Origin of the sequence: Allomesorhizobium aridi (assembly GCF_043769475.1) — a bacterium.
GTDB lineage: Bacteria > Pseudomonadota > Alphaproteobacteria > Rhizobiales > Rhizobiaceae > Allomesorhizobium.
The window spans coordinates 3291036-3345526 of sequence record NZ_CP171729.1; the positions used below are offsets into that span (position 1 = coordinate 3291036).

Sequence of the window (54491 nt, forward strand, 5' to 3'; positions counted from 1 at the left end):
CAGGAATTGCCGAAGGTCCGCACATTGCCTCGGCTGACCGCGCAGACCGGCCGGTATTCGCGGGTGCAGAAGCGCGGCTCCTCGCCGCCTCCGCCGGAGGAGCGGCATTCGCCCTCACTGATGACGCGATAGCCCTCCCGGTCGGCGAGGCAGGAATTGGAGAAGGTCCGCCGCTCCGAGCCGCGCCGCCCGCACACGGGATCGTATTCGCGGGTGCAGGCGCCGGGTTGCGGGCGAGGATCGCGCCGGCATTGGCCGCGATCGATGACGCGGTAGCCGGCCTGGTCGGCCAGGCAGGCATTGGCGAAGGTCTGCTGGTCCGGTCCGCGCCGTCCGCACACCGGGTCGTATTCGCGGGTGCAGAATTCCGGTCCCGGCCGCGGCGGGCGTGGTCCGGGCCCCGGCTCGTCGACCACCACCGTACAGGCGGCGGCCACCGCCATCACCAACGCCAGCAATGCGCCGCGCCAAAAGACTGCTCTGGATTCCATGTATGTCTCTCCTCCGGTCCCGTCCGCCCGTCGCTGTGGAACCCCGCGATTGCGATCCTTGCGATTCCGCCGGCAAATGCAATCCCCCCGCGAAACCGCGGGGCGGCAGGGGCGGCGTCGCGATTTGGAAACCATCGCATGCAACCCCGTGCCGCGGCCGTCTTGCCTGAAATGTATTTCCATGCGATAAATTTCGTGTTCGGGCATTTGCTGACCCGGAGACTGGAACGTTTTGGACGAAACCTTTCCCCGATACTGTGAATCTCTGACGACCCCTTCTGTTGGCGGGGGTTCGACGTTGCGCGAATGCACGACCGCCAAGCACTGAGAGGAACCTGCCGCCGGGGCGCGGCGGAACGGCAGGAACCAGACCAACGAAACGGGTGAAGGAGTTCTCCCATATGCCACAGAGCGGAACCGTTAAATTCTTCAACGCCACCAAAGGCTTCGGCTTCATCACGCCCGATGGCGGAGCCAAGGACGTGTTCGTCCATATCTCGGCGATCGAGGCCTCCGGCCTGCGCACGCTGGTCGACGGCCAGAAGGTCACCTTCGACGTCGAGCCCGACCGCATGGGCAAGGGCCCGAAGGCGGTCAATCTCAGCGCGGCCTGAGCCGAGAAGCATGATCCCGGGAAAGCCGCAGACTTTTCGGACAAGATCATGCGTCGCCAGCGAATTTTGAAAGGCGCGGCAGCCCGGTCTGCCGCGCCTTTCGCCTGTCCGGCGCCGACGCTGAAACGCCCGTTTCGGCCGCGAAAGATTTGCTTGCCCATGTGCCGAAAATGAAGGACAAATTCCGGCTTCGGGCATTTGCCGGCCCGGAGACTGGAATAGCCTGCCCCGGGGTATGACAGCATAGCACTTCGGGTGGATCGCGAAACGAGAGGGTTTTGGCAAAGCCCCGGCGCGACAAGTCTGTTTGTCTCCCCCAGCAAGCGTCCGGGACCGCGCGGATCTTCGACCGCCGGACATGGACCACGCAAGGAGGGAACTTCCCATGCCGCAGACCGGCACCGTCAAATTCTTCAACCATGCCAAGGGTTTCGGCTTCATCACGCCGGATGATGGCGCTAAGGACGTGTTCGTCCATATCTCGGCCGTCCAGGCTTCGGGCCTGACCGGCCTCGAGGATGGGCAGAAAGTGACGTTCGAGACGGAGCCGGACAAGCGCGGCAAGGGCCCGAAGGCGGTCAACCTTTCGGTCGGCTGACGCGCCGTTCCGAATTGCGCCGCATTTCCGGGAAATACGGATTGCGGGCGCGGCGGTTGGTGCCGCGTTCAGCCTGCGTTCAGATGCCGGGGCGTATTTCCGGTTCAACGCCTGCCCCGCCTCCCTGCGGCCGGGCGCGAAGGAGACAGACATGAACCGCATCTTCAAGACCGCCATTCTCTCAGCCGCCGTCGCCGCCACCACCTTTGCCGCCCTGCCCGCCGCCAATGCCGGCGACAACTGGCGTCGGCACCGCCACCACTCCTCGGACGGCGACCTCGTGGCCGCCGGCATCCTCGGCCTCGCCGTCGGCGCGCTCGCAGTCGGCGCCGCAAACGCGTCCCGGCCTGAGTACCGCGTCTATGACGATTACGATTATCCGCGCGAACGCCGCTATTATCAGCCCCGCCGCTACTATCCGGTCCGCCGCGAATACGTTGTCGATGAAGGCTATGCCGGCGCTCTCGAGCCCTGGACGCCCGAATGGTACCGCTATTGCGAGGACCGCTACCGCAGCTTCAACGCCCGCACCGGAACGTTCACCGGCTATGACGGCCGCAGGCATTTCTGTACCGCCGGCTAGAGCCGCGGCAACCGACAAAAGGGCCGGACCGTCTTGCGCGGTCCGGCCCTTGTCATGTCAGGAAGGGGTTGCTGCGTCTTTCCTCGCCGAACCGGCCGCCGGGCCCGTGTCCGCAGATGAAGCCGATGTCGTCGCCCAGCGGCAGCAGCTTTTCCTTGATCGAAGCGATCAGGCTGGCATGGTCGCCGCCCGGCAGGTCGGTGCGGCCGATCGAACCGCGAAACAGCACGTCCCCGACATGGGCGAACTTGGCGGCGCGGTTGTAATAGACGACATGGCCCGGCGCGTGGCCCGGGCAGTGCAGCACCTCGAAGACATGCTCGCCGAAACCGACCTGTTCGCCCTCGCTCAGGAAGCGGTCGGGAACGCAGTTGCGGACCGCACCGGTCAGGCCGAACCGCTTCGCCTGGTTCTCGAGATTGTCGAGCAGCGGCTTGTCGGCCTCGTGCGGACCGATAATGTCGACGCCCAGCGCCTCTTTCAGGTCCATTGCGCCGCCGGCATGGTCGATGTGGCCGTGGGTCAGCCAGATTGCGGTGGCGGTGATGTTGTTGTCGGCGAGCGCCGCCAGGATGCGCTCGACATCGCCGCCGGGATCGACGACCACTCCCCTCTTGCTGTCGGTGTCGAACAGGATCGTGCAATTCTGCTCGAACGGCGTGACCGGGACGATCCCGGCATTCAACTGACCCATACCCGTCCTTTCGCGTTTTCAGCCTCCATTTAGGCAAAACCGGCAGCCGCGTCCTACGCGGACGATGCTGCAAATCGTCTCCGTGAAATGAAAAGGCGGCCCGGAGGCCGCCCGCTTGAATGTATGCGTTGCCGCTCAGCGCTTGTTCATCGTGGCCATCACAGCGCCGACGATCGCCGTCAGCACGCCGCCACCGACAACGCCGCCAACAGCATCGCCGAGCGGGCCGGTGAGTGCGCCGGCAACGTTCGGATCGCTGAGGATGCTCGCAAGTATCTGTCCACCGCCAATACCGCCTACCACACCCGAAATCACTTTCGTCACCGTGCTCATCGCCGCTTGTTTCAGCGCGGCCCCCGCGCCAAGTCCGCCGATGGCGCCGGTCACTGCCTGTATGATGATCGGAAGAAGCGCTTCCATGTAGTTCCCTCCATGATAGGCCGACCCCTCGAGTCGGCGCGCCTCATCAGACGCCGAATTAGACGAAAGTCAAATGAGCTGCCGCTGAAATAAAAAAAGGCGGCCCGAAAGCCGCCCTTGTTTGATCGTTGCCGCGAAACCTATTCCGCAGCGATGGCGTGCTTGGGCTGAACGGCTGCGGAATAGTCGTTCATCAACGTCCTGGCGATCTCGCCGACCTCGAATCGGTGCGGTCCGATCTCCGAAACGGGCGTGACCTCGGCAGCCGTCCCGGTAAGGAAGCACTGCTCGAAGCCTTCCAGTTCGTCGGGCATGATGGCGCGTTCAATCACTTCAAGCCTGCGATCCTTGGCGAGGCCGATCACCGTGCGCCGCGTAATGCCGTCGAGGAAACAGTCGGCCGCTGGCGTATGGATCTTGCCGTCCTTGACGAAGAAGATGTTGGCGCCGGTGGCCTCGGCGACCTGGCCGCGCCAGTCGAGCATCATCGCATCGGCATAACCCTTGGCTTCCGCCGCGTGCTTGGACAGGGTGCATATCATATAGAGGCCGGCAGCCTTGGACTTCGAAGGTGCGGTGCGCGGATCGGGCCTGCGCCACTCGGCGACGTCGAGGCGGATGCCCTTGAGCTTCTGCGCCGGGTCGAAATAGCTCGGCCACTGCCAGATGGCGATGGCGCAGTTGATGCGGTTGTTCTGGGCCGAAACGCCCATCTGCTCGCTGCCGCGCCAGGCGATGGGGCGAACATAGGCGTCCTGTAAGCCCTGCTTCTTGAGCAGTGTGCGGCAGGCGTCGTCCAGTTCGCTCACGGAATAGGGAATCTTGAACCCAAGCAGGCGCGCCGATTCGTGAAGCCGCTCGGTGTGCTCGGTCAGCTTGAAGATCTCGCCGCCATAAGCGCGCTCGCCTTCGAACACCGCGCTGGCGTAATGAAGGCCGTGAGTCAGAACATGGATCTTGGCGTCCGTCCATTTAACGAATTCGCCATTCATCCAGATGAAGCCTTCGAGCTGATCGAAAGGAACCGCTGCCATCGTAACCTCCCGCGGGTCGTCGCCCGCATATCGTTTATCGTCGATTTTGCCGGCTCGCCGCAGCCGGCGCGTGACCCACAGAGTAGGCGTATATAAAAGCCAAGGCAAACTCAGGAAGTTCCGGTAAAAGCGACTTCTGCTTGCCTTTTCGTTCGCAATCCATCGAAAAGCTTGGCAAAAATTACCATCGGTGCAAAAATATGTCAACATAGCTGACATAAATTTCGGAAAGCCTTCGGAACCGCATGACAGACAGCAGCGGCGCAAGCGCCAAACCAATCAGGACCGCCCTATCCGGAGAGGACGGCATCGACCTCGCGATCATCGAGCTGTTTTTCTTCGCGTACCGCGATTTCACCTCCGACCCCGATCTGATCCTCGCCAAATACGGCTTCGGGCGGGCTCACCACCGCGTACTTTATTTCGTCAACCGCAAGCCGGGCCTGACGGTCGCCGAACTCCTCGACGTCCTGAAGATCACGAAGCAGAGCCTGGCCCGCGTACTCAAGCAACTCATAGACAGCGGTCACGTCACGCAGGTTCAGGGCCCGCGCGATCGGCGTCAGCGCGAACTTTACCCGACCGCCAGGGGACGGACGCTGGCGCTGGCGCTGGCGCGGCCACAGTCACGCCGCATCCGTGCGGCATTGGAAAGCTCAACGACCACTGAGCGCGAAGGAATCGAGAGATTCCTCAAGGCGATGGTGAACCCGGAGTTGCGAGCCCAGATCGACAATTTGCCGGGAAACATGCCAGGGGAAGACCATGGAAAGCACTGAAATGGCCAACAACCCGGCAGTGCCGGACGATGATGCGCCGCATCTGCTCGTCGTCGACGACGACACGCGAATCCGCAACCTCCTGAAGCAGTACCTGACCGAGAACGGCTTTCGCATCACGGTTGCAGGCAATGCCGGCGACGCCAGGCGTCAGCTTGCAGGTCTCGATTTCGACCTGCTGATCATCGATGTGATGATGCCGGGCGAAAACGGCGTCGAACTGACGAAATCGCTGCGGGCCGAAAAATCGGTTCCGATCCTGATGCTGACCGCCTTGTCGGAAACCGACAGCCGGATCACCGGTCTCGAAGCCGGGGCTGACGATTATCTGCCGAAACCGTTCGATCCGCGCGAACTCATCCTGCGCATCAACAATATATTGCGCCGGGGCGGGCCTGCGGCGACGCCGAAAGTCGAGCAACTGGTTTTCGGGCCTTACACTTTCCAGATCGCCCGGCGCGAACTGAAGAAAGGCGGCGAACCGCTGAAGCTCACCGACCGGGAGCAGGAAATCCTGGCAATCTTTGCTGCGCGCGCGGGCGAAACCATACCGCGCCACGAACTGGTCGCCGGCGAGGCCGACGTCGGCGAACGCACGATCGACGTGCAGATCAACAGGCTCAGACGCAAGATAGAACGCGACCCGGCCAATCCCGTCTGGCTCCAGACGGTGCGCGGCATCGGCTACCGGCTGAGCATCGAGTAACCACAGCCGCGCAACCAGTGCCTGCGGTTGGCGGCTCCTGACGGCTGGCACTGGCACGGCGCAAGCGACGGTCCTTTCGCTTTCGGAACCACCCTGCGTGGAATAGACTGCCGGCAGACGCCCGCCTGACGGCGGGCGCCGGCAACAACCGGGCATGATGGATGGCGGCTTCAGAAGTGGATCGTACGGAGAACAACAGTTTCACAGCCAGGATGCTGCGCGCCATCGGTTCCGTCCCGAAAAGCTGGAAAAGATTCTGGCGGCTGGTCTCGCTCTATCTGCCCAAGCGGCTCTATGCCCGATCGCTAATCATCATCATCACGCCGATGATCCTCTTGCAGTCCGTGGTGACGCTTGTGTTCATGGAGCGCCATTGGCAGACGGTGACGCAGCGGCTTTCCACGGCTGTCACCCGCGACATAGCCGCGATCATCGACATGATCGAAACTTTTCCGGAGGGCGACAACTATGCCGATGTGATCCGCATCGCCCAGGAGCGGCTACGGCTGAAGATCGACATACTTCCGCCCGATCCGCTTCCGCCGCCTGGGCCGAAGCCGTTCTTTTCCATCCTCGACCAGATTCTCTCTGCGGAAATCACCGACCAGATCAATCGTCCATTCTGGATCGACACGGTGGGCGCCTCGAATGTGGTCGAGGTCCGGATCCAGCTCGAGGACAAGGTGCTGCGGGTCTTCGTGCGCCGCAGCCAGGCCTATGCCTCCAACACCCACATCTTCATCGTCTGGATGGTCGGTACGTCGCTAGTGCTGCTGATGATCGCCATTCCGTTCCTGCGCAACCAGATCAAGCCGATCCTGCAGCTTGCCGAAGCAGCCGAGAGCTTCGGCAAGGGCCGGCCGATGCCGCGCGACTTCCGTCCGCGCGGCGCCGAAGAGGTGCGCCGGGCGGGGTTCGCCTTTATTCAGATGCGCGAACGCATCGAGCGCCAGCTCGAGCAACGCACGGCCATGCTGACGGGGGTGAGCCACGACCTGCGCACCATCCTCACGCGGTTCAAGCTGCAGCTGGCCGTGGGCGGCGCGAAAGCGGATACCGAGGCGCTGAACCAGGACGTCAACGACATGCAGGCGATGCTCGAAGGCTACCTGTCCTTCGCGCGAGGCGAGGCGCTGGAAGATCCCGGGCGCTTCGACCTGGCCGTCTATTTCGAAAAGCTGGCCGAGGAGGCCAAGCTGCGCAAGCGCACGCTTTCGACCTCGCTGTCCGGCGACCCGGACATCCATGTGCGTCCGAGCGCCTTCAGCCGCCTGCTGGCCAATATCATTGGCAACGCCTTTCGCTATGCCCGGAACATCCGTGTCAGCGCTACCCACGCGCGCGGAAGGCTGACGATGATCATCGACGACGACGGCCCAGGCATCCCCGCCGAGAGCCGCGAAGACGTGTTCAAGCCATTCATGCGCCTGGACACTGCGCGCAACCTCGACGCCAGCGGCACCGGCCTTGGCCTCTCCATCGCCCGTGACATAGCTCGAAGCCACGGCGGCGACATCACTCTGGAAGACAGCCCTATGGGCGGGCTGAGGGCCGTCGTGCGGGTTCCCGCTTAGACCTCAGAGCGTCCTACACCCAGGATTCATGCCACTGTCACGAAATGGTGCTGAAACGCCGCCATGGGAAGCGAGGCGGTCGGCGATTCGGTATCAGATGGTGGATGTCGGCCGGAGCGCAACGAGAGCATCCTGCCGTCCAAATTGCGCGTCCTACTGGTAACGGACGCCTGGCATCCGCAGATCAACGGTGTAGTGCGCACACTGGATAAGCTTGCACAGGAATTGACCCTTGCAGGTCACCGCGTGGAATTGCTTACGCCGTCGGGCTTCCCGACCATCCCGCTCCCCTCCTACTCCGACATCCGGCTGGCCTTGGCCCCACCGCGCCGGATCGCGCGGCGCATCGAGGCGGCTAGGCCGGACCATATCCATATAGCCACGGAAGGGCCGCTCGGGCTCCTGGCGCGACGCTTTTGCATCGCAAGAGGCCTGAGCTTCACCACAAGCTACCACACGCGGTTTCCCGAATACCTCCGCGCACGTTTTCCGGTTCCCGAAAGCTGGACCTATCGCTGGCTGCGGCGCTTCCACAATGCAGGCGCCGGAACGCTGGTCGCGACGCCTTCGCTTGGCGCCGAACTGACTCAGCGCGGTTTCACCAATGTGCGGCTCTGGACGCGCGGCGTCGACACCGAGACCTACCGCCCCGACCGCAAGCCGGCGCTGGATCTGCCTCGACCGATCCTGCTCTCTGTCGGAAGGGTGGCTGTCGAAAAGAACCTGCAGGCCTTTCTCGATCTTGATCTGCCGGGCAGCAAGGTGGTGGTCGGCGACGGGCCGGCGCTTGCGGCGCTGAAAGCGCGATATCCGGACGCGGTCTTTCTCGGCTCCCGGACCGGCGAGGAGCTTGCCGACATCTATGCATCGGCCGATCTCTTCGTTTTTCCAAGCCGGACCGATACGTTCGGCATCGTCATTCTGGAGGCCTTGGCGAGCGGCCTGCCTGTGGCCGCTTATCCGGTGACCGGTCCTCTCGATGTGCTCGGCGACGGCCTTGGCGGAGCGCTTTCCGACGATCTCGGCCAGGCAATCCGGGCGGCTCTCGCCATCCCGCGCGGCGATGCCCGCGCGAAGGCGATGGCCTATAGCTGGTCATCATGCGCGGCGCTGTTTCTGCATCATGTGCGCGCGGCGCATGACGAGGCGGGATGACCTGGTAACGATTTGCGGCCCCCTGACATCATCATCCAACGCCGTTCCCGGCATTGGATAGCCACTTCAGAACCAGGGTTTCTTCTTCGTCCAGCCCGTCGACCGGCTTGCGGAACGAACGCTTGGCGTCGGCCATTTCTTCCGCTAGCCGCCCCTCCGCCCAACGCTCAAGCACCAGCGGGTGGATATAGCACTTGCGGCAGACCGTTCGCGTATTGCCGAGCCGCGCGGCCACGCGGTCGACGATTTCGTTGGTAACCCGCGCGGCCGCCGACTTGGTGTCGGGAACCGGCGTGGCGGCAAAGAGCGAGGCCGCGCAGATGGTGCCGCCCCAGGTGCGGAAATGTTTCGAGCTGAACTCCGCGCCGCTTGCTTCGCGAATGTAGTCGTTCACGTCCTGCGAGCGCACCAAGCTGCGCCCGCCGTCGGCGGTTTTGTATTGAAAGAGCTGCTGGCCCGGCAGGTCCTGTGCGCCGCGCACGATCTTTGCGATGCGCCGGTCGACGAGCCTGAGATTCCATTCCTTGCCCGACTTCCCCTTGAAGGCAAACCGGATTTCGGAACCATTGATGTCGACATGGCGGTCGCGCAGCGTTGTCAGCCCGAAGCTGTTGTTGTCACGTGCATAGGCGCTGTTGCCGACGCGGATCATGGTGTTGTCGAGCAGCCAGACGACGGAGGCGATCACCCGCTCCGGCGGCAGGCCTGGCTTCTTCAGATCGGCATCGACGTGGGCGCGCAGCCGGGGCAATGCCTGAGCAAAGTTCACAAGGCTCGAATATTTGACTTCGTCGCGGCAGGCAGCCCAGCGCGGGTGGTAACGGTATTGCTTGCGGCCGCGCTGATCCCGACCCGTCGCCTGGATGTGTCCGTCCTCGACCGGCGATATCCAGACGTCGGTCCATGCGGGCGGGATCGCCAGGCTCTTGATCCGGGCAAGCGCCTTAGGATCCGAAAGCCGCTCGCCTTCAGGCGTCGTGTAGAAAAACCCCTTGCCCGACCGGCGGCGCCTGATGCCCGGCTCTTCGTCGCTGACGTGGACGAGCGAAGCGAACTTCGCGGAAGCCGCCGGCTCGGGCATTATCTTCTTCGGGGTGCTCTCTCGAGAAAGATCCAGCACAAGCAACTCCGCCGGAATGAACGACGGATGATAAGCGATCAGCCGCGCCTAAGTTCCGGCAGTGCCGCTGCGATTCAGAAAAGCCTGCCGCCGTCCGGCACCTTGCGCTCGATGGCGCCGAGCACCACATCGCCGTCCTCGTCTGGAAAGCCGAGCGTCAGGACTTCCGACAGGTACTTGCCGATCTGGCGTGGCGGGAAATTGACGACGGCAAAGACCTGCCGTCCCACCAGCATCTCCGGGCTGTAGTATTTGGTGATCTGCGCCGAGGATTTCTTCACGCCGATCTCCGGACCGAAATCGATCTTCAGCTTGATCGCCGGCTTGCGCGCTTCCGGATAGGGCTCGGCTTCCACGATCGTGCCGGCGCGAATGTCGACACGATCGAAATCGGCAAAGCTGATCTCGGGCTTGCGCCCGCCTGCTGCAGTCATGCTCACGCCGTGCCGAATGTCTCGAACAAGACGCCCGCAAGCGCTTCCTTTGCCGACGTGCCCGACCAGACGACGAACTGGAAGGCCTGGAAATAGCATTCGCAGGCCTCGAGTGCGGAGGACAGAAGAACCTCCACCTGCTGGCTGGACGGTTCGACGCCGCCGGCTAGCAGCAGCGACTGCCGGAACATGATCGCGCCCTCCTGCTCCCAGAGGTCGAAATGGCCGAACAGCATCTGCTCGTTGATGAGCGACAGGAGCCGCATGATCTCCAGCGTCCGGTTTTCCGGCACCTTAATGTCGAAGGCGCAGGCCAGATGCAGCGCCTCGAAATCCTCCATCCAGGAAAAGGAGATATGATAGTCGGTCCAGCTTCCCGCGACCGATATCGATATTTCGTCGTCCCCCGTGCGCTCGAAAGCCCAGTCATTGTGGTTCGCGACATGCTCGATCACATCCACCGGGTGGATTTCGCGGGCAAACTCGAGTTCGAGAAGTTCCATGAAATGCTTCCTGTCGTTACGGGAGCGCCACCGCGCGCTCCGCGGGAAAGGCACACACGACGAACAAAATTCGCGAACTCAGGCAGGCAGGACAGTGTGGCGCAACAGGCCCCAAGCCGGACCCCCGCCGCCCGGCGCATGATCCGGCTCCGAATCATGCAACAAATTCAGTGTATTGATGCGGAGTCGCGTGACCAGCCCCTTTTTGCGCAGTGCGGCATGAGGGTGTGGAAAGCGGCTGTCACAAAGATTCATGCAAGCCGGATAAGCGATTCAGCGCAAAGCACTTTTCCGGATTCGGCTTTGTGGAAAAGTTAATGAATTATTTTTTCGGCTTGGCTTTGGACGCAGCCGGCGAAGCCGCTTCGGCGGCTTTCGCACCGGAAAGCTCCGCAATGCGAGCCTCTAGCGCATCGATGCGCGTTGCCAGCCGCTTGGCCTCGGCGCGGGCCTTGATGGCCATTTCGCGCATCGCCTCGAACTCTTCGCGCTGCACGACATCCATTGAGTTCAGTATTTTTTCCGCCTGGCCTTTGAAGGCGGTCTCGACTTCGCGGCGCACGCCCTGGGCCGCGCCTGCGGCATCCGTCACCAGTTTTGCAAGTTCATCGAGTATGCGGTTCGGTCCGGTCGTCGACATGGCGCAAAAACCTCTTGACGTTTCATTCGAAGTAATGCCGCGTCGCGATGAATGCAAGCTTATGAGGTGGGACGCATACCACCTCCGCCTTGACCCTGCCAAAGCGCTCCCGCATGGTCCGCGAACATCGCCCCCAAGTCCGGAGTTGCGTTTGACCGACTATCTGCTCCTGCCGCTCATGGCGCTGCCGTTTCCAAACATCGATCCGGTCATCGTCCAGATCGGACCGCTGGCCATTCACTGGTACGGCCTTGCCTACATCGTCGGCATTCTGTTCGCCTACTGGTATGCCAAGCGGTTGGTGACCGATTCCCGGCTTTGGGCCGGTGGCGCGTTGCCGATGAAGCCGGAAGACCTCGACGATTTTCTGGTCTGGGCCGCTATCGGTGTCGTCGCCGGCGGGCGCATCGGCTATATTTTGTTCTACGATTTCGCTCGTTACCTTGCTAACCCGCTTGATATCTTTGCCGTCTGGCAGGGCGGCATGTCTTTCCATGGCGGCTTTGCCGGAACCACGCTCGCCATGATCCTGTTTGCCCGTTCGCGGGGCATCAACGTCTGGAGCTTCTTCGATGTCGTCGCGGCTGGCGCACCGGTCGCGCTGGGGCTCGTCCGCAGCACCAATTTCATCAACTCCGAGCTTTGGGGCAGGCCGACCGACGTTCCTTGGGCCTTTGTCTTCCCGAATGGCGGACCATTCGCGCGTCATCCAAGCCAGCTTTACGAGGCGGCGCTCGAAGGCCTCGTGCTGTTCCTCGTCCTGCGGCTTCTCACCCACCCGCTGCTCAAGCTGAAGTCGCCGGGTTTCGTGGCCGGCGCGTTCGTCGCCGGTTACGGCGCGTCGCGCATCGTCGTCGAATTCTTCCGCGAGCCGGACCAGCACATCGGTTATTTGCTTGGCGACTGGCTGACTATGGGCATGGTGCTGTCGGCTCCGATGGTCGTCGCCGGGATCTGGATGATGGCGCGGGCGAAAAGGAGCGCCGCGACGAGCCCGGCATGACACGGTTGAAGGATCGCATCGCTGCCCTGATCGAAGTCAATGGGCCGATCAGCGTCGCCGACTATATGGCTCTTTGCCTGTTCGATCCCGACGGTGGCTACTATACGAATCGCGAGCCGTTCGGCGCGGCAGGCGATTTCATCACCGCGCCCGAAATCAGCCAGATGTTCGGCGAATTGGTCGCCGTATGGCTGCGGGCCGCCTGGGACGCGATCGGATGCCCGTCGCCAGTTACCATGGCGGAAATCGGCCCCGGCCGCGGTACGCTGATGAAGGATACGCTGCGCGCACTTTCCAGGCTCGATCCGCGCTTCACCGCCGATGCCGGCATTGCGATGATCGAGACGAGCCCGAGGCTGGCCGATATCCAGAGAGATACGCTGGACGCAATCAGCGCCCGCGTGAGTTGGTATGACTCCGTCGACGGGCTCCCTCCGCAGCCGCTGCTCATCGTGGGAAACGAACTCTTCGACGCCGTTCCGATCCGCCAATATGTTCGCGCCGGCGGCAAATGGCGCGAGCGAGCCGTTGGCCTCGATGAAGCCGGTGGCCTGAACTTTGTCGCGAGCGCCGGCGCGCCAGATCCGTCCCTGCTGCCGCCGAATGCTGACAGTGCGCTGGAGGGCGCAATCGTCGAGCTTGCTCCAGCCCGTGCGGCGCTGATGGAGACGATCGCCGAACGGATCGGCAATCATGGCGGGGCCGGCCTGTTCATCGACTATGGCTACACGTCGCCTGCGTTCGGGGACACGCTGCAGGCTGTGAGAAAGCATCGATACGAGGACGTGCTCGCCAATCCGGGCGAGGCGGACCTGACCGCACATGTCGATTTTGCCGCCCTTGCAGGGGCGGCCGACCGGCACGGTCTCGATGCGCACATCATGACGCAGGGCGACTTCCTGCTCGCTATGGGATTGCTCGAGCGCGCCGGGCGTCTCGGCGCAGATGCCGACCATGCGACGCGCGAGCGTCTTTCAGGCGAGGTCGAGCGTCTCGCCGGGCCGGATCAGATGGGCGTCTTGTTCAAGGTGCTGGCCATTGCGCCGCGCGGGACGACCATTCAGCCCTTCCGGACGCCCGATTGACTCGGCAAATCCCCTGCCCCACTGTCCCGCCACGGGAGCGCGAACCGGCGGACAAGGGCGAATTTGCCTTGACGCAATGGCGTTCGGAGACAACAAGGCGGAGCATGAGAACCGACTCGAAGCTGGAGCCGCTCCGGTCACCTTTGCTCGCGAAAGCCGAAGCGCAGGGCGTCCGCCATGGCTTTTTCACCCGTGTCGGCGGCGTTTCGCAAGGCATCTATCGCGGCCTGAACATCGGTGTCGGATCGAACGACGATCCTGCGCTGGTGCGGGAAAACCGCCGCCGTGTGGCCGAGTGGATGGGGGTCGCCCCCGATCTGCTGCTGTCGGCCTATCAGGTTCATTCGCCGGACGTGATCGTCGCCACCGAGCCGTTTTCCGGCCCGCGGCCGCAGGCAGACGCGATCGTGACGGACCGGCCGGGCCTGGCGCTCGGTGCTTCATCGGCCGATTGCGGCCCGGTTCTGTTTGCCGATGCCGAACGGGGCGTGATCGGCGCGGCTCATGCCGGCTGGAAAGGCGCGCTGACGGGCGTTCTCGAAAACACTGTCGCCGCGATGGAAAAACTCGGAGCCGTTCGCGAACACATCGTTGCCGTGCTGGGTCCCGCAATAGGCCCCGACAACTATGAAGTGGGAGCCGAATTCGTCGCGCGGTTCACCGAAGCCGACAGGGAAAACGAAAGCTATTTCACGCCGTCCCGCAACGGCGGACACTCGATGTTCGACCTGAACCGCTACACCGTCGATCGCCTGCGCAAGGCCGGCGTCTCGGCGGACGGGCTCGGGCGGTGCACATACGCCGAGGAAGAGCTGTTCTATTCATATCGCCGCTCGACGCACCGCAAGGAGGCGGACTATGGCAGGCAGATTTCAGCTGTCGTTCTGGAGGAGACTTGATGGCGCTGCATTTTGAACGATCGGAATTCGACGCACGCCGCGACCGGCTGATGATCGAGATGGCCGAGAAGAAGCTCGACGCCATCCTGCTGTTCGCCCAGGAGAGCATGTATTGGCTGACCGGCTACGACACGTTCGGCTTCTGCTTTTTCCAATGCCTCGTCCTGAAGGCGGACGGCTCTATGGTGCTTTTGACGCGGTCGGCCGACCTGCGCCAGGCGCGCCACACCTCCACGATCGACAACATCGTGGTGTGGACCGACCGCGTCGACGCCAATCCGGCACTCGACCTGCGCAATCTGCTGAACGAACTCGATCTCCTCGGCGCCCGCATTGGCGTGGAATACGACACGCACGGGCTGACCGCCTTCAACGGCCGCCGGCTCGACGACCAGTTGCAGACATTCGGCCAGATCGCCGATGCCTCCGGCATCGTGCAGCGCCTGCGGCTGTTCAAGAGCCCCGCCGAAATCAGTAAGGCGGAAAAGGCAGCCAATCTCGCCGACGATGCCTTCGACGCGGCGCTCAAGCTGATCAAGCAGGGTGCCGACGAAGGCGCTATACTGGCGGCCATGCAGGGCGCGATCTTTGCCGGCGGCGGAGATTATCCGGCCAACGAGTTTATCATCGGCTCGGGCGCCGACGCGCTGCTCTGCCGTTATAAGGCCGGTCGCCGCAAGCTCCTGAAGAACGACCAGCTGACGCTCGAATGGGCCGGCGTGTTCCACCACTACCATGCAGCGATGATGCGCACCGTTCTCACCGGCAAGGTGTCGAAGCGCCATCAGGAACTGTTCGACGCCTCACGCGACGCGCTCATGGCAGTCGAGAAGGCGATGACGCCCGGCAACACGTTCGGCGACGTCTTCGACGCCCATGCCCGCACGCTGGAGGCGCATGGCCTGACGAAGCATCGGCTCAACGCCTGCGGCTATTCGCTGGGCGCCCGCTTCACGCCGTCATGGATGGACATGCCGATGTTCTACCAGGGCAACCCGGAGCCGATCGCGCCGAACATGACGCTGTTTGCACATATGATCATCATGGATTCCGAGACCGAGACCGCGATGACGCTCGGACGCACCTATCTGACCACGGATTCGCAGCCCAAGCCGCTTTCGCGCCATGATCTCGACTTGATCGTGAAGTGAATCCGGAATGCGAAAGGGGTTTCCGGTTGGCGCGAGGGGCGCAGAGAGGTTTGAGAGAATGAGACGCTTGCCATTTTTGGCCGTGTCATTGCTCGCTGCCGTCGCATTGTCAGCCTGCAACAGCACCCAGGACGTGCTGGAGCCGTCCGCTATGGCCCCGCAGCCGCAGGGGCAAGGCGATGTCGCGTCCGTGCAACCGGCGGCGCCGGCGACCTCCTCAACCACGCCTACCGCGACGCAGAGCGCGGCGATAGCAACCAATGCCCGCATCCAGTTTGCTCCGATCGTCGGCACTTCGGTCGAAGCCGCGTCGGTGCTGTCGGAGCGGTTGGCAAGCCGCGCGCGCGAACGCGGCATCGCGCTTGCCCGCAGCAGCGACACCGCGACGACGCATGTGCTGAAGGGCTATTTTACCCCGCTTTCCGAGGGCAAGGAAACCACCGTCATCTATGTGTGGGACGTCTACGACCCGGCGGGAAACCGGGTTCATCGCATAACCGGCCAGCACAAGGCGCCGTCGGGCGGCTCGGAAGGCTGGTCGGCCGTTTCGCCGGCGACCATGCAGACGATCGCCGACGCCACCATCGACCAGCTCGCCACCTGGCTGGCCGCGCGCACCGGATGAATGTCGACGTGCTGCGACAACCGATTCTTTGGATTGCCGAACGAAAAAGCCAGCCGGCGCTTGCAATAGCAGCCAAGGCCGCTAAAAGCCGCGTCATATTCCCTACCAGGAACGGTGCATGAAACTTTTCGCGGGCAATTCCAACCGGGTCCTGGCCGAAGGCGTCGCTCGCTATCTCAACGTGCCGATCGGCAAGGCCACCGTCCGGCGCTTCGCCGACCAGGAGATTTTTGTCGAGATCCAGGAAAACGTACGCGGCGAGGACGTCTTCATTCTCCAGTCGACATCGTTTCCGACCAACGATCATCTGATGGAACTTCTCATCATGATCGATGCCTTCATGCGTTCCTCGGCGCGGCGCATCACCGCCGTGATCCCCTATTTCGGCTATGCCCGCCAGGATCGCCGGGCATCGGGGCGCACGCCGATCTCGGCGAAGCTCGTCGCAAACATGATCACGCGCGCCGGCGTTGACCGCGTGCTGACGCTCGACCTTCATGCCGGTCAGATCCAGGGCTTTTTCGACATTCCGACGGACAACCTCTTCGCGGTCCCGGTGATGGCGCGCGACGTCAAGGCGAAATACAAGCAGCTCGCCAATGTCATGGTGGTCTCGCCGGATGTCGGCGGCGTCGTGCGCGCCCGCGCTCTCGCCAAGCGCCTCGACGCGCAACTGGCGATCGTCGACAAGCGCCGCGAGCGGCCCGGCGAGTCCGAGGTGATGAACGTCATCGGTGATGTTCGCGGCAAGGACTGCCTGTTGATCGACGACATCGTCGATTCCGGCGGCACGCTCTGCAACGCAGCCGACGCGCTGCTCGCCAGCGGCGCGACCAGCGTAACCGCCTATATCACCCACGCAGTATTATCCGGCGGCGCAGCCGCCCGCATTGCAGCATCGAAGCTGCAGGAGCTTGTGATCACGGATTCGATCCAGCCGACCTCCGCAATAGAGGCCGCGCACAACATCCGCGTCGTCTCGATCGCCGACCTCATCGGCGAGGCGATCTCGCGGACGGCGACCGAGGAATCGGTCTCGAGCCTGTTCGACTAGAGCAAGCCGCCCGATTTCGGAATCGGGCATCTCGCTCTAGCTTTTTGTTTTCGCATCGTTTTTTGCCGAAAACCGGCACCCACTTTCGGCACGATGCTCTAACTACGCCAACGTCCAAACCATTCCGGCCAGCGCAGCCGACAAGAGCACTGCGATCATGTTCGCATGATAGCGGATGAGCGCGATCCCCGCCGCTATGGCTATAGCTGCCGCTGCCAGATCGATCGTGGCGAAATCTGGCGCCGGCAGGACGAATGGCCCAAGCGTCCATTCGCCGACATGTCCGAAAAGCACATGCAGCGCGAACCACACCGCAAGATTGGCGATAATGCCGACGACCGCGGCGGTGACGGCCGACAGCGCGCTGGCGAGCCAGCGCACGTTGCGCACCGTTTCGACATAGGGCGCGCCGACAAATATCCACAGGAAGCACGGCACGAAGGTGAACCACAGCGTGACTGCAGCGCCCAGTACGCCGCCGGTCAGAGCATCGAGGCCGGAGAGGCGGGCTCCGCCCAGAAAACCCACAAACACCAGCACCAGGATCAGCGGGCCAGGCGTGGTTTCGGCGAGGCCGAGGCCGGTCAGCATTTCGTCCGGCCGAAGCCAGCCGTAGATCTCGACCGCCTGCTGCGCCACATAGGCCAGCACCGCATAGGCGCCGCCGAAGGTGACGGCGGCCATCTTCGAGAAGAATGACGCTTCGGCAGAGAAGACATTGGCCCTGCCGAGCGATGCGTGGAGCGCTAATAGCGGGACGAACCAGATCGCGAGCCAGACGGCCAGCGTGACAAGGAACCGCCGCCAATTCGGCCGCGTCCATTCCGGCATTTCAATAAGCGGCTCGGTGGCAGCGAGTTTTCCGCTAGTCTCAGCCGTAGCGCCCGTTTTGCGGAGGAAAACGCCGATCAGCGCCGCTGCGGCTATGATCAGCGGAAATGGCAGTTTCAGAAAGGCGATCGCGACGAACGCCGCGGCCGCCAGGACGACCATGGCCCAGCTCTTCAGTGCCCGTTTCGAAACCTTGATCAGCGCTTCCAGCACGACGGCGAGCACGGCAGCCTTCAACCCGAACAGCAGCCCCTGCACCAGCGGCACATCGCCCACCGTCAGGTACATCGCAGAGAGAAGCGTTATCACGATCGCGCCGGGCAGGACGAAAAGCAGCCCGGCGACCAGCCCCTCCCCGCACGCCATGCAGCAGCCAGCCGGCATAGGTGGCCAATTGCATGGCCTCGGGTCCGGGCAGCAGCATGCAATAGTTCAGCGCATGCAGGAAGCGTGGCTCATCGAGCCAGCGCTTCTCGTCGACCAGAATACGATGCATCAGCGCGATCTGACCGGCCGGCCCGCCGAAAGACAGAAGTCCTATCTTTGCAAAGGTTCTCGTCGCTTCCGAAAATGACGGGCCGGCGGGCCGGCTTGCTTCTATGTCCATGCTACGCCGCCTTCACGGGCCAATTGTGCGTTTCCTGCGTGGCATGGCGGCACCAGCCATAAAGTGCATCGTAGATGATCATGCCCTTTTCCAGTTGCGCCAGATCGTCCGGTTCGACTGCCGAGAGCCCGAGCGAGATCGCCAGAAGCCCGGCCGCTTGCGGCTCCAGTTCCAGGCTCGCCGTATCGGCCCCACGCACAATTCTTGCAAGATGAAGCAACGAGGGATCGGTCAGCCCGAATTCGGAAATCAGCGTATCGAAGGTGCATTCGCCGCCGCGATGCGAGTAATGCACATCCTTGATGTCATAGGGGACTCCGCCGATCTCTTCGGCGACATCCTTCACCCATTCCGCTGCAACGAAGTGGAATATTGCCGACGGATCGATGAAGCGGCGGATCAGCCACGGACAGGCGATCCGGTCGATCTTTGGCCTTTCACGCGTTACCCAGACGCTCGGGCCGCCCGTTACATCCACGCCCGGTCCGTCGCGCGTGATCATGACGCCGCCGGCCTCCTCATAGGCATCCATGCCGCCCTCCAGCATCGCGACATCGGCGCCATGCGCAGCCAGCCGGGCGGCGGCCAGTTCGCTGACATTGTGGCCGTGGATGCAGTAGACGACGATCCGCCGGCCATCGGCGAAATCTGGCAGCCATTCGGCGGTTCTCAAATGGTCGCGCCAGACCGCGCCGGCGATCCGTCTGCCGGAACTCCGGAAAACGCTTTCGCGCCGCACATCGACGACATGTGGAAACCGGTCGGTGCCGGTCAACGCAACAAGTTCCTGGGCTGAGATTCTTCGAGGCATGGTTTTCCTCCGCGCAAAATATGCGAAGGCGGAGCTTGGGCCGAAGCCTCAGCGGGGAGTCCACCCATGCCCCCGATATCAGGACCTTATTCCCGCCGGCGAGCATGTTCAATGACGATTTCAGGGCGGACGCTATAAAGCCGCACCCTCGCTGACGGCTTGCCGGTCTCGCCTCGACTCTTTAGGGAGAGGTCTTGAAACCGTCTGCGATTGTGCGGCCCGCTCAAACATGAGCCGCCGCGACACTTACGATGAAAGTTCGTTCCATGACCGACTTCGATACCATGGCGCCGCCGCTGAAGGCTGCGCTCGCGGCCCGTGGCTACGACAAGCTGACACCCGTGCAGAGCGCGATGCTCGGCGCGGAAGCGCAGAGCGCCGACCTGTTGGTGTCGGCGCAGACAGGCTCGGGCAAGACGGTCGCATTCGGCATCGCCATTGCCCCGACGCTTCTGGCCGGCTCGCCGCGGTTCGGCCCCGCCGGTCTGCCGCTGGCGCTGGTCGTCGCGCCGACGCGCGAACTCGCCATGCAGGTTCGCCGCGAATTCGAATGGCTCTATCGCGAGACCGGAGCGCGCATCGGCTCCTGCGTCGGCGGCATGGACATGCGCACCGAACGCCGGGCGCTCGCCGACGGCGCGCATATCGTGGTCGGTACGCCCGGTCGCCTGCGCGACCACATCACGCGCGGCTCGCTCGATATTTCGGAACTCCGCGCCGTCGTGCTCGACGAGGCCGACGAGATGCTCGACCTGGGTTTCCGCGACGACCTCGAATTTATTCTCGCCGCTGCGCCCGATGAGCGCCGCACGCTGATGTTTTCAGCCACCGTTCCCAACCAGATCGCGCAATTGGCAAAGCGCTTCCAGCGCGACGCGCTGCGCATCACGGCAACCGGCGAAAGCAGCCAGCACAGCGACATCGAATATCAGCAGATCCTGGTAGCGCCCGCGGATCGCGAGAACGCCATCATCAACACGCTGCTGTTCTTCGATTCACAGAACACGATCGTCTTTTGCCATACGCGCGAAGCCGTGAAGCACCTGGCCAGTCGCCTCGGCAACCGCGGCTTCCCTGTCGTCGCGCTGTCGGGCGAACTCAGCCAGGCCGAGCGCACCAACGCGCTGCAATCGATGCGCGACGGACGCGCCCGCGTCTGCGTGGCGACCGACGTCGCCGCCCGCGGCATCGACCTGCCCAATCTCGACCTTGTCATCCATGCCGACATGCCGACCAATCCCGACACGCTGCTGCACCGCAGCGGGCGCACCGGTCGCGCCGGCCGCAAGGGCATTTGCACGCTGATCGTGCCTTATCATCGGCGCAATGCCGCGGCGCGCGTGCTGAAGCTGGCCAAGCTTTCGGCACGGACTGTGCCCGCGCCGACAGCGAGCGATATCGAAAGGCACAACAAGGAGCGTATTCTCGAGGATCCGGGCCTGGCGGTTACGCCGGGCGAGGACGAGATCGCATTCGTCAGGGAATTGATGGACGCTCACAGCGCCGAGCACATCGCCGCAGCCTATCTCCGCCTCCAATTGGCGGCGCGCCCTGCCCCGGAAGAGCTTCTTGATGCCCCTTCGAGCTTCGCCGAGCGTGGCCAGCGCGAGCCACGGGCGGAAGCGCCGCCGCGGGACCGCAGCGATTTCACCAACGGCATCTGGTTCCGCGTTTCCGTCGGCCGCAAGCATCGAGCCGAGCCGCGCTGGCTCCTGCCGATGATCTGCAAGGCCGGCCATGTCACCAAACGCGCCGTCGGGTCGATAAAGATACTCGACACGGAAAGCCAGTTCGAGATCGCCGGCGACAAGGCGGAAACTTTCTGGGCGGCGGTCAAGGAAAACGGAACCGGAGAAAAGGGCGTCACCATCCAGCGTATCGATGGCAAGGCCCCGGCCAGAACCGAGCCTTCCAACGAAGCCGCGCCGCCCTCATGGAACAGCGCGAAAAAGGGAAAATTCAAGCCGAAGAGCAAGCCACGGCCGGAAGCTTCCACAGGTGCGCCTCCGCCGAAGAAGGCGAAGAAGAAGCGCCTGAAACCGTAGGCGTCGTAGAATTCTGCGGCCTATGCAGCAAGGGCGCCAACTTCGCGGTAGCGGACGGCAGCGATTCAGGACAATTGGGGGATGGACCGACGATCGCTGGGCGGGGGGCTTGGGGTCGCGACCGCCGGTCCGTGCCCACGTTGAAGCTTCAACTACAAACGTTAGCGGCCCGAAACGCGCCGCCTCCAATAAGGTTCCCGACCTTCGAAATTATTTTTCGTCCGGCCCGAGCAGCCTGCTGGCGAAGCGCCGATCTGCATTCAACGAGGCTGAGCGGGCCTCAGTGGCTTGGCGCACTTGCTGCACAAGACCAGAATTCTGCACAAACTTGCGCTCCGGAACGCCTTCGGCTATAGAGCCGCCACCCGCGTAGACACCCTTGGAGGCAACGCGGCGGAAGGCCGCCTCATCCGGCGGCTTTCGACGTTTGGGGATCGGGCAAGCGCCCGCCGCAGACGCTCCAGTAACCCGAAAGGAAATGCCATGAGCCACGACACTTACGAGCTCAAGGCCGAAGCACGCGAACAGGTCGGTAAGGGGTCCGCCCGTGAAGTTCGCCGCAACGGTAAAGTGCCTGCAGTCATCTACGGCGACAAGCAGCCTCCCCTGGCAATCGCCCTGTCCTACAAGGACGTGTACTACAAGATTCACGGCGGCGGTTTTCTGACCACCATCGCGACCATCGACGTCGGCGGCAAGAAAATCCAGGTTCTGCCCAAGGACTATCAGCTCGACCCCGTCCGCGACTTCCCGATGCACGTGGATTTCCTGCGCATCGGCAAGGACACCGAGGTCAACGTCAACGTGCCGGTCCACTTCATCAATGAAGAGAAGTCGCCCGGCATCAAGCGCGGCGGCGTTCTCAACATCGTGCGCCACGAAGTCGAACTCCATTGCCCGGCCAATGCGATCCCCGATTCCATCACGGTCGATCTCACCGGCACGGATATCGGCGATTCGATCCACATTTCGGCGGTCAAACTGCCGGCCGGCGTCAAGCCGGTCATCTCGGACCGCGACTTCACCGTCGCGACGGTCGCAAGCTCCTCGGCCATGAAGCCGGAAGCCGCGGAAGAGGCGGCGGCCGAGACGGAAGAAGAAGCGGCCGAAGAGGAATAATCTCGCAACCCGGAGGCCGAAACAGTGCTTCTCTTTGCTGGTCTTGGCAACCCGGGTGCGAAATACGCCAACTACAGGCACAATGTCGGCTTCATGGCGGCGGACGCGATTGCCCGCCGCCATGATTTTTCGCCCTGGTCGAAGAAGTTCCAGGGCCTTGCCGCCGAAGGAAATCTCGGCGGCGAAAAGATCGTCCTCATCAAGCCCCAGACATATATGAACCTGTCCGGCCAGTCGGTCGGCGAGGCGATGCGGTTCTACAAGCTCGAACCCTCGGCCCTGACCGTTTTTTACGACGAGATCGACCTCGCTCCCGGCAAGGTGCGCGTCAAGGTGGGCGGTGGAGCGGGTGGCCACAACGGTATAAGGTCGATCGACCAGCATATCGCCAAGGACTACCGCCGCGTGCGCATCGGCATCGGCCATCCGGGCGTCAAGGAACTGGTGCACGGCCACGTGCTGGGCGACTTCGCCAAGGCGGATCGTGAGTGGTTGGAACCGTTGCTGGATGCGATCGCGGGCAGCGCCGAACTCCTGGTCAAAGGCGACGATTCAAGTTTCATGAACAAGGTCAGCCTTGCTGTTCCCGGCGGCGGCAAGGCGAAGCCGGAGCCGGACCGGCCTGCCCCGAAACAACAGAGCCATATCCGCCAGGCGCGCCAGCAGGGTCCTGCCGTGAAGGCTCCAGAGACGGGGCCGATGGCCGCGATGCTGAAAAGGCTATTCGGCGGCAGAGAGTGACCTGCCAGAAACTTGAAATTCTGCATCAGATAGGCTAATTTCACTGAAACACGGAATTCGTGTTTTAGTGAGCCGATGATGAAAAACGTGACCATCTCCATGGACGACAAGCTCTATCGCACAACGCGCATTCGGGCGGCTGAGGCACAGAAAAGTCTCTCCCGCTATATCGCGGACAAGCTGCGAGAGGATAACGCGGATGGCGCGCAAACCGGGGCGCGCAACCCTCAACTGGAGGCGCTAGAGCGTATCCTCGCCGGGCCGATGTGGGATGTAACCGAGAACGGTTGCATGCCGACGCGCGAAGAGCGAAATGCCCGGGGCTGACGTCTTTGTGGATTCCAGTGTCCTGATCTATCTCCACGACCGCCGCGAGCCGGAGAAGGCGGCGATTGCGAGCGCTACGCTTAAACGCATTGCGGAACAGCAGCGGGCAAGAACTAACCTGCAGGTGCTGAACGAGGTCGCTCACGTACTGCTCAGAAAGAAGTGGTTCGATTCTCCCGCGACGGTGTTTTCAATCATCGACACATTCGGCGTTTTCGGGAAAGCACCGATAACGCCTGAGCAGTCGTCGCTCGCCCGTCTGATCCACGTCCGGACTGCATTCAGTTGGTGGGACAGTCTGCTTCTTGCTTCCGCGCTCGACCTCGGCTGCGCTTATTTCTTGACCGAGGATCTGTCCGATGGACAGAGCATCGAGCTCGGGCGAGGCAAAAGCTTGACGATCGTCGATCCTTTCGCCCATAGCCCTGACCAAATTCTCTTCTCCCGATAGGACCGGACAAAAATGGGTTTCAAATGCGGCATCGTTGGCTTGCCCAACGTGGGCAAATCGACGCTTTTCAACGCACTGACGCGGACGGCAGCCGCGCAGGCGGCCAACTATCCTTTCTGCACCATCGAACCGAACACGGGCGAGGTCGCGGTGCCCGATCCGCGGCTGCAGAAGCTCGCTGCGGCCGGCAAGTCTAAGGAGATCATTCCGACCCGCATCTCCTTTGTCGACATTGCCGGCCTTGTGCGCGGGGCATCGAAGGGTGAAGGGCTGGGCAACCAGTTCCTGGCCAACATTCGCGAGGTCGATGCCATCGTGCATGTGCTGCGTTGCTTCGAGGACGACGACATCACCCATGTCGAAGGCAGGATCGATCCTGTCGCCGATGCCGAGACCGTCGAAACCGAACTGATGCTGGCCGACCTCGAAAGCCTCGAGCGCCGCATCGTCCAGTTCCGCAAGCGCGCAAGCGGAAAGGACAAGGAAGCGCTGACGGTCCTGCCGATGATGGAGCAGGCGCTGACGCTGCTGCAGGACGGCAAGCCGACACGCATACTGCTCGAGGGGATCGCAGCCGAGGATCTGGGCATCCTGCAAGGGCTCAATCTTCTGACCTCGCACCCGGTCCTTTATGTCTGCAACGTCTCGGAGGCCGATGCCGCCAGGGGCAACGAGCACACCCGCGCCGTCGAGAAGATGGCTGCCGGCCAAGGGGCGCGCGCCGTGGTCATTTCGGCGGCGATCGAAGCTGAAGTGGCGCAGCTTGCCGACGACGAAGCAAAAGAATTCCTGGCCGACCTCGGCCTGGAGGAGCCGGGCCTGGATAAGCTCATCCGCGCCGGCTACGAGTTGCTGCAGCTCATCACTTTCTTCACCGTAGGGCCGAAGGAAACCCGCGCCTGGACCGTCCATAAGGGTGCCAAGGCGCCGCAGGCCGCGGGCGTCATCCACACGGATTTCGAGCGCGGCTTCATCCGCGCGCAGACAATCGCCTATAATGATTTCGTGACGCTCGGCGGCGAAGTGCCGGCCAAGGAAGCCGGCAAGGCGCGCGACGAGGGCAAGGAATACGTCGTGCAGGACGGCGACGTCATGCTGTTCAAGTTCAATACGTAGCGAACTCCGTGTCCACTGACGCGGCCCTCGGTCGAAGCAAGGAGACCCGGCGATGATCAAGGCATTCGTCGTCGACAATGAGCGACTGCACGCCGTCGACGACCTTCTGGCGAACAAGGAAAGGGTCGTCTGGGCGGACCTTTTCGAGCCGACGAAGGAAGAAGAAGCGACGATCGAAAACTGGATCGGCGTCGGCATTCCGACACGCGAGGAGATGCAGGAGATCGAGATATCCTCGCGGCTCTACGTCGAGAACGGCGCCTTCTTCATGACCGCGACGCTGCCCGCGCATGCCGACGGCGACCGGCCTGTCATGTCGCCGGTGACGTTCGTGCTTTCCCAGAACAGGCTGATCACCGTGCGCTATCATGAGCCGCGCGCCTTCCAGACATTCCCTATGAGAGCGGAGAAAGCCGATATCGGCTGCACCAACGGCGAAACCATCCTGATTGCCCTGCTTGAGGCAATCGTCGACCGCCTCGCCGATGTGCTTGAGCGGGCAGGCAGCGAAGTCATAGAAATCTCACACGATATTTTTCACCCCGCCGAGAAAAAGGCATCGAAGCGCGACCGGGGTTTTCAGATCATCCTGCGCCGCATCGGGCGCAAGGAGGACTTGGTGTCCAATATTCAGGACAGCCTTCTCTCGCTCCAGCGGCTATCCGGCTTCTTCGGTCAGGTCATGGTGCCGCGCAAGAACGACAAGGACTTGCGCGCCAGGGTGAAAACGCTGTCACGCGACGTGTCCTCGCTTTCCGACCACGCTTCTTTCCTGTCGCAGAAGATAACCTTCCTCCTCGATGCGACGCTGGGCATGATCAATATCGAGCAAAATGCCATCATCAAGATCGTGTCGGTGGCTGCCGTCGTATTCCTGCCGCCCACGCTCGTCGCCTCGGTCTACGGCATGAATTTCGATGTCATGCCTGAGTTGAAGTGGCTTCTTGGCTATCCTTTCGCGCTCTTTCTTATGGTGATCTCGGCGGTGCTCCCTTTCTGGTACTTCAAGCGCCGCGGCTGGCTCTGAATTGCGCCGATCAGCCAACGTCTCACTCGGCAGCCGGATATCCGGTCTGCAGCCCGGCGTTGGCGGCGGCCCGCTTCTCCGCCACTCGACGACTCTCCTCCGGCACGTCCGTTAGTTCGATCGTCGAGGGCAGGAACTTGCCCAGTTTCTCCCGCATCAACCGGCGAACCGCCCTGAACGCGTCCGCATCGAATTTCTCCAGGCTTTGAATGCAGCCGAAGGGCGCCGTTTCGTTTCTGATCTGGCCGAGGAAACGCCATCCGCTCTCATTTGGGCCAGGCTTCACGTAGGCCACCTTCACCGGCTTTTGGTAAGTCGCACCGTGACCGACGATCTCCAGATGGTTCGCCAGGGCGACGGGCGAATACTGGGCAATGTCACGGAACCGATGCCCCACCTGCTCGCGTAAAAGCTCGGGCCTGGCGGCGAAAAACGCTTCCTGGACACTTCGGCGCATCGGATGCGGATGATGGCCGATCATCATGAACTTCCCGGTCACGCCCAAAAGGTTCGCCGACCGTTCTTGTGCGAGGCGGAAGGTGGGGCGCACTTTGGGCACGCGAAGGCCGAGTGTTCGCATCAGCCGCCGAATGCGAGATCTCATCAGCTTGTGTTCCGGCCTCGCCCTTTCCCCGCGCAGGACCGGCCGCCCATCCACGAAAAACTCTTCGGGCCTAAGCGGCCGGTTCGCGAAGAAATCGTCGTTGAAATAGACGAACCTCTCGCTCAATCCTGGAATGCGCCAAAGCACTGCCTCGATGGTCCGCGAATTGAAGGTCGGGAGCGCCTCGGGGAAATCCGACAGCAACGCCGTGTGGTCCACCACCTGGATGAAGTCGGGTTCGCACAGGCCTGCCTCGGCAAATTCCCGGAGGAATTTCGGAGACTGGGCGTCGCTCACGATCCATATCCGCCTTATGAAGGGCGCATATTTCAGGATCGATGCGATGCAGTAATAGATCTCGCCGCTGTCGGCGAAGCGGGTCGACCGCCGAAGGCCGCCCCTATGTTTCAGCCGGCTGGCGAGGTGTTGGGCGTCGGACCCATCCACCCAAGCGATGACAGCGTCAATTTCGCGAACCGTCTCATGTGATTCCTGCCGGCCGTGGCGGGAAGGGTGCTGCTTTATGGGCATTCGCCGCAAATCTTTCTTCAGTAGTCGGCTTATCATAACGCAGCGGCAAAACCGGGCAAGTGCACTGCCCCGGCGGCTTGCATGAGGCAGCCACCCCGGTATGTTGTCGCTGTGATTCGAATAGGATTCCGATCGTGACCGGCAAGACATGGGCCTATGACGATTTCGTCGAAGGCGGCTCCGTCGATCTCGGCTCCAAGTTCGTCACCGCCGAAGAGATCGTCGAGTTCGCTTCGGAATTCGATCCCCAGCCTATGCATCTGGACGAGGACGCCGGCAAAGCCAGCATCCTGGGCGGTCTGTCGGCCTCCGGCTGGCACACATGCGCGATGTTCATGCGCATGATGTGCGACGCCTTCCTGCTCGATTCGACCTCTCAGGGCGCGCCCGGCATCGACTATGTCCGCTGGAAGCGGCCGGTTCTGGCCGGCGATACCTTGACCGGCAAAAGCACCGTGTTAGCCAAGCGCCTCTCGAAATCGCGCCCGACCCTCGGCTTCGTCACCTGCCGCCATGAACTGTTCAACCAGAAGGGCGAGCAGGTGCTGGAACTCGAACACACCGGCATGTTCCTGAAGCGCGAGGCCGCCGCGTGACGCTGGATGAATTCTTCGGCATCGGCGTCGCCACGACCCTCGGTTCGCACAAGTTCGAGCCGGAGGCGATCGAGGCGTTCGCCAGAAAATATGATCCGCAGCCTTTCCATGTAGACGAGGAGGCCGCTAAAAACAGCGTGTTCGGCAGGCTCTGCGCCTCAGGCTGGCATACGACCGCGACCTGGATGAAATACAATCTGGCGACCCGCATGGAGACCGAGGGCCGGCGATGGGAAGGCCCCGGCCCGCTCCCCGAATTCGGCCCCTCGCCCGGCTTCAAGAACCTGAAATGGCTGAAGCCCGTCTATGCGGGCGAAACCGTGACCTTTACCCGAACCGGCATCGCGCACCGGCCTATCGCCTCGCGCCCGGGATGGCGGCTCCTGACCATCCGCGCCGATGCCTTTGATTCGACTGGCGATAAAGTGTTGGAATTCGAAAGCGCCGTGCTGGTGAAGGTGGGGTAACGACGCGGCTGCTCAAAACCACCGCATCCAAATTCCCAACCGAAATAGCCAAGCCAGACAGGTCAACGCGCCCCAGATAAGAGCAGCGGACATGCTCCGCTTGCCGACCAAAAGTGCAATCGTGACGACCGGACCGACAAAAGTAAGGACCTCCACCGCGAAGATCAGGATGAGTCCCAGGACAGCACCTATCAATGCAGTTCCGAAGTGAGTGGCCCCCACCTTCAATGCCCTTCATACGCGATCAGCGTCCGAACCGGCACATCCAGCGCCTCGAGTTTCCTGCGCCCGCCAAGCTCCGGCAGATCGATGATGAAGCATGCCGCGACGATATCGGCGCCCATTTGGCGCAGCAGCCTGACAGCGCCGTCTGCCGTGCCGCCGGTAGCGATCAGGTCGTCGACGAGGATTACCTTTTCGCCAGACACCACGGCGTCCTTGTGCATCTCCATCTCGTCCAGCCCGTATTCGAGGCTGTAGGCGACGCGCACGGTTTCGTGCGGCAGCTTCCCCTTCTTGCGGATCGGGATGAAGCCGGATGAAAGCTGATGGGCGATTGCACCGCCGAGGATAAAGCCGCGCGCCTCGATGCCGGCAACCTTGTCGATCTTGGTCCCGGCGTAGGGATGCACCAGTTCATCGATGGCGCGGCGGAACGCACGCGCATTGCCGAGCAGGGTTGTGATGTCGCGAAACATGATGCCCGGCTTCGGGTAGTCTGGAATGGTGCGGATCGACGAGAGGAGCGTGTCTTCGAGAGAGGATTTCATGGGCCACCATCTTGGTTGGCCGATCCTTGAATGAGCAACAAGATCAGCGCAACCTGTCTCCGCTAAAAAATTGGATCAAGGGGTCTCATGCGGGTCCATAGCATTACTTATGGCCCCGTTGACAGCACGGGGCTTGAGGGGTCTTATGGGGGTCTATTAAGAATTCAATGACCCCTTGGGAGCAAAGAATGGCAACCTCGATCAGGATCGAAGACCATACGATTTGGTTCAAGCATATCGACGAGCCGAAAATGCGCGAGCGCTTGGCCAGGCTGAAGGATGATGAGGAAATCAACCTTGACGTCGATGGCGTCGTCGGTCGCTGGAAGCGAATGCGAACAGGTAGAGATGGTCGTCCAACGAATGCTATTCGACCGGAAGGCGCCATGAAGGCAGTCTGGAACGAGTGGTTCAAGACGCGAAAGGGCGAGATCATAGAGCTGCGTGAAGCCCGTTTGGCTGATGATTATCTAGCCGCCAATTCCGCCTTGTTTTCAGAATGGAGCAGCCCGGAGGACGAGGAAGCATTTCGTGATCTGTGAGCGATACGAGACCGTAGTGGTTCCGTTTCCCTTCGCCGAAATACCAGTTCGGAAGCGCAGGCCCGCGGTGGTTATTTCCGGCCGCAGCTTTAATGAGGCAAACGGGCAAACGCTCGTCGCGATGATCACGACGGCCAAAGAATCGAAATGGCCGAGCGATGTGGAGTTACGCGATCTGGAAACTGCCGGTTTACATGTGAAATGCTTGGTTCGATTGAAATTCTCGACTTTGCCCAATGACTTGATTGCACGCAGATTGGGTGGTCTCGGAAGCCTCGACCGGCTTGCATGCGAGAGGCAAATCGCAAACATGCTGCTTTGAAAGAAAGGGCGCTTAGAGGCGCCCTTTAAACGTCGACAAATCGGGCTTCCAGCGCTCAGTGCGCAACGCCGGCCCAGATCCTGCGCTTCGTCAGGTAGACCAGGCCGGTGAACAGAACCATGAAAGCCATGACGCTGAAGCCGGTCTGCTTGCGTGTTTCGAGATGCGGCTCGGCGGCCCACATCAGGAATGCGGCGACGTCGCGGGCATACTGATCCACGGTTTCGGGCGAACCGTCGTCATAGGTCACCTGGCCGTCCGAAAGCGGCGGCGCCATGGCGAGCGATTTGCTGGAGATAAAGTAGGGGTTGTAGTAGGTGCCTTCGGCTATCTCCATGCCGGCGGGTGGCTCCTGATCATAGCCGGTCAGCAGCGCGTGGATGTAGTCGGGCCCGCCCTCGGCGTATTGCGTGAAGATGTCGAAGACGAACCGTGGAAAGCCGCGCTCGACACCCCGCGCCTTTGCGATGAGCGAGAAGTCCGGTGGCGCGGCGCCGTTGTTGGCTACGGCTGCCGCTATGCTGTTGGGGAATGGCGACGGGAAGTAATCCGAGGGGAGCGCCGGCCGCGTGAACATCTCGCCATCGGCATTAGGACCGTCGGTCACCTCGTATTCGGCTGCGAGCGCCTTCACCTGGGCTTCCGAGTATCCGAGCCCCTCAAGGGTACGGAACGCCACCAAATTCATCGAGTGGCAGGCCGAGCAGACTTCCTTGTAGACCTTCAGGCCGCGCTGCAGCTGGCCTTTATTGTAGGTACCGAAAGGCCCTGCAAACGACCAGCTCTGCTCTTCCGGCTTGTGGATCGGGAAGTGTGTCGGCTCGGCTTCGCTGTGTTCCTCCTGGGCGGTTGCCGTGCCAAGCGCGCCGGCCATGACGAAGCCCAGCACGACAAGACCGTTGAGAATCTTATTCATACGGAAGTCCCTCTCAAGATTCTCAGCTTAGCCTTTGATTTCCGGCGACGCGGTCGCGTGAGCCAGCTGCCCGGCGCCGCCGGTCTTGTTCTTGTCGAGCACGGCCTCGGTGATCGAATTCGGCAGCTTCCGCGGCGTCTCGATGAAACCGAGAGCCGGCATGATGACCAGGAAGAAGGCGAAATAATACAGGGTGGCGATCTGCGACATCACGACGTAGGCGCCTTCGGCAGGACGCGAACCGAGCCAGCCCAGGAAGATTGCGTCTGCCACGAACAGCCAGAAGAACAGCCTGTACATAGGCCGATAGACAGCCGAACGCACCTTCGACGTATCGAGCCAGGGCACGAAGAACAGCACCGCGATGGCGCCGAACATGGCGAGCACGCCGCCCAGCTTGGAATCAATCGGGCCGACGCTGAAGGTGATGGCGCGCAGGATCGCGTAGAACGGCAGGTAGTACCATTCAGGCACGATATGGGCCGGCGTCTTCAACGGATCGGCTTCGATATAATTGTCGGGATGCCCAAGGAAGTTGGGAATGTAGAAAAGGAAGTAGGCCAGCACCAGCAGGAACACCAGCATGCCGAACGCGTCCTTCATGGTCGCATAAGGCGTGAACGGCAGCGTATCCGTCTTTGACTTTACTTCGATGCCGGTCGGATTGGTCTGCCCGGTAACGTGCAGCGCCCAGACGTGTAGGATGACGACGCCGGCGATCATGAAAGGCAGCAGGTAATGCAGCGCGAAGAAGCGGTTGAGCGTTGGATTGTCGACCGCGAAGCCGCCGAGCAGCAATTGCTGGATCCAGTCGCCGACCAGCGGGATCGCTGTAAAGAAGCCGGTGATGACGGTCGCGCCCCAGAAGCTCATCTGGCCCCAGGGCAGCACATATCCCATGAAGCCCGTCGCCATCATCAACAGGTAGATGATGCAGCCGAGAATCCACAGAAGCTCGCGCGGCGCCTTGTAGGAGCCGTAGTACAGACCGCGGAAAATGTGGATGTAGACCGCGATGAAGAAGAACGACGCGCCGTTGGAATGCAGGTAGCGCAGAAGCCAGCCCGAATTCACGTCGCGCATGATCTTTTCGACCGACGCGAAGGCAAGGCTCGTCTCGGCCACGTAGTGCATTGCCAGCACGACACCAGTGACGATCTGCGACACCAGCATGATCGCGAGGATGCCGCCGAACGTATAGGCGTAGTTCAAATTGCGCGGCACCGGATAGGATACGAACAGATCGTACACCAGGCGCGGCAAAGGCATGCGTGCATCGAACCAGCGGCCGAGGCCGGTTTTGGGCGTGTAAGTCGAGTGTCCACCGCTCATGATAATCCCCCGGAAACCTCAGCCGACCCGGATCGTGGTGTCGGAAACGAACTGGTATGTCGGAATAGCCAGGTTTTCCGGCGCCGGACCTTTGCGGACGCGTCCGGCAGTATCGTAATGCGATCCATGGCAAGGGCAGAACCAGCCGCCGAAATCGCCGGCCTGTCCGAGCGGCACGCAGCCGAGATGGGTGCAGACGCCAACCATAACGATCCAGTTTTCCTTGCCCTCGCCGGCAGAACGGTCTGCGTCGGTTGCCGGAGCATCAGGATTGATGTTGGCGTTGCGGGCAACGGGATCCTTCAACTCTTCGAGCTTGACCGCCTTGGCGGCTTCGATCTCTTCCGGCGTGCGGTTGCGGATGAAGACCGGCCGTCCACGCCATTTGGCTGTCAGCGACATGCCCGGTTGCAGTGACGAGACGTCGACCTCGATCGTGGCCAGAGCCAGCGTCGACGCATCCGGGCGCATCTGGTCGATGAACGGCCATGCGACGGCGCCCGCGCCGACAACGCCGGCCATGCCGGTGGCGATGTAAAGGAAATCCCGGCGGCTCGGGTCGATCGTATCGTTTGCGCTCACGGGACTATGATCCTTTCGCCTTGCCTTCGCCGGATGTAGAGCCAGATCCCGCTCTGTCGGCCTGCCCTCCGCGCATTGCGGACGGGCCGGCGACCCCTCCGGCATTCGGCATCGGTTTATGCGTGAAGCCTGCGCTTGTCCAGACGGCGCAAGGGGGTGATGGCAGATTGTCGCAAGGACTTCCAGGACCGCGGAACGGGATGCCCAGCCTAGGCGCCTCAAGGGGATTCAACGCGCCGTTGCATATTTGATATTGCAAAAGCCAAAGAACACGATCAATATTATGCGGGGTTTATTTAAATCGACGGGGATTGAAAATAGAAATCCGGCTCAGCGTTTGCTGGCTGCGCGGATAATTTGCTATGCGACAAATCGCTTCGCTTGCTGCGTTGTTTGCCGCTATTGTTCGATCGGTTCTTTTCGATAGCTTACGAGCTCTGATCGATCTAATTCGCCGCCTCTGGGATGTATTCCAAAGGTGCCTCGTCAGGCTCGGATTGAGCCACAGCAGGAAGAACCGCGATCCGGGAAACTGCTCGACGATCAAGCGGCCGGAATTCAAGCGCCCCGACCCGTTGATCTATTCGCAAGCTTACCTCATGAGTCTCGGTCTGGCGGTGACCTGGAACAATCCGGATATCACCCTTGAAACCGTCGCCGGACCGCTCGATCCGAACGCGCCGCCCAACCCCGCGCTCACCGTCGCCTCCTCGCAGCTCGCTCCCGATACCGAATACGATGTCGTCGCCCGTATCTGGAACGGGTCGGAATCGGCCCCCGTCGTTGGTCTTCCGGTGAAGTTCACGGTTCATGGCTTCGGCATCGGGGTGAGCCAACAGGGAATCGGCGCCGCCACGACCAATCTCGGCGTGAAGGGCGGCCCAAACTGTCCGGCTTTCGCGAGGACTCGCTGGCGCACACCCAATGTAGCAGGCCATTTCTGCATTCAGGTCCTGCTCGACTGGTTCGACGATTTCAACCCCGCGAACAATCTCGGCCAGGAAAACACCAATGTCGGAACGGCGCAGTCACCGGCCCACTTCACATTCCTGCTAGGAAATCCGCGGCGCGAGCGTCAGACCTTTCGGTTCGAGGTGGATTCCTACGCGATACCCGAGCCCGAATCCTGCCGCGTCGTCGATCGGGGCAAGGAGCGGCAGGAGCGCGACCAGGAACGACGCCGACTTGAGTTGCACCGCGCTCCAGTCGTTGCCGGAAGGCCGGAGACCTTCCCGGCATTGCCCGTCCCGTCGCGGCATCTGCGAAAAGAACCATCCCCTGCCGCCCGGCTGGAGCGTCGCCTTCGAGCCGCAGGCGCCGACGCTAGCACCAGGCGACGAGATCGAAGTCCGCGTTGCGGTCACGCCTCCCGAGGCATTCGCGGGCCGGCAGCCTGTCAATGTCGATGCGTTCGACGCCATCGGGCTGGCCGGCGGCGTCACATTCTATGTCGAGAAAGTGTGAGTCGCGGCATGCCCTATGTCCAGCACACTCAATGCGTAAAGCCGGACGATCATGTCGGGCTCGCGCCGGGCTTGATTGTCACTGCCATCGCCGCGGTCGCGCTGCTCCTGCTCGGTGTCGGCTGGGGCGTGATCGGGGTTGCGGCCACGACTGCCGTCATCGTCTATTGCCGCTGGTGGCTATATGACCGGCTGGTCTGCCTGGGCGGCGACCGCTGCGCGGTCGGTCTTTTGGTGGAAACGCATCCACCGTCTGAGAAGAGCGGTTTCGACGCCTTCGACACCGACTACTCGATCGATCTGCTGCTCGCTCCCGACACGCCGCAGGACTGCGTGATTGCCGACAAGAAGAACCAGGCCGATCCATGCCTGGTCAGATACTTCGGCGGGTTCCAGAAGGACCTGATCATGCGCCAGCTCGATGCAAACAAATTCAAGGACTACACTGGCGAGTTTTCCGACGCGCCGTTTTTGGCAAACGTCAACGCCACGCCCAAGCTGGTCACCGTGCCGGTATTGCACGCGGAGTTCGAGGGCGGCGGGGTCAAGGTTCTGCATGACGCTGCCGTAGCCGCCCTGGCGGTCAGCGTGGTGGGAGCCGTCTTCTGCGCAATCCCGATCATCGGATGGATCGCCTGCGTGATCGCGGCGGTGATCGCCGCCGCCATACTAGGCATCGCGGCCATCATCGCTCTCAACGACACCGGCTCGCCAACCGACGTAAATTCCGAACTCGACGAGCTGCACAGCCTTCGGGATGTCTTGGTGGTGAAGGGAACCTGGGTTTACGATACCGCTCACGAAGGCTGGAACGAAATCCACCCAATCAAGCACTGTCAACGGATCGAAAACAGCGGTGGCGGCCTGACCGGCTGGCCAGCGGACATCGAGGTGCGCGCCAGGGAGTGGTGCGCCGCCGTTTCGGAGGCCCAGTCCGAATTGACTGTCGAGTCCCAGTCACGCCCCGAAAACCAGTGGGAAATCCATCCGGAAATCGACGGTTGCCGGCCGGCCGGCGGGAAACCCGAGCCCGGCCCGATTGTGCATTGATAGCAAAGGAGAGCCGAATGTTCACCCTGATCCAGACGATTGGCATCAACGCCGCCGCGAAACGGGAACTCGCCCCGCTCGCAATCGCGTTCGTGATCGCGGAATTGTTCTACAAGTTTGGAAGTTTCGCGTTGGAATGCGTTGCGTTCCTCGCCACCTGGTACGTTTTCAGCCTCGCATTCGATTACCTCACGCGGCGGGCGCGAGGATAGGCGTTCCCCTGGAGCCTCGACAGGATCGAACCCGTCGGCATATCTTCCGCCGCATGGCGCATGTGATCGACAGGGAAGCCTGGGCCGAAGGCGGCCGCTGGCATGGTGAAATGCAGGGCATGCCCTACGGCGCCGGTATTTCGATCGTTTTCAACGATTTCGACAGGATCGGCGGCGGGCCGAGGCTCCACAAGCACCCTTACCCGGAAACCTTCATCATCCGGTCCGGACGGGCGCTCTTTACGGTGGGCGCCAGCGAGATCGAGGCGGGCGCCGGCCAGATCCTGGTCGTTCCGGCGGATACGCCGTACAAGTTTCGCAATCTTGGCCCGGAAGCGCTCGTCACGATCGACGTGCACGCCTCGGAAAAGTTCGTCACCGAATGGCTGGAATGACGTCTCGCGCGGGCTATTTCGCACCCAGCCTGACCAGCACTTCCCGCGGTATCGCATAGTCGCGGATGATATCGTCGTGCCGGCGGAAGCCGCAGAGTTCGCGCTGGACGAAATAGGCGTAGACGGCGTCGGCCGCGCTCCGGACCAGAGCCATCCGCGCCTCGCCGTCGCCCCGGTGCGAGGCAAGCTTCTCCAGGCACGCCTCGACCTTCCGGCCGGCATTGCCGAGCGAAGCCACCTTTTCGGCCAAGATCTCCTGGTCGACCGCGCTCAGGCCTGTCTCGCCCATCGCGGAAACGCCGAACATTTCCGGCAACCGAACCGACATCGGGCTATTCCGCCGCCAGCCGGTTGCCGAGGAAGCCGCCCGACTGCCGCTTCCAGAGCTGCGCGTAGAGCCCGCCACGCGCGATCAGCTCATCATGCGTCCCCTCTTCGACGATCCGGCCCTTGTCGAGCACGATCAGCCGGTCGAGCGCCGCAATCGTCGACAGGCGGTGGGCGATGGCGATGACGGTCTTGCCCTCCATCAGCCGGTAGAGATTGTCCTGGATCGCCGCCTCGACTTCCGAATCGAGCGCCGAGGTCGCCTCGTCGAGGATCAGGATCGGCGCGTCTTTCAGCATCATGCGCGCGATCGCGACGCGCTGGCGCTGGCCGCCCGAAAGCTTGACGCCGCGTTCGCCGACATGTGCGTCATACCCCCTGCGGCCCTTCGGGTCGGAAACGCCCCGGATGAAGTCGTGCGCCTCCGAGCGCCGCGCCGCGTCCTCGACCTCGGCCTGGCTCGCTCCCGCCCGGCCGTAGCCGATGTTGTCTCGAATGGAACGGTGCATCAGCATTGCGTCCTGGCTGACCACGCCGAACTGCTCGCGCAGCGACCCTTGGGTCACCGAGCGCACGTCATGACCATCGATCAGGATGCGGCCCGCCTCGACGTCGAACAGGCGCAGCGCGAGATTGACGATAGTGGTCTTGCCGGCGCCCGACGGGCCGATCAGCGCCACGCGCTCGCCCGGCCGGACATGCAGGTTCAGATTGTCGATGATGCCGCCGCCCTTGCCGTAGTGGAACGACACGTTCTCGAAACGTATGTCGCCCTTGGCGCGCGGCAGCACCTTGGCGTCTGGAGCATCCCGGATTGCCGGCCTCACAGATATGGTGCGCGTTGCGTCCTGCACGGTGGCATAATTCCGAATCAGGCCGTTGATGTTGAACATCATCCAGCCCGACATCTGGTTCAGCCGGAAGACGAGACCGAGCGCCGCGGCGATGGCGCCCGTGGATATTCCGCCTTGGGTGAACTTGTAGATGCAGATCGCCGCGATGGCGCTCATCATCGCGCCGTTGATCACTGCGACCGAGGACCGCACCGTGGTGACCGCGCGCGTGAGCCGCATCACCGCGCGCAGGAACCGCTCCAGCCCGTCACGCACATAGGCATGCTCGCGCCTTCCGCTGTCGAACAGCTTGACCGCCATGATGTTGGTGAAGGCGTCAACCAGACGGCCGTTGAAGATGGAGCGCTCGTCGGCCGTGGCGCGGCCGGCGCTGCGCATTTCAGGCAGTAGGAAATAGACGATGGAGGCGTATCCGGCGAACCACAGCGCGACCACCAGGCCCATCATCGGGTCGACCGAAACCAATATGGTGATGGCCAGGACAATGAAGGTCAGGAACGACCACATGGTCTGCAATATGTTGACGATGAAGTCGCCGACCGCCTCGCCGCCCTGCATGATCTTGGTGGCGATGCGCCCCGCGAAATCGTTCTGGTAGAAATCGTAAGGCTGTTCGATGACGCGCCGGAAAGCCTGCCAGCGTACCATGGAATAGAAGCCGGGCACCACGATCTGCTGCTCGACGATGGCCGAAGCGATCATCACAATGGTTCGCACCACCAGAAGCAGCGCCAGCAATGCCGCAAGCTCCGGCCAGTGGTCGGCAAACAGCGTCTGCGGATTCGAGTTGTCGAGCAGGTCGATAAGCCAGCCGACCGACCAGTAGAGTGCTGCATCGACGGCGCCAGCCGCGCCGCCGACGACCAGGAGCAGCACGAACGGGCCGGTCGCCTGACGGGCAAAATAGAGGATGAACCGCCATGCTGTGGCCGGCAGGACTTCCCGGTCGGTGTCCTGGAATGGATCCACCGCGCCTTCGAAGCGCTGCCACAGCCTGTCGCGAAATCCTTCGTCAGCCATTCCGTCTCGCTATCCAGAGCAAAGCATGCTTGCCGAGCCGCAACCCGGCAAGCGCCGAACCAATATAGGAAGGCCGCTCGAAAATTCCTCCGGCAAACGGCGTTACGCGCTTCACTCCGCGGCCTGCCCCTTCAGGAGTGTCGGCTCCGCCGGGTCGCCGTCGATCAGGAAGCCGCCGGACTGCCTCTGCCACAATTGCCGGTAGAGGCCTCCGCGAGCGAGCAGTTCCTCGTGCGTCCCGTCCTCAACGACGTGCCCTTCGTCCATGACGACCAGCCGGTCCATTGCGGCGATGGTCGAGAGCCGGTGCGCGATTGCGATAACCGTCTTCCCTTCCATCAGCCGGTAGAGGTTCTCCTGGATGGCGGCCTCGACCTCGGAATCGAGCGCCGACGTCGCCTCGTCCAGGATCAGGATCGGCGCGTCCTTGAGCATGACCCGCGCAATCGCGACGCGCTGCCTCTGGCCGCCGGAGAGCTTGACGCCGCGTTCGCCGACATGAGCGTCGAACCCCTTGCGCCCTTTCGGGTCGGCAAGGCTGTCGATGAAGTCCAGCGCTTCGGCCCGCCGCGCGGCTTCCGCCATCATCTCCTCGGTGGCGTCCGGCCGCCCGTAGAGAATGTTGTCGCGCACCGAGCGGTGCAGAAGCGAGGTATCCTGCGTCACCACGCCGATATTGGCGCGCAGGCTGTCCTGCTTTACCGCCGAGATGTCCTGCCCGTCGATCAGGATACGGCCGCCTTCCAGGTCGTAGAAACGCAGGAGCAGATTGACCAGCGTCGACTTGCCTGCCCCCGATCGGCCGACAATACCGACCTTTTCGCCGCGACGAACATTGAGCGACAGGTCTTCGATGACGCCCCTCCGCTTGCCGTAATGGAACCGGACTTTCTCGAATTCGATCTCTCCTGCCTTCACCTCGATGTCCTCGGCGCCTGGACGATCCTCGACAAGGCGCGGCAGCGAGATCGAACCGATGCCGTCCTGCACGGTGCCGATATTCTCGAACAGGCCCGACATCTCCCACATGATCCATTGCGACATGCCCCAGAGCCGCAAGACCAGGCCGATCGCTACGGCGACCGCGCCGATGGTTACCGCCTCGTGGAGCCACAGCCAGATCGACAGCGCCCCGACCGAGAAGAGCAGCAGCGAATTGAGGATGTAGAGCGCCCCGTAGAGCTGGGTCACGAGCCGCATGGAACGGTAGACCGTGTCCATGAAAGTCGCCATGCCCTCCCGTGCGAAGGAAGCCTCTCGCCTGGCATGCGAAAACAGCTTCACGGTCTGGATGTTGGTGTAGCTGTCGACCACCCTGCCCGTCATGACCGAGCGGGCATCCGCCTGTTCTTGGGAAACCGCGCCGAGATACGGAATGAAGTAGCGCAGCAGTCCGACGTAGCACGCAAGCCAGACGGCGAGTGGCGCGGCCAGCCTCCAGTCGGACGAGCCGACGATGAACAGCATGCCGAGGAAATAGACGACGACGTAGTTGAGGACATCGATCAGCTTGATGATGCATTCGCGCACCGCAAGCGCCGTCTGCATCAGCTTAGTGGCGATGCGGCCGGCGAACTCGTCCTGGTAGAATGTCATCGACTGCTTGAGCAGGTAGCGGTGCACCTGCCAGCGGATGCGCATCGGGTAGTTGCCCATCAATGTCTGCTGCGAAATCAGCGAATGCAGCAGCACCGTGCCCGGCAACGCAATCAGCACGATGAAGGCCATGCCGGCGAGTTTCCAGCCCTCGGTCTCCAGGAACGTCTCGCGGTTCTGCACCGACAGCCAGTCGACGATGTTGCCCAGGAAGGCGAACATCCAGACTTCGGTGATCGCGATCGCCGACATCAGGATCGCGGCGGCGATGATGAAGGGCCAGGCACCCTTCGTGTAATGCAGGCAGAAGGCGACCAGCGTGTTCGGCGGTTCGACCGGTTCTTGCGGCGGAAATGGATCGAGCTTCTGTTCAAACCAGCGGAACATGTGTCTTCGTCTTTCAAGGCGCTCATGCGACCGCAATAAAGGAGTCGCGGGCACGGAGCTAAGATGGATACTGGCCGGCCTGATTCCAGCGAAGATTCGGCCCCGACACCTTAATGGGTCGAGGCCGTTTCGCCGATCCGCCCGTCAAAGGTTCCTGACAAACGGGTGGCGGCGCTCTTCCTTGGCCGGGTCGCGGAACACGTTGCGGACCCATCCCGCAACCATGCTGACGCGCGACGGCTTGGTCGGGAACGGGACCGCCTGTGACAGATCTACATCGGGAAGATTGCCCCGATGCGAGCGAGCAGCCCGGCCTGGCGGATGCGCCACCGGACTTCGACTGCCGATAACGAATTCCCACGCCGCGAGCTTTTCCCGGCTCGGGTTTGATGCACCGTCCACGGCCCGAAGGCTCTGGTGGCGCTCAAGTACGGAGGGGGCCTTTTGGCCCTTGTCGATATTGGAAGACATAGCAAGATTCCTTCGGAAACCATGAAAAGGTCCGGCGGGAATCGAGACGATGAAGCTTTGAAGTGTCAGGTAAAGCGTCGAACCGAAACCGCCAGGGCGCTGAGCCCGCGGATGGGGCGGTGGATATCTATGGTCATCATGAATTCCATGTCCGCCTCCTTCGGTTCGAGTTGACAATGGCGGCTCTATAGACCCATTCGGCCATTTTGACCATGCGGAAGATCGCGATCCCGGCAAAGCCGCAGGTTGTGTTGCGGTTTGGCCACTAATTAGCAGGAGGCCATATTGGCGGATGGCATTCGCATCGCGCTCTACCAGCCGGACATAGCCGGCAACACCGGCACGATCCTGCGCATGGCCGCTTGCCTCGGGCTTGCCGTCGACATCATAGAGCCGGCCGGCTTCGATCTTTCCGACCGCAATCTCCGCCGCGCCGGCATGGATTATCTCGAAATGGCGGCGCTGACCCGCCATGTCGACTTTGCGAGCTTCGAGGACTGGCGGCGCGGCGCGAAAAGACGCCTGCTGCTGTTCTCGACCAAGGCCTCCCTGCCCTACACCGCGTTCCGGTTCGCAGACGGCGACATCCTCCTGTTCGGGCGCAGATCGGCCGGCGTGCCGGACCACGTCCGCGACGCCGCCGACGAACGCCTGCTGATCCCGATGAAGGGCGGCGGACGCAGCCTGAACGTCGCGCTCAGCGCCGCGATGGCTGCCGGCGAAGCGATCAGGCAGATCGGCTGACGACAATGTGAACCGGACGCCGACGCGCCACGCATAATCTCCGCATCTGCCCGCACCTGCGCAAAAGCCTACCCTTGCCTCCACGAACATTGTTCTTCCCTTCGATTTGCGCTCTCAGGGACAGCTTGCTACAACCTCGACTTAAGTTGAGGTCAAGCGGAAATCGGCATGGCGAAAGAACTGACGGTCGGCCAGGTTGCGGCCCGGAGCGGAGTGGCGGTCTCGGCCCTGCATTTCTACGAGGCGAAGGGGCTGATCCAAAGCCACCGAACCGCCGGCAACCAGCGCCGCTACGGCGGCGATGTGCTGCGCAGGGTCGCGCTCATCAAGGTGGCGCAGGAGGTCGGCATTTCGCTGGCCGAAATCGGCAAGGCGCTTGCCTCGCTGCCCGGCGGCCGGACGCCGACGCGCGACGACTGGAGCGTTCTGTCGCAGCAATGGGCCGCCGATCTCGATCGCCGGATTCTCCAACTTCAGAAGTTGCGCGACGGACTGACCGACTGCATCGGCTGCGGCTGTCTGTCGATCGACCGCTGCAAATTGCGCAATCCGGGAGACCGGCTGGCCGAGGAAGGCCCGGGCCCGCGGCGGCTGGTGGTCGCGCCTAGGGTGTACTGAGATTCAGGTCAGGCCGAGCCGGAATCGAAGATGGGCGCGCAGCTTCCATTCGCAGGCCGGCATCAACTGAGTACATCCTAATCCGAACTCGGCAGGCGCCTGATGGTGAACTCGATCACGTCGCCCGGGCGCTCGAACCAGCTTTCGATGGAGGTCCAGTAGGCCTGCTTCGGCCAGCGGTCGAACCATTCCTTGGCCTTCTTGCGGGCATCGCTGCGCGGCAGGACGAAAGTCTCGCGCAAGAACCCGTCGCGGGGCATACGCCCGCCCTCGGCCCGGCCTTGATCGAGCCTTTTCTTTAGACCATCGAGCGGCGGCCGCGACGGAGTGCGCACAGGAACTCCTTGACCCTGAACAATTAGAGATTAGGGATCGCGCCGGAAAAAACGAGTCATTTTTGCATGCCCGCGGGCTGCGGGAACGGCCAGGATGCGGAGACGGCGCATGGAACGCCCCGAAATACCGGCTGGGCTGCCGGAAGACATCGAAGACAGGAAGGCCGCGGCGCGGACTTGGTTCGAGGAACTGCGCGACCGCATCTGTGCAGGGCTCGAGAAGATAGAGGACGACCTCGCCGGCCCTCAGTCGTCATGGGCAGCCGGCCGTTTCGAACGCACTCCGTGGCAGCGCGATGAAGGCGAAGGCGGTGGCGGAACCATGTCGATGATGCGCGGCCGCGTGTTCGAGAAGGTCGGCGTCCATACATCGACGGTCTACGGCGAGTTCTCGCCTGAATTCCGAAAGCAGATGCCCGGCGGTGAGGAAGACCCGCGCTTCTGGGCGAGCGGCATTTCCCTGATCGCCCACCCGTGGAACCCGAACGTCCCGGCAGTGCACATGAACACGCGCATGGTGGTTGCCTCACGCCATTGGTTCGGCGGCGGCGCCGACCTCACGCCTGTGCTCGATCGGCGGCGCACGCAGGACGATCCCGACACAATCGCCTTTCACAAGGCCATGCAGTTTGCCTGCGCGAAAAACGCCCGCGTCGCCGATTACGAAAAATACAAAGCCTGGTGCGACGAGTATTTTTACCTCCCTCACCGGAACGAATCGCGTGGGATCGGCGGCATTTTCTTTGATTGGCTGCATTCGCCCGAGGAGAGCGGCGGCTGGGACGCTGACTTCCGCTTCGTTCAGGATGTCGGCCGCTCGTTCCTCGTCGTTTACCAGCATCTGGTGCGCAACAACTTCAACCTGAACTGGACCGACGGCGACCGTGAGGAACAGCTTGTCCGGCGCGGCCGTTATGTCGAGTTCAACCTGCTTTACGACCGCGGCACCATCTTCGGCCTGAAGACCGGCGGCAACGTCAACTCGATCCTGTCGAGCCTGCCGCCGGAAGTGAAGTGGCCATAGCCCGTGACCTTCGGGACACACCGGCCCCGCTTCGTCCCGGATCATCAAATCGTGTGATGAGTAGCCGGCAAGAGACCGCTATAAGCAAACCAGGTTGGGGCAAGGCGAATTTCCCGCAGGCATGTCGGCTGCGGCTGGCATCATGGCGGGACGGCAGGCTCCAAATTTGAAATGTTTAGCTGACAGGGTCGGCCAATGGCCAGAAACTGCATCATCGGCTTGCTGTCGATCATCATCACCTTGGGTTTCGGGAGCTTGGGCAATGCCAGCGACCTGTCTGATTGCGACCGCAACAGACCGCCGGGAAAGATCGCGGCGGCGGCAAAGAAAAACCCTGCCCTCATCGCGGAGACACGGCAGTCTTGCGCCGATCTCTCTCCGGCAAGGGAGGCGGCCGTGCCCGTAGCTCCGGACCGCTCGGGCGGCGCAGGCGACAGGTTGCTCCCGGCCGCTGACGCATCGGCGATCGAACGGTCGGACCGCTTCCTCGTCCTGCGCAGGCAGCCGAAACAGGCGACGGCCGATACCCTGGTGCTGCTGCACGGCTCCGGCGGAGACGAAACGACGCTGATGGACCTTGCCTCGCGCATCGATCCCCGCGCTGTCTTGATGGGCATTCGCGGCCGGCTCATTCAGGACGGCGTGACCCGCTGGTATCGTCGCTTGACGCCGACCCGTTTCGACCAGAACGACATCCGCTCCGAAGCCGGAGCCTTTGCGGCTTTTCTGCGCGACGCTGTCGAAGCGAAGAAACTCGATCTCGCGCACACCACCTTCATCGGATATTCGAACGGCGCCAACCTCCTGGCCGCGATGGCGCTGCTGCATCCCGGAATTGTCGAGCGCGCGGTGCTGCTGCGCCCGATGTCGGTGCTGGAAAGCATTCCCGAGGTGGATCTGTCCGGCGCGCATTTCCTCACCGTCGCCGGCGCCGCCGACGGCACCTACGCGCCGTTCGCCCCCGCGCTTGAAACGATGCTGCGCGAGCATGGCGGCCGCGTCGACGCACGCACGATCGCTTCGGGACACGATCTCGGCAACGACGACGCTGCAGTCGTCAGCGAATGGCTCGCCCTCTCCAGCGCCGTCTCGTTCAACCGCTGACCAGAGCGCTGATCCGGCCCGGGCGGACAAGACACTTTCACGCTTCCACGGAAAATTCCCACCCTCGGCAACTTATCGCCGAATTCCATGTTATTCTGTTTCCCGCCAGAAACGAGAAAGGAGAAACCGATGAAGGAATTTCACTGCGGATCGCTCGTTCCAGGCTGCGACTGGCACACGCGCCACGAGGAAGAGGCCGAAATTATGCGGCGCGCCGTCGAACACATGCGCGAGATACATGGCGAGACGATTATTCGCGAGACGATGATAGAAGCAATTCGCTCGCGCATTGAAAAAGTTCGGGATGCCGCCTGAAACGGCTTATTCAACAACTGGTTAGACCCGCAATCCGATTCTGCGCGCGAACAAATTGAATCGGATCGTCAGCCACTTGAATCAGTTTCTCAAGAGTGACGTGGCGCGTTCGATGAGCGCGCCGCGATCCGGCAGGAAACCCTCTTCAACCCATTGTTTTTCCAAGTCGCGCATGATCTCTCCGAGGCGCGGTCCTGCTTCGGCGCCCAAGGCCGCGAGGTCGCGGCCCCTGATCGGGAATTCCGGTTTCTGCCAGCCCTCGGCGTAGGCCAGCAGGCGCGAATATCCGCCCGCTTCAATCAGCGCCTTGTCGTCTTCCGCCCCGCGGCTTCTCGCCGAGGACAGCGCCAGCCGCAAGCGGTCGATGAAGCCGCGGCGGTCGCTTCGATACAACTGCCGGGCCAGGGCATCCTCCGGCAAGGACGAGACTGGCTGAACCGTTCGAGCCCAATTCGTCAGCCGTTCCGCCTCCGCGTTCGACAATCTCAGCCGTTCCGCCAATCCCGCCATCCGGGTGGCATCCGGCGGCACGATGGCCATGAGGCGCAGCAGCGGATCGGCTGCCCAGCCCAATTCCAGTTCGGCCTTGACCAGCGGATGAATGGCGTCGATGCCCCACTTTTCGCTTTCCGGCAAAACGCGGGTCAATACGCCGGCTTGCCGCATCCAGAGCAGCGCACGCGACGGGTCGGGCGCCGAAAGCAGCTTCTTCAGTTCGTTCCAGACGCGCTCCGCCGAAAGCTGGTCGAGCCCCTCCTTCAGCCGCGCGCACGCCTTCAACCCCTCGGCGTCCGGTCGTCCCGCTCCATACCAGGCGAAGAAACGGAAGAACCGCAGGATGCGCAGATAGTCCTCGCGGATGCGATCCTCGGGCTCGCCGATGAAGCGCAGGGTGCGGCTTTCGATGTCGGCCAGTCCGCCGACCAGGTCGACCACGGTTCCGTCCGCCTCCGCGTAAAGCGCGTTGATGGTGAAGTCGCGCCTCTGCGCGTCTTCGGCCCAGTCGCGCCCGAACCGCACCTTCGCGCGCCGCCCGTCCGTCTCGACGTCGGCGCGCAATGTCGTGACCTCGTACGGCTTGCCGCCGGCGATCGCCGTAATCGTGCCATGCTCGGCCCCAGTCGGCACGGCCTTGAAGCCCGCGGCTTCCACCCGGCGCACCGTCTCGTCGGGCAGGTTGGTTGTGGCGATATCTATGTCGGCAACCGGTTCGGCAAAAAGCGCGTTGCGGACCGCGCCGCCGGCGATGCGCGCCTCCTCGCCTTGTGCGGAAAGCGCCTTAAGCAAGCGCTGCAATTCATCCCTGGCGAGCCAGTTCGCGCCGGCGATCACTGTTGTTCCGGTCACGTATAGAGCCTCTCGTAAAGCGTGCGGATGATGCCCGCCGTCACCCCCCCATATTCGCCGCCCGCCATAGGGCATGTCGTAGTAGAACCACTCCTTGTCGTCCCACATCCGGCTGCCGCGCTCATGATTGGCCGGATCCATCAAGAAGCGCAGCGGCACCTCGAACGCGGCATCCACCTCATGCTCGTTGATGGTCAGGTGAAATCCGGGCCGGACGATGCCGAGAACAGGCGCGATGCGATAACCGCTGCCCGCCACATAGTCCGGGATCCGGCCGATGATCTCGATATGCTCGGCGTCGAGCCCGATCTCCTCCATCGTCTCGCGCAGCGCCGCATGCTCCGGCGTCGGATCGGTAGCGTCGATGCGTCCGCCCGGGAAGGCCACCTGACCGGAATGGCTGCGCAGCTTTTCCGCTCGCTTCGTCAATATCACGGTTGCCTCGTCGCCATGGTCGACGACCGGGACGAGCACCGCCGCATCGCGCAGGTCGGTCCGCCGGATCAGATGTCCGTGCTGCGGATTGAAGCGGTGATCGCCGTACTCCTCATCGTCGACGACGCGTTCGGCGGTCGCGCGCTGCCGGAAATCGGCGGCCGAATAGGGCATGGGAACAAAAGCATCCACGGTCAGGCGCTCAGCCTTTTCAGCCTTTCGGCAGGCATGATGGGATAGGTCTCGCCTCTCGAGCGCACCGCGAACATCATCTTGCCGTCAACCTCGATCTCCTCACCATGTTCCACCAACTCGTACATCACCGGCCGCGCCACAAGCGCTTCCAGCCGCCCGCGCACCAGCACATAAGGCTTCAGCCCCCCGGTCTGGTCTTCGTCGACGAAACGCAGCGGGTGCTCCGGTCCGGCCTCGACGACGTCGCCGACATTGGTGCGGAAGGTTATCACCTGGCCGGCGCCCTCGCCCGTCACGCTCATTTCCACAGCTATGAACGGGGCATCTACTACTCTGATCCCGACCTTCTCGACGGGCGTGACGAGATAGGTCTTGCCGTCGGCGTCCTTGCGCAGCACCGTCGAGAAAAGCTGGACCAGCGGCATACGGCCGATCGGCGTGCCGAGATAGAACCAGGTGCCGTCCGCCATGATCTCCATATCGAGATCACCGCAGAAATCCGGATTCCAGCGCTCCACGGGCGGCAATCCCTTGCCGGCTCGGGTGGCGCGCGAGATCAGCGCGGACAGGTCCGCAGTGTCGCCGACCCCGGCGAGGCTATCGTTCCCGGATCGCCCGTAAGTGTCCATCGTCACGAAATAGTCACTGTTGTTCCGCTTGTCAGCCTAATTGAGTGATTTAAGTTCATTCAAGCGCACATCGCCATGTGCGAGATCGCGGCACTGGAAAACTGCCGGCCGGCGTTCCAGACAAATGAGGACCGAAGCGGCATGAGCGTCATCATCAAGCAAGCCCCGATCAGCGAAAAGGAAATGATCGCCGAGGCCGAAAAGGCGCTCTCCGATATTTCGCGGGTTCGCGATGGCGTGGGCCGCGTCATTTTCGGCCAGGAAAGCGTGGTGGAACGCACGCTGGTGGCATTGCTGGCCGGTGGCCACGCGCTTCTGGTCGGCGTTCCCGGCCTCGCCAAGACCAAGCTTGTCGAGACGCTCGGGATCGTGCTTGGCATGGATGCCCGCCGCATCCAGTTCACGCCGGACTTGATGCCGTCGGACATTCTGGGCTCCGAGGTGATGGAGCAGGACGAATTGGGAAAACGCTCCTTCCGCTTCATTCCGGGTCCGATTTTCGCGCAACTGCTGATGGCCGACGAGATCAACCGCGCCAGCCCGCGCACGCAGTCGGCGCTGCTGCAGTCGATGCAGGAATACCATGTGACGGTGGCCGGCGCGCGCCACGACCTGCCCTCGCCCTTCCATGTGCTCGCGACGCAGAACCCGCTGGAGCAGGAGGGCACCTATCCGCTGCCCGAGGCCCAGCTCGACCGTTTCCTGATGCAGATCGACATCCTTTATCCGGAACTCGCCGCCGAACGCCGCATCCTGCTCGAAACCACCGGCACGGAGGACGCCCGTGCGCAGAATGTGCTGACGCCGGAGCGGCTGAAGGAGATCCAGCAGCTGATCCGCCGCATGCCGGTGCCCGAAAGCGTGGTCGAAACTATCCTCGACCTCGTCCGCTCGGCTCGCCCGGGCCAGGGCAACGCCGACACCGACAAGCATGTCGCCTGGGGTCCAGGCCCACGCGCCAGCCAGGCGCTGACGCTCTGCGCCCGCGCCCGCGCCCTCTATGACGGACGGCTGGCGCCGTCGATCGACGACATCAAGGCCCTGGCCGAGCCGGTGCTGCAGCACCGTATGGCGCTGACCTTCGCGGCCCGCGCCGAAGGCATGTCGGTGCGTGACGTGGTTGCGCGGCTGGTGAAAGGGCTCTGATGGCTCGGGTCGGCGAGGCCTCCTCCCCGGTCCTCACGCGCGACGCGCTCGCCCGCGCGAGACTGCGCGCCTCGCTGGTGCCCGACCTGCTGGTCGAGGCCCGCCGCGTCGTCAACACGGTGATCGGCGGCTGGCACGGCCGCCGCAAACGCGGCATCGGCGAGAATTTCTGGCAGTTCCGTCCTTACGTCGAGGGCGAGGCGATGGCGCGGATCGACTGGCGCCGCTCGGCTCGAGACGACCACACCTATGTCCGCGACCGCGAATGGGAAGCCGCGCATACGGTCTGGCTCTGGGCGGACCCCTCGCCATCGATGCTCTACAAATCCGCCGGCGCGACCGTGTCGAAGGAATCGCGCGCAATGGTCCTGATCCTGGCGATGGCCGAGCTTCTGTCGCGCAGCGGCGAGCGCATCGCCTGGCCGGGCCTCACCGATCCCTTCACCTCCCGCAACGGAGCGGAACGCCTGGCCTCGCATCTCAGTCACGCCAGCGAACTGGCCGCCAAGCCCGATCTTTCGATCATCCGCCGCTTCTCCGACATCGTCATCACCAGCGATTTCCTCGATCCGGTCGAAGAGACGATGGCCTGGCTCGACGTTCTGGCACGCCACGGCGTGCGTGCCCATCTGATCGAGGTGGCCGATCCTGCTGAGGAAACCTTCCCCTATTCCGGCCGCACGGAATTCACCGATCCCGAAACCGGCGAGAAATTGACGGCCGGCCGCGCCGAGACGCTGGGTGAAGCCTATCGCTGGCAGTACACGGCCCGCAGGCAGGAGCTTGCCGCCTGGTGCAAGCGCCTCGGCTGGAGCTTCACCGTCAACCATACCGATCGCCTCGCCTCCGACGCGCTGGTGCGCGTGCATGCCGCGATGACCGCGGACGGCGGCTATGCCTCGGGAGTGCGCGCATGAGCTGGCTGCCGCTCTCATTCGGATTTCCGGCGGTGCTTTGGGGACTGCTGGCGCTTCCCGTCATCTGGTGGCTGCTGAGGCTGACGCCGCCGAAGCCGCAGATGGAGATATTCCCGCCCCTGAAGATCCTGGCGCGGGTCATGAAAAAGGAAGAGACGCCGCACCAGAGCCCATGGTGGCTGACGCTGCTGCGCCTGCTGATGGCCACGCTGATCGTGCTGGCGCTGGCCGAACCGGTGTTCAACCCGAGGGAGAAGCTGCCAACCGGAGGCGCCGCTCTCGCATTGGTCGTCGACAATGGCTGGGCCAGCGCCCCCGATTGGGACCGCCGCGTCGCCACCGCCGAGCGGCTTATTGCGGATGCGGCTTCGACCGGCGTTCCGGTCGTCCTTGCGTTCACGGCCGAAAAGCCCAACGCCGAAATCGGACCGTTCGACGCCGAGGCCGCCCGGGACCGGCTGCGCGCCACCGAGCCGCGTCCGGTGCCCGTCGACCGCCCCGCCGTCTATGCGCGCGTCGCCGCGGCGCTCGAAACCTTGCCGGGCGCGAGCGTGGCCGTGCTGGCCGACGGGCTGGCCGCCGAGGGCGACGAAGCAGCCTTCGCCGGCCTGCTTGGCAACGCACCGAATGTGGTCTGGGCCGTTCCCGAGCGGCTTTCGTCCATCGGGCTGACGGCCGCCGAAAATGAAGTCGACGGCTTCCGGATTTCCGCCGTCCGCGCAGCCGACCCGACGATGCGCCAGATCACGGCCGGCGCGTTCGACGACAAGGGCCGCCGCATCGCCGACGCCGTGCTGACCTTCGGCGCGGGCGAAGCGGAGGCGACCGGGCGCCTGCAGGTGCCGTTCGAACTGCGCAACGACTTTTCCTCCATCGCCATAGACGGCGAGCCTCAGGCCGGCGCAGTCCGCGTGCTCGACGAAAATTCCAAGCGCCGCCGCGTCGGGCTTCTGTCGCAGTCCGAGGCCGACCGCGCCCAGCCGCTGCTGTCGCCGCTCTACTATATCCGCCGCGCTCTCGAACCCTTCGCCGATCTCGTTGAGCCGTCCAGCCCCGATCTGGCAGAAGCCATTCCGCAGCTTCTCGAGCAGAAGCCGGCGATGATCGTGATGGCGGATGTCGGCACCTTGCCCGACACCGCGCGGACCCGGCTGATCGAGTGGATGCGGAACGGCGGCACGCTGGTGCGCTTCGCCGGCTCCAGGCTCGCTGCCGCCGGCAATGACGAAGAGTTGCTGCCGGTGCGACTGCGGGTGGGCGAGCGCTCGCTGGGTGGCGCGCTGTCCTGGACCGAGCCGCAGCCGGTCACCGAATTTCCGTCGACCGGTCCCTTCGGCGACCTGGCTCCGCCATCCGAGGTCACGGTCAGCAGGCAGATTCTGGCCGAGCCTACAGCCGACATCGTCGAGCGCACCTGGGCCAACCTGGCGGACGGGACGCCGCTGGTGACGGGCGCCCGGCGCGAGAAGGGCACGGTCGTGCTGTTCCACATCACGCCTGAGGCGACCTGGTCGAGCCTGCCGATTTCCGGCAGCTTCGTCGAGATGCTGCGCCGCATCGTCCAGTTGTCCCGCAACCAGGGAAGCGCCGCCGCCGGCGCGGAAGGACAGACCGGTTCGCTCGCGCCCTACCGCATGGTCGCGGCAAACGGCGCACTGGTCCCGCCGACGCCCGACGCACGGCCGCTGGCAGTCGGCGGAGGCAAAGCCCCGGTGACGATCGAGAATCCGCCCGGCCTCTACGGGACCGAAGAAGGCGTGTTCGCCCATAACCTTCTCGATGCAGAGACCGCGCTTGCGCCGCTGGTTCGCCCGCGCATCGAGGCGCCGGTCACCGAAATGCGCTATGCTTTCGACGAATCGCGCAATCTGAAAGGGCCGCTCGTGGCCGCCGCCCTTCTGTTCATGGTGCTCGACACGCTCGCGGTTTTCTGGATGGGCGGCGTGTTTTCGCGCCGCCCGAAGCGCGCGGGGCGCACGTCGGGCTCGGTCGCCGCGCTGCTGGTCGCCGTCATCGGCGTGTTCGCACTTTCCGGCCACGCCGATGCCCAGGACGCGAAGCCCGGCGACGCCGACGCCATAGACGCGATCTCGACGACGAGGCTCGCCTACGTGCTGACCGGCGATGCGGGCGTCGATTCCATCAGCCGCGCCGGACTGGCGGGCCTGTCGCGCTTCCTGGTCGAGAAAACGGCCCTGGAGCCGGGCCAGCCGGCCGGCGTAGACATCGCCAGGGACGAACTGGCCTTCTACCCGATCATTTATTGGCCAATAGATCCGAACGCGGCAATGCCGACCGAAGCGGCAATCGCGCGCATAGACGCTTACATGCAGCAGGGCGGAACGGTCCTGTTCGACACGCGCGACCAGTTCTCGACCGGTCTCGATTCCGGCTCGTCCAGCCCGGCGAACGAGCGGTTGCGCGAAATCCTGGGCGATCTCAACGTACCGCCGCTGGAGCCGGTGCCGCCGGATCACGTTTTGACCAAGGCGTTCTTCATCCTTCCCGAGTTTCCCGGCCGCTTCAACGGCGGCCCGCTATGGGTCGAGGCTTCGCTGGAGGCCGAGAACACCGACAACCGCCCCGTCCGCACCGGCGACGGCGTGACCCCGATCATGATCACCGCCAACGATTTCGCCGGGGCCTGGGCTGTCGACGAGAATGGCGAAGCCATGCTGCCGACCGTGCCGGCCGATCCCATGCAGCGGGTCCTTGCGCTGCGCGCCGGAGTCAACATCGTCATGTATATGCTGACCGGCAACTACAAGTCCGACCAGGTGCACGTGCCGGTCCTGCTCGAACGGCTGGGGCAATGACATGAACTGGTCGATCGCCTTCGAACCGCTCCTCTCCTGGCCGCTTCTTGCCGCCGTGCTGGTGCCGATCGCGCTGATTGTGCTCGCCGGCCTCTGGTTTCGCCAGCGCGGCGCGCTGTTCCGCGTCGCGGCGCTCCTTGCGCTTGCCGCGGCGCTCCTCAACCCGGTGCTGCTCGACGAGGAACGCGAGCCGCTGCAAAGCGTGGTGGCGCTGGTGGGCGACCGCAGCCAGAGCCAGGACATCGGCAACCGCGGCGAGGAGACCACGCAGGCCGTCGCCGGCCTTCAGGAGCGGCTGGCGCGCCTCAAGCAGTTCGACGTGCGGGTCGTGGAGGCGGGCCGCGAGGACGCCGCCGACGAACGCACCGAGACCCGCCTGTTCGGCGCGCTGGAAAGCGCCTTCCGCGACGTGCCCCCATCGCGCATCGCCGGCGCGATCATGGTCACTGACGGCCAGGTCCACGACGCTCCGCAGGCAGCTCCCGGCTTCGATGCACCACTGCATGCCCTGATTACAGGCGACGAGGGCGAGCGCGACCGCCGCATCCGCTTCGAGAACGCGCCGCGCTTCGGCATCGTCGGCAAGCCGCTCGACATGACCTACCGCGTCATCGCCACCGGCAACGAGCGGGGCCCGGTCGATGTCCGCGTCTCGATCAACGGCCAGCTTGTTTCGGTAGAGCGCGCCAATATCGGCCAGACGACGCCGCTGCAGGTGACAATTCCCGGCGCAGGGCGCAACATCGTCGAACTCGCGATCGATCCGATCGAGGGCGAACTCACCGACACCAACAACCGCGCCGTCGCCGTCATCGACGGCATCCGCGAAAACCTGCGCGTGCTTCTGGTCTCCGGCGAGCCGCATGCCGGCGAGCGGACCTGGCGCAATCTGCTCAAGTCCGACGCCTCGGTCGATCTGGTGCACTTCACCATCCTGCGGCCGCCCGAGAAGCAGGACGGCACGCCGATCAACGAACTGTCGCTGATCGCCTTCCCGACCCGCGAGCTCTTCGTGGAAAAGATCCACGATTTCGACCTGATCATCTTCGACCGCTACCAGCATCGCGACGTGCTGCCGATCCTCTATTACGACTACATCGCCGAATATGTGGAGCGCGGCGGCGCGCTGCTGATCGCCGCCGGGCCCGAATATGCCGGCGAGCAGTCGATCGCCCGCACCCCGCTGATGGCCGCACTTCCGGCTATGCCGACCGGCGATGTCGTGGAAGAGGCGTTCTATCCGCGTCTGACCGACACCGGGAAACGTCATCCCGTCACCCGCGGCCTCGACGGCTCGGCCGCCGAACCGCCGAGATGGAGCCGCTGGTTCCGCCTTGTCGGCATCGAGCAGCCCGAGGGCGAGGTGGTGATGAAGGGCGCCGGCGAGCGGCCGCTGCTGCTGCTCGACCGCAAGGGCGAAGGCCGTGTCGGCATGTTCCTTTCCGACCAGGGCTGGCTGTGGGCCCGCGGCTTCGAGGGCGGCGGCCCGCATGTCTCGCTGTATCGGCGCATCGCGCACTGGCTGATGAAGGAGCCCGACCTCGAGGAAGAGCGGCTGACCGCCGGCGGCCGCGGCATGGTGCTCGACATACGCCGCCAGACGATGAGCGACGACCCCGGCCCGGCCAAGGTCATAACCCCGTCCGGCAAGCCGCTGGACGTGCCGCTGACGTCCGCCGAGCCCGGCATCTTCTCGGGAAGCGTGGAGACCGACGAGATCGGCCTGTACCAGGTGGCCAATGGCGACCTGACCGCGCTTGCCCATATCGGACCCGTCAACGCTCCGGAATTCGCCGACACGGTTTCGACCGAGGAGGTGCTGCGTCCGGCGGCCGAGGAAAGCGGCGGCTCCGTGCGCAGGCTCGCCTCGTTGACCGGCCAGACGCTGCCCGGCATCGTGCCGGTGCGCGGCTCGACCGATGCGTCCGGCCGCGACTGGATCGGGCTCAGGACGACCAACGACAGCCTGCTGAAATCGGTCAGCCGGGTGCCGCTGTTCGGCGGCTTCTTCGGGCTCGCCTTGCTGCTGCTAGCGCTCGGTTCCATGTGGTACCGCGAAGGCCGTTGATCGCGCCCGCCATCCGCGCTAGTGGCTAGCCATGACGCATCTGCCGGAACGCCTGCTTGCGGGTTATCGCAGCTTCATGACCGGGCGCTACCAGGCCGAGAGCAGCCGCTATCGGGCGCTGGCC

At 63.2% G+C, this 54491-nt stretch carries 59 protein-coding genes and 2 pseudogenes (2 of these 61 cut by a window edge); 38 read left to right on the top strand and 23 right to left on the bottom strand.

What is annotated here, in order from left to right; genetic code table 11:
• Positions 1-491, bottom strand: partial view of a Kazal-type serine protease inhibitor domain-containing protein gene (locus ACG873_RS18160; protein WP_394886450.1) — the 5' portion only. Its footprint begins 52 nt before the window's first position; only the first 491 of its 543 coding nucleotides appear in the window; it begins with the start codon at positions 489-491; its stop codon lies off the left edge, out of view.
• Between the two features lie 401 nt (positions 492-892).
• On the opposite strand from ACG873_RS18160, the gene ACG873_RS18165 reads away from it, so the two are divergent.
• The 3 genes from ACG873_RS18165 (at position 893) to ACG873_RS18175 (ending at position 2286) form a co-directional block, all read left to right on the top strand.
• Positions 893-1105, top strand: coding sequence for a cold-shock protein (locus ACG873_RS18165; RefSeq protein ID WP_394886452.1), 213 nt, complete (start codon positions 893-895; stop codon positions 1103-1105).
• Positions 1106-1490: 385 nt separating this feature from the next.
• Positions 1491-1703 (top strand): cold-shock protein, encoded by a 213-nt coding sequence (locus tag ACG873_RS18170; RefSeq protein WP_394886453.1) that lies wholly within the window; start codon positions 1491-1493, stop codon positions 1701-1703.
• Between the two features lie 151 nt (positions 1704-1854).
• Positions 1855-2286, top strand: coding sequence for a BA14K family protein (locus ACG873_RS18175; protein ID WP_394886455.1), 432 nt, complete (start codon positions 1855-1857; stop codon positions 2284-2286).
• 52 nt (positions 2287-2338) lie between these two features.
• Here the strand turns inward: ACG873_RS18175 and ACG873_RS18180 are convergent, their stop codons facing one another.
• From ACG873_RS18180 to ACG873_RS18190, 3 genes are all read right to left on the bottom strand, one after another.
• The gene (locus ACG873_RS18180) at positions 2339-2980 is read right to left on the bottom strand and encodes an MBL fold metallo-hydrolase (RefSeq protein ID WP_394886457.1); all 642 of its coding nucleotides are present in this window, start codon (positions 2978-2980) and stop codon (positions 2339-2341) included.
• 135 nt (positions 2981-3115) lie between these two features.
• Positions 3116-3400 carry a hypothetical protein gene (locus ACG873_RS18185; protein ID WP_394886458.1) on the bottom strand — a complete coding sequence of 95 codons (285 nt, stop codon included), beginning with the start codon at positions 3398-3400 and terminating at the stop codon, positions 3116-3118.
• Between the two features lie 140 nt (positions 3401-3540).
• Positions 3541-4434, bottom strand: a complete 894-nt coding sequence (locus ACG873_RS18190) for a branched-chain amino acid aminotransferase (protein ID WP_394886459.1) — start codon at positions 4432-4434, stop codon at positions 3541-3543.
• 245 nt (positions 4435-4679) lie between these two features.
• Here ACG873_RS18190 and ACG873_RS18195 point away from each other — a divergent pair, with 245 nt between their 5' ends.
• From ACG873_RS18195 to ACG873_RS18210, 4 genes are all read left to right on the top strand, one after another.
• A complete protein-coding gene (locus ACG873_RS18195) occupies positions 4680-5213 on the top strand; it encodes a MarR family winged helix-turn-helix transcriptional regulator (RefSeq protein WP_394886461.1) in 534 nt (177 codons plus the stop codon).
• Positions 5200-5919 carry a response regulator gene (locus tag ACG873_RS18200; protein WP_394886463.1) on the top strand — a complete coding sequence of 240 codons (720 nt, stop codon included), beginning with the start codon at positions 5200-5202 and terminating at the stop codon, positions 5917-5919. The genes ACG873_RS18195 and ACG873_RS18200 overlap by 14 nt, the downstream gene beginning before the upstream one ends.
• 212 nt (positions 5920-6131) lie before the next feature.
• Positions 6132-7493, top strand: coding sequence for an ATP-binding protein (locus ACG873_RS18205; protein WP_394893584.1), 1362 nt, complete (start codon positions 6132-6134; stop codon positions 7491-7493).
• 144 nt (positions 7494-7637) lie between these two features.
• Positions 7638-8648 carry a glycosyltransferase family 4 protein gene (locus ACG873_RS18210; RefSeq protein ID WP_394893585.1) on the top strand — a complete coding sequence of 337 codons (1011 nt, stop codon included), beginning with the start codon at positions 7638-7640 and terminating at the stop codon, positions 8646-8648.
• A gap of 31 nt (positions 8649-8679) precedes the next feature.
• On the opposite strand, the gene ACG873_RS18215 is transcribed toward ACG873_RS18210, so the two are convergent.
• From ACG873_RS18215 to ACG873_RS18230, 4 genes are all read right to left on the bottom strand, one after another.
• Positions 8680-9729, bottom strand: coding sequence for a DNA topoisomerase IB (locus ACG873_RS18215; protein WP_394886464.1), 1050 nt, complete (start codon positions 9727-9729; stop codon positions 8680-8682).
• Positions 9730-9842: 113 nt separating this feature from the next.
• The gene (locus ACG873_RS18220) at positions 9843-10202 is read right to left on the bottom strand and encodes a tRNA-binding protein (RefSeq protein ID WP_394886466.1); all 360 of its coding nucleotides are present in this window, start codon (positions 10200-10202) and stop codon (positions 9843-9845) included.
• A 2-nt stretch (positions 10203-10204) separates the two neighbouring features.
• Entirely contained in the window at positions 10205-10705 is a 501-nt protein-coding gene (locus ACG873_RS18225; protein ID WP_394886468.1) for a YbjN domain-containing protein, read from the bottom strand.
• Positions 10706-11027: 322 nt separating this feature from the next.
• Positions 11028-11345, bottom strand: coding sequence for an accessory factor UbiK family protein (locus ACG873_RS18230; RefSeq protein WP_394886470.1), 318 nt, complete (start codon positions 11343-11345; stop codon positions 11028-11030).
• Between the two features lie 151 nt (positions 11346-11496).
• Here ACG873_RS18230 and lgt point away from each other — a divergent pair, with 151 nt between their 5' ends.
• The 6 genes from lgt (at position 11497) to ACG873_RS18260 (ending at position 17162) form a co-directional block, all read left to right on the top strand.
• Positions 11497-12348, top strand: a complete 852-nt coding sequence (gene lgt, locus ACG873_RS18235; protein ID WP_394886471.1) for a prolipoprotein diacylglyceryl transferase — start codon at positions 11497-11499, stop codon at positions 12346-12348.
• Positions 12345-13433, top strand: a complete 1089-nt coding sequence (locus tag ACG873_RS18240; RefSeq protein WP_394886473.1) for a class I SAM-dependent methyltransferase — start codon at positions 12345-12347, stop codon at positions 13431-13433. Before lgt ends, ACG873_RS18240 begins: the two co-directional genes overlap by 4 nt.
• The gene (gene pgeF, locus ACG873_RS18245; protein WP_394886475.1) at positions 13430-14332 is read left to right on the top strand and encodes a peptidoglycan editing factor PgeF; all 903 of its coding nucleotides are present in this window, start codon (positions 13430-13432) and stop codon (positions 14330-14332) included. Before ACG873_RS18240 ends, pgeF begins: the two co-directional genes overlap by 4 nt.
• Complete coding sequence (locus tag ACG873_RS18250) at positions 14332-15483, top strand: M24 family metallopeptidase (RefSeq protein ID WP_394886476.1); 1152 nt, start codon at positions 14332-14334, stop codon at positions 15481-15483. Before pgeF ends, ACG873_RS18250 begins: the two co-directional genes overlap by 1 nt.
• A 58-nt stretch (positions 15484-15541) precedes the next feature.
• Positions 15542-16108, top strand: coding sequence for a hypothetical protein (locus ACG873_RS18255; RefSeq protein ID WP_394886477.1), 567 nt, complete (start codon positions 15542-15544; stop codon positions 16106-16108).
• Positions 16109-16226: 118 nt separating this feature from the next.
• Positions 16227-17162, top strand: coding sequence for a ribose-phosphate pyrophosphokinase (locus ACG873_RS18260; RefSeq protein ID WP_394886479.1), 936 nt, complete (start codon positions 16227-16229; stop codon positions 17160-17162).
• Positions 17163-17264: 102 nt separating this feature from the next.
• Here the strand turns inward: ACG873_RS18260 and chrA are convergent.
• Both chrA and ACG873_RS18270 read right to left on the bottom strand, forming a co-directional pair.
• Positions 17265-18600 (bottom strand): annotated as a pseudogene (gene chrA, locus ACG873_RS18265) (chromate efflux transporter).
• 1 nt (position 18601) lies between these two features.
• Complete coding sequence (locus tag ACG873_RS18270; protein WP_394886481.1) at positions 18602-19411, bottom strand: chromate resistance protein ChrB domain-containing protein; 810 nt, start codon at positions 19409-19411, stop codon at positions 18602-18604.
• Positions 19412-19677: 266 nt separating this feature from the next.
• Here ACG873_RS18270 and ACG873_RS18275 point away from each other — a divergent pair, with 266 nt between their 5' ends.
• The 7 genes from ACG873_RS18275 (at position 19678) to ACG873_RS18305 (ending at position 26237) form a co-directional block, all read left to right on the top strand.
• The gene (locus tag ACG873_RS18275) at positions 19678-21456 is read left to right on the top strand and encodes a DEAD/DEAH box helicase (RefSeq protein WP_394886483.1); all 1779 of its coding nucleotides are present in this window, start codon (positions 19678-19680) and stop codon (positions 21454-21456) included.
• 483 nt (positions 21457-21939) lie between these two features.
• On the top strand, positions 21940-22575 hold the full coding sequence (locus ACG873_RS18280) for a 50S ribosomal protein L25/general stress protein Ctc (RefSeq protein ID WP_394886485.1): 636 nt from the start codon (positions 21940-21942) through the stop codon (positions 22573-22575).
• A gap of 24 nt (positions 22576-22599) precedes the next feature.
• On the top strand, positions 22600-23316 hold the full coding sequence (gene pth / locus ACG873_RS18285; RefSeq protein WP_394886487.1) for an aminoacyl-tRNA hydrolase: 717 nt from the start codon (positions 22600-22602) through the stop codon (positions 23314-23316).
• 75 nt (positions 23317-23391) lie between these two features.
• Positions 23392-23643, top strand: a complete 252-nt coding sequence (locus tag ACG873_RS18290; RefSeq protein WP_394886489.1) for a hypothetical protein — start codon at positions 23392-23394, stop codon at positions 23641-23643.
• The gene (locus tag ACG873_RS18295) at positions 23630-24094 is read left to right on the top strand and encodes a PIN domain-containing protein (RefSeq protein WP_394886491.1); all 465 of its coding nucleotides are present in this window, start codon (positions 23630-23632) and stop codon (positions 24092-24094) included. Before ACG873_RS18290 ends, ACG873_RS18295 begins: the two co-directional genes overlap by 14 nt.
• 12 nt (positions 24095-24106) lie before the next feature.
• Entirely contained in the window at positions 24107-25210 is a 1104-nt protein-coding gene (gene ychF / locus ACG873_RS18300) for a redox-regulated ATPase YchF (protein WP_394886492.1), read from the top strand.
• Between the two features lie 52 nt (positions 25211-25262).
• Positions 25263-26237, top strand: a complete 975-nt coding sequence (locus ACG873_RS18305) for a magnesium transporter CorA family protein (protein WP_394886493.1) — start codon at positions 25263-25265, stop codon at positions 26235-26237.
• Positions 26238-26259: 22 nt separating this feature from the next.
• On the opposite strand, the gene ACG873_RS18310 is transcribed toward ACG873_RS18305, so the two are convergent.
• The gene (locus tag ACG873_RS18310; protein ID WP_394886495.1) at positions 26260-27372 is read right to left on the bottom strand and encodes a stealth family protein; all 1113 of its coding nucleotides are present in this window, start codon (positions 27370-27372) and stop codon (positions 26260-26262) included.
• A 134-nt stretch (positions 27373-27506) separates the two neighbouring features.
• Here ACG873_RS18310 and ACG873_RS18315 point away from each other — a divergent pair, with 134 nt between their 5' ends.
• Positions 27507-27968 carry a MaoC family dehydratase gene (locus ACG873_RS18315; protein WP_394886497.1) on the top strand — a complete coding sequence of 154 codons (462 nt, stop codon included), beginning with the start codon at positions 27507-27509 and terminating at the stop codon, positions 27966-27968.
• Positions 27965-28435: a MaoC family dehydratase gene (locus tag ACG873_RS18320; protein ID WP_394886498.1), complete on the top strand. Its 471-nt coding sequence runs from the start codon at positions 27965-27967 to the stop codon at positions 28433-28435. The genes ACG873_RS18315 and ACG873_RS18320 overlap by 4 nt, the downstream gene beginning before the upstream one ends.
• 224 nt (positions 28436-28659) lie before the next feature.
• Here ACG873_RS18320 and ACG873_RS18325 read toward each other — a convergent pair whose 3' ends face one another.
• Positions 28660-29205, bottom strand: a complete 546-nt coding sequence (locus ACG873_RS18325; protein WP_394886500.1) for an adenine phosphoribosyltransferase — start codon at positions 29203-29205, stop codon at positions 28660-28662.
• A 188-nt stretch (positions 29206-29393) separates the two neighbouring features.
• Between ACG873_RS18325 and ACG873_RS18330 the strand changes: the two genes are divergently transcribed.
• Both ACG873_RS18330 and ACG873_RS18335 read left to right on the top strand, forming a co-directional pair.
• Positions 29394-29747, top strand: coding sequence for a hypothetical protein (locus ACG873_RS18330; protein WP_394886502.1), 354 nt, complete (start codon positions 29394-29396; stop codon positions 29745-29747).
• A gap of 16 nt (positions 29748-29763) precedes the next feature.
• On the top strand, positions 29764-30069 hold the full coding sequence (locus ACG873_RS18335; protein ID WP_394886503.1) for a type II toxin-antitoxin system PemK/MazF family toxin: 306 nt from the start codon (positions 29764-29766) through the stop codon (positions 30067-30069).
• 55 nt (positions 30070-30124) lie between these two features.
• On the opposite strand, the gene ACG873_RS18340 is transcribed toward ACG873_RS18335, so the two are convergent.
• The 3 genes from ACG873_RS18340 to petA are packed head-to-tail and all read right to left on the bottom strand — an operon-like array spanning position 30125 to position 32839.
• Entirely contained in the window at positions 30125-30985 is an 861-nt protein-coding gene (locus ACG873_RS18340; protein WP_394886505.1) for a cytochrome c1, read from the bottom strand.
• A gap of 27 nt (positions 30986-31012) precedes the next feature.
• Entirely contained in the window at positions 31013-32317 is a 1305-nt protein-coding gene (locus ACG873_RS18345; protein WP_394886506.1) for a cytochrome b, read from the bottom strand.
• Positions 32318-32335: 18 nt separating this feature from the next.
• Positions 32336-32839 (bottom strand): ubiquinol-cytochrome c reductase iron-sulfur subunit, encoded by a 504-nt coding sequence (gene petA, locus ACG873_RS18350; protein WP_394893587.1) that lies wholly within the window; start codon positions 32837-32839, stop codon positions 32336-32338.
• Positions 32840-34108: 1269 nt separating this feature from the next.
• On the opposite strand from petA, the gene ACG873_RS18355 reads away from it, so the two are divergent.
• Genes ACG873_RS18355 through ACG873_RS18370 form a run of 4 tightly spaced genes read left to right on the top strand, consistent with a single transcriptional unit; the run spans position 34109 to position 36019 of the window.
• Positions 34109-34363 carry an NEW3 domain-containing protein gene (locus tag ACG873_RS18355; RefSeq protein WP_394893588.1) on the top strand — a complete coding sequence of 85 codons (255 nt, stop codon included), beginning with the start codon at positions 34109-34111 and terminating at the stop codon, positions 34361-34363.
• A gap of 8 nt (positions 34364-34371) precedes the next feature.
• Positions 34372-35412: a hypothetical protein gene (locus tag ACG873_RS18360; RefSeq protein WP_394886507.1), complete on the top strand. Its 1041-nt coding sequence runs from the start codon at positions 34372-34374 to the stop codon at positions 35410-35412.
• A gap of 17 nt (positions 35413-35429) precedes the next feature.
• Positions 35430-35624 (top strand): hypothetical protein, encoded by a 195-nt coding sequence (locus ACG873_RS18365; RefSeq protein ID WP_394886508.1) that lies wholly within the window; start codon positions 35430-35432, stop codon positions 35622-35624.
• Between the two features lie 53 nt (positions 35625-35677).
• Entirely contained in the window at positions 35678-36019 is a 342-nt protein-coding gene (locus tag ACG873_RS18370) for a cupin domain-containing protein (RefSeq protein ID WP_394886510.1), read from the top strand.
• A gap of 13 nt (positions 36020-36032) precedes the next feature.
• On the opposite strand, the gene ACG873_RS18375 is transcribed toward ACG873_RS18370, so the two are convergent.
• From ACG873_RS18375 to ACG873_RS18390, 4 genes are all read right to left on the bottom strand, one after another.
• Positions 36033-36347, bottom strand: a complete 315-nt coding sequence (locus ACG873_RS18375) for a DUF6665 family protein (protein WP_394886512.1) — start codon at positions 36345-36347, stop codon at positions 36033-36035.
• A 4-nt stretch (positions 36348-36351) separates the two neighbouring features.
• The gene (locus tag ACG873_RS18380; protein ID WP_394886513.1) at positions 36352-38220 is read right to left on the bottom strand and encodes an ABC transporter ATP-binding protein; all 1869 of its coding nucleotides are present in this window, start codon (positions 38218-38220) and stop codon (positions 36352-36354) included.
• A 111-nt stretch (positions 38221-38331) separates the two neighbouring features.
• Positions 38332-40203: an ABC transporter ATP-binding protein gene (locus ACG873_RS18385; RefSeq protein WP_394886514.1), complete on the bottom strand. Its 1872-nt coding sequence runs from the start codon at positions 40201-40203 to the stop codon at positions 38332-38334.
• A 144-nt stretch (positions 40204-40347) separates the two neighbouring features.
• The gene (locus ACG873_RS18390) at positions 40348-40674 is read right to left on the bottom strand and encodes a hypothetical protein (protein ID WP_394886515.1); all 327 of its coding nucleotides are present in this window, start codon (positions 40672-40674) and stop codon (positions 40348-40350) included.
• 285 nt (positions 40675-40959) lie between these two features.
• Between ACG873_RS18390 and ACG873_RS18395 the strand changes: the two genes are divergently transcribed.
• Positions 40960-41418, top strand: coding sequence for a tRNA (cytidine(34)-2'-O)-methyltransferase (locus tag ACG873_RS18395; RefSeq protein ID WP_394886517.1), 459 nt, complete (start codon positions 40960-40962; stop codon positions 41416-41418).
• A gap of 168 nt (positions 41419-41586) precedes the next feature.
• The gene (gene soxR, locus ACG873_RS18400; RefSeq protein ID WP_394886518.1) at positions 41587-42036 is read left to right on the top strand and encodes a redox-sensitive transcriptional activator SoxR; all 450 of its coding nucleotides are present in this window, start codon (positions 41587-41589) and stop codon (positions 42034-42036) included.
• A 77-nt stretch (positions 42037-42113) separates the two neighbouring features.
• On the opposite strand, the gene ACG873_RS18405 is transcribed toward soxR, so the two are convergent.
• On the bottom strand, positions 42114-42371 hold the full coding sequence (locus ACG873_RS18405; RefSeq protein WP_394886520.1) for a hypothetical protein: 258 nt from the start codon (positions 42369-42371) through the stop codon (positions 42114-42116).
• 109 nt (positions 42372-42480) lie between these two features.
• On the opposite strand from ACG873_RS18405, the gene hemF reads away from it, so the two are divergent.
• The 3 genes from hemF (at position 42481) to ACG873_RS18420 (ending at position 44814) form a co-directional block, all read left to right on the top strand.
• Positions 42481-43395, top strand: coding sequence for an oxygen-dependent coproporphyrinogen oxidase (hemF, locus tag ACG873_RS18410; RefSeq protein ID WP_394886522.1), 915 nt, complete (start codon positions 42481-42483; stop codon positions 43393-43395).
• A 195-nt stretch (positions 43396-43590) separates the two neighbouring features.
• Positions 43591-44499, top strand: coding sequence for an alpha/beta hydrolase (locus tag ACG873_RS18415; RefSeq protein WP_394886523.1), 909 nt, complete (start codon positions 43591-43593; stop codon positions 44497-44499).
• Between the two features lie 129 nt (positions 44500-44628).
• Positions 44629-44814 (top strand): DUF1059 domain-containing protein, encoded by a 186-nt coding sequence (locus ACG873_RS18420; protein ID WP_394886525.1) that lies wholly within the window; start codon positions 44629-44631, stop codon positions 44812-44814.
• A gap of 81 nt (positions 44815-44895) precedes the next feature.
• Here the strand turns inward: ACG873_RS18420 and ACG873_RS18425 are convergent, their stop codons facing one another.
• From ACG873_RS18425 to ACG873_RS18435, 3 genes and pseudogenes are all read right to left on the bottom strand, one after another.
• Positions 44896-46161, bottom strand: a complete 1266-nt coding sequence (locus ACG873_RS18425) for a CCA tRNA nucleotidyltransferase (RefSeq protein WP_394893590.1) — start codon at positions 46159-46161, stop codon at positions 44896-44898.
• Positions 46162-46377: 216 nt separating this feature from the next.
• Positions 46378-46770: pseudogene (locus ACG873_RS18430) on the bottom strand (NUDIX hydrolase); the annotation flags it as partial.
• 20 nt (positions 46771-46790) lie between these two features.
• Positions 46791-47420 carry a DUF1285 domain-containing protein gene (locus ACG873_RS18435; protein WP_394893592.1) on the bottom strand — a complete coding sequence of 210 codons (630 nt, stop codon included), beginning with the start codon at positions 47418-47420 and terminating at the stop codon, positions 46791-46793.
• Between the two features lie 141 nt (positions 47421-47561).
• Here ACG873_RS18435 and ACG873_RS18440 point away from each other — a divergent pair, with 141 nt between their 5' ends.
• The 5 genes in view from ACG873_RS18440 to ACG873_RS18460 are tightly spaced (at most 31 nt apart) and all read left to right on the top strand, a layout consistent with a single transcriptional unit that may run on beyond the window.
• Positions 47562-48566, top strand: coding sequence for an AAA family ATPase (locus tag ACG873_RS18440; RefSeq protein ID WP_394886526.1), 1005 nt, complete (start codon positions 47562-47564; stop codon positions 48564-48566).
• Complete coding sequence (locus tag ACG873_RS18445) at positions 48566-49483, top strand: DUF58 domain-containing protein (RefSeq protein ID WP_394886528.1); 918 nt, start codon at positions 48566-48568, stop codon at positions 49481-49483. The genes ACG873_RS18440 and ACG873_RS18445 overlap by 1 nt, the downstream gene beginning before the upstream one ends.
• Complete coding sequence (locus tag ACG873_RS18450) at positions 49480-52299, top strand: DUF4159 domain-containing protein (RefSeq protein ID WP_394886529.1); 2820 nt, start codon at positions 49480-49482, stop codon at positions 52297-52299. Before ACG873_RS18445 ends, ACG873_RS18450 begins: the two co-directional genes overlap by 4 nt.
• Before the next feature lies 1 nt (position 52300).
• A complete protein-coding gene (locus ACG873_RS18455; protein WP_394886531.1) occupies positions 52301-54367 on the top strand; it encodes a hypothetical protein in 2067 nt (688 codons plus the stop codon).
• A gap of 31 nt (positions 54368-54398) precedes the next feature.
• Positions 54399-54491, top strand: the 5' end (the start) of a protein-coding gene (locus tag ACG873_RS18460; protein WP_394886532.1) for a carbonic anhydrase. The gene runs 552 nt beyond the window's last position; the window shows 93 of its 645 coding nt (coding positions 1-93); its start codon is at positions 54399-54401; its stop codon lies beyond the right edge, outside the window.

What these genes read in the sequence shown, in the direction of transcription:
- ACG873_RS18165 (WP_394886452.1), top strand. Translation starts at nt 893, where the DNA reads ATGCCACAGAGCGGAACCGTTAAATTCTTCAACGCCACCAAAGGCTTC.
- ACG873_RS18170 (WP_394886453.1), top strand. Translation starts at nt 1,491, where the DNA reads ATGCCGCAGACCGGCACCGTCAAATTCTTCAACCATGCCAAGGGTTTC.
- ACG873_RS18175 (WP_394886455.1), top strand. Translation starts at nt 1,855, where the DNA reads ATGAACCGCATCTTCAAGACCGCCATTCTCTCAGCCGCCGTCGCCGCC.
- ACG873_RS18180 (WP_394886457.1), bottom strand. Translation starts at nt 2,980, where the DNA reads ATGGGTCAGTTGAATGCCGGGATCGTCCCGGTCACGCCGTTCGAGCAG.
- ACG873_RS18185 (WP_394886458.1), bottom strand. Translation starts at nt 3,400, where the DNA reads ATGGAAGCGCTTCTTCCGATCATCATACAGGCAGTGACCGGCGCCATC.
- ACG873_RS18190 (WP_394886459.1), bottom strand. Translation starts at nt 4,434, where the DNA reads ATGGCAGCGGTTCCTTTCGATCAGCTCGAAGGCTTCATCTGGATGAAT.
- ACG873_RS18195 (WP_394886461.1), top strand. Translation starts at nt 4,680, where the DNA reads ATGACAGACAGCAGCGGCGCAAGCGCCAAACCAATCAGGACCGCCCTA.
- ACG873_RS18200 (WP_394886463.1), top strand. Translation starts at nt 5,200, where the DNA reads ATGGAAAGCACTGAAATGGCCAACAACCCGGCAGTGCCGGACGATGAT.
- ACG873_RS18205 (WP_394893584.1), top strand. Translation starts at nt 6,132, where the DNA reads ATGCTGCGCGCCATCGGTTCCGTCCCGAAAAGCTGGAAAAGATTCTGG.
- ACG873_RS18215 (WP_394886464.1), bottom strand. Translation starts at nt 9,729, where the DNA reads ATGCCCGAGCCGGCGGCTTCCGCGAAGTTCGCTTCGCTCGTCCACGTC.
- ACG873_RS18220 (WP_394886466.1), bottom strand. Translation starts at nt 10,202, where the DNA reads ATGACTGCAGCAGGCGGGCGCAAGCCCGAGATCAGCTTTGCCGATTTC.
- ACG873_RS18225 (WP_394886468.1), bottom strand. Translation starts at nt 10,705, where the DNA reads ATGGAACTTCTCGAACTCGAGTTTGCCCGCGAAATCCACCCGGTGGAT.
- ACG873_RS18230 (WP_394886470.1), bottom strand. Translation starts at nt 11,345, where the DNA reads ATGTCGACGACCGGACCGAACCGCATACTCGATGAACTTGCAAAACTG.
- ACG873_RS18240 (WP_394886473.1), top strand. Translation starts at nt 12,345, where the DNA reads ATGACACGGTTGAAGGATCGCATCGCTGCCCTGATCGAAGTCAATGGG.
- ACG873_RS18250 (WP_394886476.1), top strand. Translation starts at nt 14,332, where the DNA reads ATGGCGCTGCATTTTGAACGATCGGAATTCGACGCACGCCGCGACCGG.
- ACG873_RS18255 (WP_394886477.1), top strand. Translation starts at nt 15,542, where the DNA reads ATGAGACGCTTGCCATTTTTGGCCGTGTCATTGCTCGCTGCCGTCGCA.
- ACG873_RS18260 (WP_394886479.1), top strand. Translation starts at nt 16,227, where the DNA reads ATGAAACTTTTCGCGGGCAATTCCAACCGGGTCCTGGCCGAAGGCGTC.
- ACG873_RS18270 (WP_394886481.1), bottom strand. Translation starts at nt 19,411, where the DNA reads ATGCCTCGAAGAATCTCAGCCCAGGAACTTGTTGCGTTGACCGGCACC.
- ACG873_RS18275 (WP_394886483.1), top strand. Translation starts at nt 19,678, where the DNA reads ATGACCGACTTCGATACCATGGCGCCGCCGCTGAAGGCTGCGCTCGCG.
- ACG873_RS18280 (WP_394886485.1), top strand. Translation starts at nt 21,940, where the DNA reads ATGAGCCACGACACTTACGAGCTCAAGGCCGAAGCACGCGAACAGGTC.
- ACG873_RS18290 (WP_394886489.1), top strand. Translation starts at nt 23,392, where the DNA reads ATGATGAAAAACGTGACCATCTCCATGGACGACAAGCTCTATCGCACA.
- ACG873_RS18295 (WP_394886491.1), top strand. Translation starts at nt 23,630, where the DNA reads ATGCCCGGGGCTGACGTCTTTGTGGATTCCAGTGTCCTGATCTATCTC.
- ychF (WP_394886492.1), top strand. Translation starts at nt 24,107, where the DNA reads ATGGGTTTCAAATGCGGCATCGTTGGCTTGCCCAACGTGGGCAAATCG.
- ACG873_RS18305 (WP_394886493.1), top strand. Translation starts at nt 25,263, where the DNA reads ATGATCAAGGCATTCGTCGTCGACAATGAGCGACTGCACGCCGTCGAC.
- ACG873_RS18310 (WP_394886495.1), bottom strand. Translation starts at nt 27,372, where the DNA reads ATGCCCATAAAGCAGCACCCTTCCCGCCACGGCCGGCAGGAATCACAT.
- ACG873_RS18325 (WP_394886500.1), bottom strand. Translation starts at nt 29,205, where the DNA reads ATGAAATCCTCTCTCGAAGACACGCTCCTCTCGTCGATCCGCACCATT.
- ACG873_RS18330 (WP_394886502.1), top strand. Translation starts at nt 29,394, where the DNA reads ATGGCAACCTCGATCAGGATCGAAGACCATACGATTTGGTTCAAGCAT.
- ACG873_RS18340 (WP_394886505.1), bottom strand. Translation starts at nt 30,985, where the DNA reads ATGAATAAGATTCTCAACGGTCTTGTCGTGCTGGGCTTCGTCATGGCC.
- ACG873_RS18345 (WP_394886506.1), bottom strand. Translation starts at nt 32,317, where the DNA reads ATGAGCGGTGGACACTCGACTTACACGCCCAAAACCGGCCTCGGCCGC.
- petA (WP_394893587.1), bottom strand. Translation starts at nt 32,839, where the DNA reads ATGGCCGGCGTTGTCGGCGCGGGCGCCGTCGCATGGCCGTTCATCGAC.
- ACG873_RS18360 (WP_394886507.1), top strand. Translation starts at nt 34,372, where the DNA reads ATGCCCTATGTCCAGCACACTCAATGCGTAAAGCCGGACGATCATGTC.
- ACG873_RS18365 (WP_394886508.1), top strand. Translation starts at nt 35,430, where the DNA reads ATGTTCACCCTGATCCAGACGATTGGCATCAACGCCGCCGCGAAACGG.
- ACG873_RS18370 (WP_394886510.1), top strand. Translation starts at nt 35,678, where the DNA reads ATGGCGCATGTGATCGACAGGGAAGCCTGGGCCGAAGGCGGCCGCTGG.
- ACG873_RS18375 (WP_394886512.1), bottom strand. Translation starts at nt 36,347, where the DNA reads ATGTCGGTTCGGTTGCCGGAAATGTTCGGCGTTTCCGCGATGGGCGAG.
- ACG873_RS18380 (WP_394886513.1), bottom strand. Translation starts at nt 38,220, where the DNA reads ATGGCTGACGAAGGATTTCGCGACAGGCTGTGGCAGCGCTTCGAAGGC.
- ACG873_RS18385 (WP_394886514.1), bottom strand. Translation starts at nt 40,203, where the DNA reads ATGTTCCGCTGGTTTGAACAGAAGCTCGATCCATTTCCGCCGCAAGAA.
- ACG873_RS18390 (WP_394886515.1), bottom strand. Translation starts at nt 40,674, where the DNA reads ATGTCTTCCAATATCGACAAGGGCCAAAAGGCCCCCTCCGTACTTGAG.
- soxR (WP_394886518.1), top strand. Translation starts at nt 41,587, where the DNA reads ATGGCGAAAGAACTGACGGTCGGCCAGGTTGCGGCCCGGAGCGGAGTG.
- hemF (WP_394886522.1), top strand. Translation starts at nt 42,481, where the DNA reads ATGGAACGCCCCGAAATACCGGCTGGGCTGCCGGAAGACATCGAAGAC.
- ACG873_RS18415 (WP_394886523.1), top strand. Translation starts at nt 43,591, where the DNA reads ATGGCCAGAAACTGCATCATCGGCTTGCTGTCGATCATCATCACCTTG.
- ACG873_RS18420 (WP_394886525.1), top strand. Translation starts at nt 44,629, where the DNA reads ATGAAGGAATTTCACTGCGGATCGCTCGTTCCAGGCTGCGACTGGCAC.
- ACG873_RS18435 (WP_394893592.1), bottom strand. Translation starts at nt 47,420, where the DNA reads ATGGACACTTACGGGCGATCCGGGAACGATAGCCTCGCCGGGGTCGGC.
- ACG873_RS18440 (WP_394886526.1), top strand. Translation starts at nt 47,562, where the DNA reads ATGAGCGTCATCATCAAGCAAGCCCCGATCAGCGAAAAGGAAATGATC.
- ACG873_RS18445 (WP_394886528.1), top strand. Translation starts at nt 48,566, where the DNA reads ATGGCTCGGGTCGGCGAGGCCTCCTCCCCGGTCCTCACGCGCGACGCG.
- ACG873_RS18450 (WP_394886529.1), top strand. Translation starts at nt 49,480, where the DNA reads ATGAGCTGGCTGCCGCTCTCATTCGGATTTCCGGCGGTGCTTTGGGGA.
- ACG873_RS18455 (WP_394886531.1), top strand. Translation starts at nt 52,301, where the DNA reads ATGAACTGGTCGATCGCCTTCGAACCGCTCCTCTCCTGGCCGCTTCTT.